We start from the raw sequence: 57,671 nt of genomic DNA, 5'->3' as shown, positions 1-57,671 counted from the left end.
GAACTTTCGATTAAAGTGCTTGTGGGTGGCGTCACTATATCTGCCATTGCAATTGGTCTTACCTTTGGCCTTAAATTCCCGGAGAAATTTTTTTCATTGATCTCTCAAATCAAATGTTGAGTCCCAAGATGTCACGTATGTTCCGGTAAATCCTAAAAAAGTCCGTTTCGGATATCGATGACGACTCTAAGAGCTCTTCATCGATCCTTTGCTGTTGAACTGCCGCTCAAAAGGCGGCGGAGGCTCTCGCCGAGGTTTCGATAAGTTAAATTAAAGCAGAGGACGAGGGCTAAAGTCTTGGTATCAGGATCAGCAATTTTGGGCGAAAGAGCGGGAGTTCAGCGCGCAGATCACGACGCCTTTCCAAGGGATAAAGAAGGTGATCTGAAGAGGCTCAATCCGTCTTTTCAAACGTCTGGCCACTACCTTCGAAACCCGAGAAGATGGCGGGTCGCGCGGTTACGTGATGTTTGTGAGTGCCAAATTTTTCACCATAAACCGGCGACGCCCAGCATCCCGGCGTTTCGCGGCTTGGCTCGTTTTACGGGTAAATCCTGATCGGTCTTGAAGTCCCGTTTATCTTTTCGACGATTTCGGGTAAAGATCAAGTTTTCGGATAAAATAGATACTATATGGATCGCCATCATATCGCGGATATTTCATCAACAGCAATATAAAGCGGTTTTCTACGTCCGAAACGACCACGTGCCGAGACCGAAACATGTTCACGACTGCGTGCAAAATCAAAAATTAAATTTTAAGATGTATCATACCCGCATTACGAGTGTAAGGACGGTAATAATGAATAAAATCTTACATTTTCTGGCGGTGTTTTGGGCGTCGAGCGTTTATGCGCAAAGCACTGTCACAGAGACCTCCGACCATGAGGTCACATTTCCGAATCTCTCCACCCAAGGTGCGGCACCCGTTCTGTCGATCGGGGGGACGCAATCAGATAATGGCGCCCCGGGGCAGAATACGGACCCCTACACGCCCCCTCATGCGCTTCTTCTCGGGGGGCAGCGTGTCGGCAGCCTTGACGCGTCCGCGGAAACAGACCAACGCGGCTCGGGCGCGTCGATTGTTATTCGTGGAATGCCCGATGGCTTCATGGATATGGGGTGCCTGATCTGCACTGTCATGACGACCTATCCGATGTTTCAGTCGCGGGCCGGTCTCAGCAGCAACCTGACAGATGTGACCAATATCGCTGACGATCCCTCATATGACACAGTGACGGAATATCTCCAGCCCGGCAGTGCTGAACCCGTGCTCGTCCTGGAAGATGTCACTTATGATGCGACGCATATTTACCTGCCGAAAGACCATTATCTGACGCCGCAGCAAATCGCGCGCATCCATCAGAATCAGTATGTCGTCACGAATTCGATCACCTCGGATGTCGCAGCGCCGGAATTTCCGTCGGATGATGGTCTCGTCAATCCGACATCGGGTAAAACCCTTGCCCCGGAAAATTACTATGTTTCCCTTGTCAATGACGTGGCGGCGGATGGGTCGTCAATTTCTGTTCAGGGCTGGGGCGTTTTAGGCGGGAATTCGTCCGGCCATCCCTGGAAAGCCAATGACGTGCCGACCACGACCTATGACACGGTGCGCAATAATTTCGGGAAGTCCGTCGCGATGATTGGTGCGCCAACCCAGGCAGGCGCCATCAATGTTTATGCGGCGTTCAACCCGTCCGATAATCCGCATTCCATGATTGATCACCTCGGCGGCGCGGAATTTGACATGCATTATATGGGCACGGCGTCAAATCAGGCGTCGATGACAGGTTTATTGATTTCTTATGATTGTCGTGGCGCCGCCGCGCCGTCTTCCGGCGGTTGTTATCACCCTACTTATGACTCGTCAGCCATCCTGATCAACGGACAAAATCTTCCCAATGGCATTCAGAATAATGTTTCGGGTTGGGCGAATGAATATAAGGGCTATAATTTTTACATTCCCGGTTCGAAAGCGCCTGAAAAGGGGAAGGGCAATCGTCATACGTCGTTTGAGAGCAGGACGCCGAGCATTGACGGGCACAACCTTGTCACGCGCGCCTGGACGGAACAGGTCACGGACGCTGACACGCCCAGCTGGACGGATTATCGGGTGAATTTCGGCCTGAACGTTGACGGAGACCAATGGAACGCCATCCCTAACTCCGGCTCGGATATGGGTTTTATCTCCTTCAATTATAACGTCGCCAATCTGGGTGGCGTCTGCCTCATCGGCAGTAACAGCGCCAGTCGCAATAAGGATTTTCCGGGTTTCTGCGTGCGGGCCGACGGGACGACGTGGTTCGGCAATTCGCTGGAATTACCGTCGGGCGTCAATATTGAGGCGCGGGCGACCGTCAATGGCGCGATCAATATCGGGGCCACGCTTTCCGGCAATAATCAGGGCGACTGGGTTGTCGGCACGCAAATTTCGGGCGGCGCGAGTATACGGGGCGTCAATGGTGTTTACGCGAAACAATATGTTGAGCAGCTTCAGACGCCTGCATCCGGTTCGGCCTCGTGCACGGAGGGGCAGTTCACGGATGACGCGAATTACCATTACGTCTGTGTCGGCAAAGATCACTGGCGGCGCGTCGCATTGAGCGATTTCTGAAAGAGGTTGCGACGTCGGGGGAGCCACTACCACGGTGGCTCTCTTATTGAAGAACCGCGCGTAGGCGCGCCTCGCAGAAAGAGATGGCTTGGAGGCGAGAAGCAGGAAGCCTCGCCTTCACGAAGCTGTGTCTTCCCAAGGCGGGATCTTCCGGCCTAGCTGGATTTCCGGTTTTCAAATCTGGCTTGCGGAGGTTTCATGTGTCCTGATGGCTTCCCCTCATGCGCCGACCCTGTGTCACTTCAAACGGAGGCAATTCAGCGACGCGTGACGCCTGCTGATCTCCGAGTTTTTATCGCATCCTGCGTGGCGGGCCTGGCCGGACTTCTCTTCGGATATGATCAGGGCATCATCTCGGCCGCGCTTCTCACGATCGAACATAGTTTTCCGCTCAGCTTATTTGGCAAACAGGCCGTCGCGGCAAGTATGGTGGCAGGTGCGCTTCTGGGCTGCCTGATCGCAGGCCCCATTTCGGATCGCTGGGGGCGACGCCCAATTGTCGCTTTGGCCGGGCTGATTTTTCTGCTCGGCTCGATCGGGTCGGGTCTCGCCGCCTCGGCCTGGCACCTGACCGGGGCGCGGTTCATCCTCGGCATTGCTGTCGGTGGGGCCAGCCAGATCGTCCCCGTCTATATCGCCGAACTCGCCCCGGCTTCGCGCCGCGGTCGACTCGTTCTGATGTTTCAGCTCGCCATTGTCAGTGGCATCCTCATATCCTCGCTGATCGGGTGGTTGCTCAGCGGCCATGCATGGGCCCTGCATCTTTTAGGGCGTGGGGGTGATTGGCGACTGATGTTTTTCCTGGGAGCTGTGCCCGCGCTCATGCTTCTCATCGGGGTATCGATCCTCCCGGAAAGTCCCCGTTATCTCGCGATGCGCGGGCAGGCTGCGGCGGCGATGCGCGTACTAAAGCGTTTGCGCGATCCGCAGGCGGCACCGGAGGATGAAATGCGTGACATCCTCAACGCCGCGTCTGAGACTGGAAACTGGCGCACCCTCTTTTCACGCCGTGTGCGCCCCGCTCTTATTGCGGGGGCGGGGCTGGCCATGTTCAGCCAGATGACGGGCACGAATGCCGTGCTGACTTACGCACCCACTATTTTATCCGGTGCCGGTTTCGGCCACAACGTCGCTTTGCTGACATCCCTCGGGATGGGCATCGCCATCACTCTGGCGACAATCCTGGGCGTTTGGGCTGTCGATCATCTGGGCCGACGACGATTGATGTTGTGCGTCCTGCCGGGCTCTATCTTTGCTTTGTTTCTTCTGGCCGCCGTGTTTCTACATGGTGACCCGCAAAATGCGGGGAGGTGGCTCGCCATCATCGGCCTCCTGCTTTATGTCCTTTGCACGTTGGGCAGTATCAATGCCGCTCTCTGGCTGGTGGGCGCGGAAATCTTCCCTCTCTCCGTACGGGGTAAGGGCATGAGTCTCGTCACCATCTCGCATTGGTCCTTCGATTTCCTTGTATCGATGGTCACATTGTCGATTATCGCAATACTCGGCGTTTCAGGCACTTTCCTGTTATTCGCGCTGATTACGGTCTCAGCGTGGCTATTCATTTATGCGCGTATACCGGAAACAAAAAGCCGCTCCCTCGAAGCGATTGAGGAAAGTCTTTCAAACGGGACTTTTCTCCACCATCGATGAGTTCTTGAGAGCCCAGGATGCGGGACGTGTCAAAGACCGCCCGCGTCAGATATAGATAAGCCCGAGGACGTGGCTCAGTGGCGTGTCGTGCCCGGCGGCGGTTTCTGGAGATGGCCGGCGCGCATTTTCTGGAAGGACGTGCCGGATGTCAGGATCTTCCGGATATCCTCTGATGGTCGGGGCGGCTGAGGTAAAAGCCCTGCGCAAAGGGAATACCATTTAATTGCAGCCAGATGAGCTGATTTTCATGCTCGATACCTTCTGCCACAACATAGACATTCATATCGGCCGCGAGGCGCGCAATCGTCCTGACGATGGCCGTTACCTTCTGATTGGTGGTGACATTTTCCATGAAGGATGCGTCAATCTTGATGCCATCCACGTCAAAATCGCAGAGATAGGTCAGTGATGAATACCCCGTGCCGAAATCATCCAATATCAGGCGCACCCCCAATTTTCGCAGGTCTCGAAGCTGGTCAAGCGTATGGGCTTCGGCGGCCAGGAATGTCGTTTCCGTCACTTCAAGTCCCAGCCGAGAGGGGGGAGGCCCGTATCATTGAGGCACGTCGCCACCACAGACACAAAATTGCCGGAGCGCAACTGACTGGGAGAGACATTGACTGCAATCGGAAGATGCCCCGGCCATTTGACGGCCTCCCGACAGGCGTGGTTCAGGGTGAAAGCGCCGATCTCATCAACCAGGCCATTATCCTCAATCGTCTTGATGAATTTTTCGGCTGACAGGACGCCATGCTCGGGATGCCGCCATCTTATCAGCGCTTCAGCAGAGACAATATGAGCCGTCGTTGTGTCGAAGATGGGCTGATATTCCAGGAAGAACTCTTTATTATCAATGGCGGTAACGAGGTCAGCCTTTAGCTTGACCTTCTTGAAATACTCTTCTTCCATCGCCGGCTTGAAAAGTGAGAAGCTGTTACGGTGTTTTTTGGCGTGGTAAAGCGCGAGGTCAGCGTGATGGAAAAGGCGCTCCGTCGTCTCACCATCCCGCGGGAAAAATGCGACACCGACACTGACACTTGGCCTGATGGCAATATGATCAATAAAAAATTCCTGATTGAAGCTTTCAACCAATGAGCGGCTGAAAGCGACCGCTTCATCCTGATCGGCAGAAGGGAGGATCAGCGTAAACTCATCCCCGCCCAACCGCCCGATGAGATCGGTCGGATGGCAGGCGCGTTTGATCCGCTTGACGATCATCCGCAACATGACATTGCCGACCTCATGGCCATATTGGTCATTGACGAGTTTGAACCGGTCAACATCAATCAGGAGAAAGGTGAAAGGCGTCTTATTTTCGCAATATCGATGAAGCGTTTTGAGGAATGCCTGCCGGTTCATCACCTTCGTGAGGTCGTCATAATTCGCCATGAAATGGACCCGGGATTCAGCCTTCTTCTTTTCCGTGATGTTTGAGCTGACGCCCCGAAACCCGAGAAAATGTCCATTGCGGTCATGGGCAGGATGACCCGTGATGTTGAAATAATATTTCTGGCCATTCTGCCGGGTCAGGACGACATGGTCGCGAAAAGGCTGGTTATTGCGGATAAGCGCATCAATTGTCGGGCGGGTCGTGTCGTCATTTTCAAAGCCGAGATCGGCGAAGCAGCAGCCCTCGATCGTGGCACTGCGGGGCTGGAAAAACCTCTTCATTTTGACATCCACATTGCGCAGCCTGCCGTTGCGATCCGTCTCCCACAGCCAGTCCGGTGAATTCGTTTCATATTCTCGCAGAAACACGCTGATCGTTTCATTCTGCCGTTCCAGATTAAGGCGGCTGATGGCGCGTTCGATCAGGATCTTATTGATGTAAATGATGCCACTGGCGGCAAAACCGATAAATCCGACGAATGAGAATTTGGCAACGGCTTCCACCGTATGCAGGCAGGTAAAGATGACGAGGATGCAAAAGGAACTGACGGGAAGAAAAAAGGCGAAGGCGGCGCTGAGGGGCACACCGATGATAGGTGTTGATACCAATCCCATCGAGATTTCCAGCAACACACCATCTGTGATGAATTCATCTTCAAGCGCAAAGCGCGAGATGATCGTGCCCCAGGTGCAACCCAGGGCCACGAAGAGAAAGAGTGAGCGCGAGATAAATCGCGCATCATTCTGGTCCTTCTGCCATGTGTGCTTGTTGATGTTGAGGCACACATAGAGAAAGATGAGAAAGACCCATTGGATGACGAGGAGGGTAGAGGGGCGGTTATCCAACCCAAAGATGAACAATGTCGATGAGGAAACGCCGAGAAGCGTGTAAAGAAAGACAGTGTTGGAAAGGATACCGGATTGCTCACGCCGGATTTCTCCAGCGTGCTCAGGAATGTCATCTAAAGCGAAAAGTCGCCACAGCTCGCGCCAATATCGAGGCGTGAACAGTCTTATGGGTCCCCGTTTCTGCATGTTTGAAACCGCCTGATTGAAAAAGGCCTCGCTTGGAAAGATAAGCCTTGTAGGAAGAGCCCAGTTCCGATCGGAGAAGTCTCTTCTCCTCTTCTCGGGCAAGTATGGCATACCATATGAAGAAGGCGAGGGTGAACATCCATAGAACGGGCCCGCCTATGAGGGCGGTCGCCAACCAGAAAAGCCGATAAGCAACGTAGAATGGGTGTCGCAAATAGCGATAAGGTCCCCGCGTGACAATTTCTCGTGAAACGGCGTCCTCGTGCGCAACGTGGAGGCCGCCTTTCCGTGTCGCGTTGACGGCACTCCAGAAAATAACCGCGGAAGCGATAAAGAGCGCAATCGCGCCATTTACCTGCCATGGACCCGGATCTGACAAAAGGCCGATTGCGAGGAACATGACGTAAGCGACGAGGCTGAAAATGGACAAGGCCCGCATATTGTGCGGCATTTGCCCCGGGGATTCGAAATGTCGATATAAAGCCCAGGTGAAGGATAAAAAGCAGAAGAGTGAGAATGCGAAGGCGCACGGCGTCGTGTAAATCATCGGAGGTCTCCCGCGCGTAAGTAGACGGCACCGCCGCTCATGAAATCATCCAAAGGGCCGGTCGCCGTTGTGAAAGGGTCCATGATCGGGAAAGCCGCCCGAAGCTCGTCAAAGCGTTTTCTGTCTGAAGACATAAGCTGCATCCGGCATTTCAGGCCAGGATAGGGCTGCGGCGTTGTCTCGGCCTGATATCCAAGGCGTCGGTAAAATGAGGCGTGCGATTTCCGCACACAGGCAATGGTGATCTGAGCATGTGACATCATCGAAACATAACTTGCGATGCGGTAAAGCAGATAGACAATGGCGCCCCCACGATCAAGAGACGGGTCGCGCACCAGACGCGTATATTCGGCGACCCGGACAGGGCCACTCACAGCGTGGGCCGCATCTCGCATGATACGGTCAAGCGTCTCGGGGAAAGCATCGTAGCAGGGCGAGCGTTGGCCCGCCCCCTGGAGAAGCAGGCACACACGCACGGACGCGACGGGGTCGCCATCTCGATAAAGCACGATGGTGCGACTATTGGGGAGGAGATCATAATCATCGGAGAAAAGACCGGAATTATTGGGCTCAATATGACCGGACGCCAGGTAACATTGATATCTTAAACGGTATGCGTCCTCTCTCGTATCGTCATCAAATGCCATTTTGGCCAGATAAACATCGGCCGGAATAAAATTGCTGACTTTTGGCAGTTCTTCAGGGTTGATGTGCGCAATCCGAGCGCTTGAGCAAGTCATGAACATCTATATGCTCCGAATTTGAAATAAGACCCCGCCATTCGGTGGATAAATCGGCGTCTTCGAAGCGATATATATGAATTTCATGTTTAGTAAAGAATGATTTTAAATAATTTATGAGGAAATTATTGACGTTCTTAAAGTAAAAACGCAGAAAAAAATCTAAATTGATTGTTTATCTTCGATTTTATTTATCTGATTTGACCCAAAATTTTAATAGGCCATTAAATTTTTAAATCCGTATTTAAATGAACTGTTGATATCTCCCCTGCCGAATCGCTAAAGCCCTGAAGGCGTGTCATATTTATTTCTCAGAGTTAGATTTTTGTGATCTTTCACAGATGAAGCGGGCGTTCTGACGCGGCATATCAGGCCAGAACGGTGATAAAAACGTTGGTAATGCGCAGGGTTCACCATGTGGGTGGATGGCGGAGCGCGCACGCACGACAGCGGCAGGATGCAGGTCCGACAGTGAACTGACGGCCTGAAAAAGGCACTCGAGCTTATCGTGCAACTCGACCTTTTTGGCATCTTGCGATGTTCCCCTTCCGCAACTGAGTGATCCGGCCCGCGACTGCGATGACAAAATAAAGCGGCATGCACCTGATAAATCGCGTTTGTGAACAAAGAGTTACTCTGAACAGGCCCGAGACCTCACATGGCCCTGCGTTTCTACCCAATAAAGAGAAAGAGGAAATCTGAACTCCTGCTCAAATGACGCGGGTTAAACCCTTCGAAATTCGAAATTTACCATCATGAATCGCGGTGAGATGAAAATATATTTACTCTCTCATCTATCATTTTTCAGAAGTAAGTAAAATATATTTACTCCAGCGCTTTTTTAAATCCTGTGCCGCTCAGGCTCAACCTCATTTCCGAAAGATCACTGGTCAAATTGCGGTGAAATGCTCAGTCAGGGTGATGGGTCCACGTAATGTGCCGTTCCCTGCAGATGGCGCGACGGCATGACATGTTTGAGGAAGGCGACGCCCCGACCGCCTGTCAAATTCATCGAAGGCGCAGGGGTGGCAAGGCCTCGTGCGGCGTCGCGTGCGTCGGTTCCGGTAAGGGTTGACTCAGATCCTCAAACGCTTTCGGGTGGGGCGCATTCTCCACATCGCCAATCGGGTCCGGATGGCGGATATTCCCGTATTGCAAGGGCGAAAGAGACAGGGTCGATTTCATATCCGGCAATGCTGACCGATCCCAGCCGCCACCTAATGCACGGATCAACCTGACATCCGCCTGATATAACCTTGTTGCGACTGTCACCTGCTCAATGCGGGTTTGCAGCGTCTGCACCTGCGCGAAAATCGCTTCGAGATAGGTGCCGACACCACCTTGATAAAGCGTCATGGTCATACGCTGGGTCGAGAGAGAGGCATCAACCGACATGCTCAGCGCCTGATTCTCCGCGTTCAGCCGATCCGTGCGGGACAGCCCGTCCTCGACTTCTCTGAAACTGTCCAGAACTTTGCTGCGATAGAGATCGCGTGTTTCGCGATAATCGGACCAGGCCTGCTGTAAACGCGCACGGCGGAGGCCCCCCTCAAAAATCGGTAATTTGAAGGTCGCGCCGTAAGTCCAAAGGGAATTGGCGAGATTGGCGAGGTCAAACCCATTCTGCGCGAAGCCGCCCCCGGCGCTGAGAGTCACATTGGGATAGAATGCGGCGCGTGCAATGCCGATCTCCCGATTGGCCTCCGCCATGCGGCGCTCCGCACTCGCGACATCCGGGCGTCGCTGCAGAAGGGCCGAGGGAACGCCGGTCGGGATGGCGGGCTGGGCAAAGCGCAGGACCGACTTTGCGGGGATGTGGAAGGATGAGGGTGAGCGGTTGGTCAGGATCGCGATGGCATGTTCAACCACGGCGCGGGCAGCCTCAATGTCCAATCTGGCGGCGATCGTATTATAAAGCTGCGTTTTGGCGCGTGCGACATCCAGGGCGGGCGCCGCCTGGTTCTGGAGCTGGTTCTGAGTTATCTTTAATGCCTTACGGTAATAGGCGATGGACTGATCATAAATCGCAAGTTGCGCGTCATAACCACGCAACTGGATGAAGTCAGATGCCAGCTCCGCCTGAAGGCTCAGGCGTGACATCGCGTAATCCGCCGCCTTCTCCTGCGCCTGGTTTTGCCGCATCCACATGCGGTTGCGCAATTTGGCCCAAAAATCCGGCTCCCAGGAGGCGAGGCCGTGATATTCCTCATCCGTCTCCGTCGTCGCGCCCTTATAGCGGAAGAGGCGGTCCGCCGACTGCTTATTATCCGTCGCGCCCGCATTCAGCGATAAATGGGGCAGCAGGTCCGAGCGTGCGGAGGCCACCATGGCGCGGGCCTGAATGAAACGTTCCGCTGCGGCCTGCAGGTTCGGATTGCTGTGCGTCAGATCATCCTCGAGTTGATTGAGGAGGGGGTCGCTGAACATCGTCCACCACTGAGTCGACAGGGTCGCGTCCGCTGGCGTCGCGATGCTGAAAGGGGCGCGGCCCTGCCAGCTCGCAGGCACAATAAATTTGGGCGCGTGATAGGTGGGCGCAAGGTCGCAGGCGGAAAGGGCGAGCATGGCCGTGACAGCGCCACACTTTATCAGCGCGCGGCGGAACGGCAAAAGGCGGGCCATCATTTCTTCTCATCCCCATCGGCATCGGCCGCGTGATCGTAACCTTTTGCAGGGATCACGACATTAACCTTGTCCCCTTCAAGGAGGTCGGCTGGTGGGTTGTTGATGACGCGATCATCCGCTGAAAGGCCCGAGAGCACTTCGGTGGATGTGTCCGCCATGCGGCCCACCTTGATGTTTTTGAAATGGACGCGGCCAGACTTGTCCACCGTTGCGACCTGCATGCCTTTTTCCTGAAACACCAAAGCGCCACTCGGGATCTGCCGTACCGCACTGTGACTGTTTTTCGCGGTCAGCTTGATGGAGGCGAAGGTGCCTGGCCATAATTCGTGGTTCGCATTCTCCATCACAAATTCCGTCACCGCCGTGCGCGTGTTCGGGTCAAAACCGCGGGCCATCGTCAGGAAGCGCGCCTTGAAAGTGCGGTTGGGAAATTGCGGCACGGTGACATCCGCCTCGAGGCCCGGCTGTAGAATATAGGCGAAGACTTCCGGCACGGAGACGAACAGGCGCAATTTATCCACCTGCGCGACCGTGAACATTTCTTTCGCGTCGCCCTTCGCATCCATATCGCCGGACCCGTCGCGCACATAATCCCCGACGCTGATATTACGTGCGGTGACGACGCCTGAAAAAGGCGCGACGATGGATTTGAATTTCTCAAGCGCGGCAAACCGGTCAACATTATGTTGCGCGGCTTCCAGAGTTGCCTGCTGCGATTTCATGTTCGCGACGGAGACGGAGACAGCCTGTCCGGAAACGGACTGGGATTTGCCCATCGCCTGCCAGCGTTTGGCCGTGACAACGGAAAGATTATATTTCGCTTCCGCTGCGGAAAGATCCGCCTTGGCCTGCGCATATTGCGCATCGAGGCCCGGCGCATTGATTTCCGCCATTAGATCACCAGCCTGAACATCGGCGCCATAATCCTTGAACCACATTTTCACATAGCCGGAGACCTGCGGATATATGCGCGCGGAATACCAGGCATCGATCGTGCCGGGCAGCGTGATGGACACCATGGGATCTGCCGGTTTCGGTGTCAGAACAGCGACATCTTCAATAGCGCCGGATTGGGTGACCCGGCGAAGCTCCCACGCATGGACGATGCGACCGACGAGGAGAAACCCGACATAAAGGCAGAAAATTGCCCCCCCCGTGACAAGAAGTTTTTTACGGTTGGCCATCAGGGGGTCTCCGTGGATTTAGGTTGTCGGTCATGAAGAATGGCATAGACGCAGGGGACGAAAAGGAGCGTTGACACGGTCGCAATCAGAAGACCGCCAATGACCGCTTTACCCAGTGGCGCGTTGGTCGAGTTGCTGATCGCCATCGGCACCATCCCGACAATCATGGCAAGTGCGGTCATCAGAACCGGGCGGATACGACCAATGCCGGCTTCCAATGCCGCTTTCAGGGCGTCGCCATGGATCTCTATCCGCTCACGCGCATAGGAGACGACGAGAATGGAATTGGCTGTCGCCGTGCCCATGCACATAATGGCGCCCGTCAAAGCGGGGACGGATAGACGCGTCCCTGTCAGGAAGAGTGCCCAGGCAATCCCGGCCAGCGCCCCCGGCAAGGCGGTGATGATAATGAAAGGATCAAGCCAGGTCTGGAAATTAACGACGATCAGCAGATAGATCAGCAGGACGGACACGACCAGGCCGAAAATCAGCTGGCTGTAAGCGCTGTGCATCGTCGTGGCCTGTCCGCGCACATCAATCGCCGCACTACGCGGCGCCTGCCCGGCTGTTTCGGACAGAACATGCTGGACGCCCGACAGGACGGAACCCAGATCCGTCCCTTCGGCCGACACATAAATATCAATATCCGGCATGGAGTTGAAATGCGATACTTCACCGGGCGTGCCCACCTGCGTGACATGGCTGATCGCCCCGAGAAGCTGGATCTGATCATTCGGATCACCATCCCCTTTATCAACCGGGATTGTCAGCAGATCATTGAAATGCGTCAGCTGATCCTGCGACACGTAGACATTAAGTGGGAAGGTGACGTTATCTTTGGGGTCAAGCCAGAATTGCGGATCAACGGTCGAGCTTCCTGACAATGTCATCAGTTCATTATTCGCCATATCCGCTTCGGTCAGCCCTGTCGCCTGGCTGAATGTGCGGTCGCCCTCCACCTGAAGCGTCGGGGTGGCCATGGATTGCTGAATGACGACATCCGCGGCACCCGGGATACGGCGCAATTTTCCGATGATGGATCGTGCGTAATTGAAGTTCTCCCGGATATCCGGCCCGGATATTTGAATATCAATTGGGGAGGGCGATCCGAAATTAAGGATCTTCGCCGTCATATCGGCAGGCTGGAACGTAAAGACCGTCCCGGGAAACTGCGCTGAAAGATCTTTTCGCAGAAGGGCGCGATAATCCCAGACCGGTGATTCCTGATCCCGAAGGCTGATTGTCAGGTCACAATCCTGCGTGCCGATCGTGGGTGTGGGGATGAAGGCCTGGTTGTGCGGCCCTTCCGGCAGGCCGCAATTACTGACGACGCTGTCGATTTTTCCCGGGAGGTCCTTGCGAATGCGGTTTTCAACCAGCGAGGCAATGCGTGCCGCCACCTCGATCCGCGTGCCCAGAGGGGCGCGGAAATGCATCTGCATCATGCCTGATTTCGGCTCCGGGAAGAAGTCTCGCCCCGCGATTGTGTAAAGCAGCAGGGAAGAAAGCGAGACGCCGAGGAAGATTGTCACGAAGCGCCGTCGATGGGTGATGAGACGCCCGAGAAACGCCCCGTAAGCGTCGCGAAATGCACTGAAACGTGCCTCAAACCCGCGCTGGAAGCGTTTGAAAAAATTTGCCTGACCTGCGTCCAGCTGGGGCGCGCCGTGATGCGCTTCAGCACCGGCATGTCCCGCCAGCAGATATTTCGCCATGGTGGGGACAAGTGTCCGCGAGAGGATGAATGAGGCGATCATCGCAAAAATAATGGCTTCGGCCATCGGCAGGAACAGAAATCCGGAGATGCCATCCAGCTCCAGCAGAGGGAGCCAGACGATACAGATGCAGGTTGTTGAAACAAAGGTCGGGATAACGATCTGATTGGCGGCATCGATAATGGCGACTTCGAGATCCTTTCCCATCTCCAGATGCGTATCAATATTTTCGATCATCACCGTCGCATCATCGACGAGAATGCCGACTGCCAGCGCCAGCCCGCCGAGGGTCATGACGTTGATCGTCTGACCGGCCCAGTTCAACCCGATGATTGAACAGAGAATGGCGAGGGGGATCGATGTCGCGATGATGATGGTGGAACGCCACGACCCGAGGAAGAGCAGCACGACGAGACCGGTCAACAAGGCGGCTGTCACCATCTCCTGCACCACATCCTCAATCGAATCCTTCACGAAGGTGGAGGCGTCGGTCAGCACGCTGACCTTGACATCCGGCGGCAGAATTGTACGAAGCCGCGGGAGGAGTTTCTTGACGCCATCCACCACGTCGAGTGTTGACGCGCCGCCGCCTTTCATAACGACGATCTCAACACCCTGCCGCCCTTTGACGAGGACGATATTGGTCTGGGGATGCCCGCCCCGGTAAACATTGGCCACGTCATGAATATAAATGACGGCATTACCGACACGCTTGACGGGGATATCGCCGATTTCCTTCATGGTTTGCGGCGTGGCGTTGGTCTGTACCATCCAATCGATCGCGTCGATTTTCTGATCCCCGGCGGGGAGCACAATATTCTGGTCGCGCATCGCATTCTGCACGTCCATAGAGGAGAGATTGTGCGCCCGTAACTGATTCTGATTGAGGGCGATCATCACGAAACTATCCATCCCGCCATAAGGATGCGCGACGACGGCGCCTGGGACAGTGACGAGTAAAGGGCGTGCGCCGATGACGCCAAGTTTGAAGAGGTCGGAAGGCGTTTGCTTGTCCGATGTCATTTGCAGGGAGATCACTGGCACGGAGGACGCGTCGAGCTTCATGACCATCGGTGCAGGGATGTTGACCGGCAACTGTTTGATGACGGTCTGTGAAATGGCCGTGACTTCAGCCATGGCCTCACCGATTTCCGTCCCGGGTTGGAAGAAAATATTGACGATGCCGCGCCCGTAATAAGAGTTCGACTCCATCCGCTCTATATTGTTGACGGTTGAAGTGACGTTAAGCTCAAAATTATAGATGATGCGCCCTGCAAACTGCTTCGGCAACATGCCATTATAGGTCCAGACGACGGAAACGACCGGTATTTTGATATTCGGGAAAACATCCGTCGGCGTCTTGAAAATCGCCAGAATGCCGAACATCAAAATCAGGATCGAAAAGACAACGAAAGTCAGAGGGCGTCTGAGGGCGGTGACGACAATAGCGTTCATTAAGCGCGGCGCTTCCTATCAGTTTTGTCGCAGGGAGGTCGCGACCGATGGAGTGACCCTCGGTAACAGGCGGACCGATGTTGACGAAGATTAGCGACGAGATGACAAAACTACGCGCAAAATGTCCAATTACTTTTTTTTAAAGTTGAATTTCGACAGGCACGACTCCTCACACCTGTCTCGTGACGTGCATCCGGCCGATCGGGCGCTGAAAATTGCTATGATAAACAAAAGTCAATCTTCTATTAACTATTGTTTATAACATATTGAAATTACAGCGTAAGATGTGGTCCGCCAGAGCACTGAGCAACATGATGACAAAATGTTGCAAATTTTGACACGTGCATTGTAAAAGATATCCGGTCAATAAACGGGACTTTCAAAAACAATGTGAGTCATCTACAATCTAAAGTGGTATGATTTATTGAGAAGATTCTTCAAATCATATCAATATCGCAAAGGAGTATTTTATGCCGGAAAATATATATTATCCTTCAAACAAGTATATTTGACTCATACTTTAAGATAAAATAGTTATAAAATGGAGTCATAAGGATTCATTCATTCAATAAATGATTTTTTAGTGCGAGTCCTGGGTTGTGGCGACTTATTGGGGAGAGCGGCCTCCGAAAAGATGTATTGTTGATGGGCGTCCGGTCATTCAGTGCACGCAATTTATGAAGCCGCGCTTTACGTGTTGATTTCCCCTTAGGAAGAGGAGTTTTGCCCCCAGATCCATCATCAAGTCGCTGGCGGTTTTCCAGGATGAACGGCTTCAAGTGTCGCGTTCGAAACGGCTTAATGTTGATGAAAAATTGTTATTATCCTTAGCGAGTATTTAAGCCGCCTCTTCTGCGCGTCTATCCGCAAAAGAGGCATCATTACATTAGGCCGTGGTGACACGTCGCATGACTTCTTGTTCTCACGGACAATTTTATTTGAGGAGAATTTAAAATTGGTCATGAAAGGTGTCAAATTTACGCCGCGCCAGGTGCGCATTCAATTTATGAAAAAGAAATTTCTGGAGCAGATCGCGAAATCCGCCAATATCTCAGAAGCTGCGCGCGTCGCCGGAATTGATCGGGGCACCGCTTATAATTGGCGGCAGGCTGACCCGGATTTCAATGCAAAATGGGAGAAAATCCTCGAGCATACGGATGCCGCCCCGGAAGAAATATGCTCCGAGGCGGAGAGCTGACGTCAGCAAAAAAGGGACGGAATAAAGCGGCCAACCGATTTCTTGACTGAGATCGGCTGACGCTTTTCCCGCCTCAAACCCCAATTGAGGGAGAGGCTTTTTTGAGCTCGGTTTGACCGGGCTTAAATGCCGCGATGATTGGGAAGGTGCAGCGTGCCCGGCTGGGGTGAGAGCTGTGTCCCAGCCGCAGCAGGTGACGATGAATCATCGCCAAGTGGGAATACGGCATCCGGTACATCGACGGACTTCGGACCTTTTGGCGTTTGGGCTGCCGCGGATTTTTCCGGCGCTTTGACAATCGTGACACCTGGGGTCGCGTCGGCTGCCGCATCACCAGCTGTTGATGCGCCGTCATCGCCGGAACCAGGGTTTAAAGAAACCTGCTTGACGTCATGACGCAGCGGCATTCCGCTTGCATCCACAAGCCAGTCCCCCAGAACATGCCGAATCTGATATTCCAGTGCGCTATTCATGCTGCGCATCATGGAAATTCCCATATTATCCAACGCCTCAGGCGACTCAGCGTCGATATCACCTGTATAGGCAGTGCTCTCGGTGCGGATGACGGCGTAACCCGCCGTGTCGCTTGACGGGGAGGCGACATCAATCCGAAGGGATAATTGGCCGATCAGGGTTGAGACGGGTGCATGCTGGATGGAATCTCTTACCACTGTGATTTTAGCGGTGCCATGACTGCCAGCGGCGTTGAGGCGATGCGCGACCATCTCACGTATCCGCATCATGAGAGGGATGGAGGCGCGGTAGGAAATATCGCCGGGCACGTGTTGGCGTGCGGAGTCATCAACGACCGTGATGGACGCGACATTAAGGTTCAGCGTGTTGAAATCCGCATAATCAATGGGCGGAGAAGGGTCCGGGCGTCGCTGGCCACATCCTGTAATGGTGAAAAAAATCATGATCGACGCCATGAAAGTTACACCGATTCTGACTCTTTTCATCGCTGCTTCCGCTCCCTTACCTATACTGAATGTCGCTGAGGATGGCTTTAGATCTTGCGTCGTAACCGCGATAGAAAACCTGAGGGTGAGGGCGCTTCGCGCGCCGGCTTGGTGGCGGCCATGTCGGGCGCCGGCGTGGCATCCTGATCTTTCGCGTTGGATGCGTCCGATTGGCTGAGAAAAGCCCAGGCGGGGGAAATGAGATCGGCACGTTGATAAGTCGGTTTATGCTCGGGGAGCACTTCCGGCTTTGGTGCCAGATTTGTCATGTCGGATGTGCGGCCGAGGCCGAAATTTTCAGGATCGAAATGCTGCGCATGTTCGATGACCTGGACGTGGGCGGGATTGATCAACATCCAGGCAAGGATTTTCGCCGGGATAAGCGCTGGGAACTCAAGATCGGAGATGACCAGCCCCGTATCCGGAAGATAAAGGCCGGGCGGGTCATTTAAGCCGGACCGTCTCCAAATCAGGTAAAATGCCGCTTCTGCATCATCATCATAAAAGCGGTGGACGAGCAGATCCTCAATCATGAAGGAAAGCTGGGATCGCAACGGCTTATCGTCATAGGGCGACAGAATGATCAGTGTTTCCGCCGTGATGCGCGTATCCAGTAACCTTGTGATCCCAGCGATACGCCATTGGCCGATCAATTCGGGTTGATCCGCGGCTTTCTGCGTGATCTCGGCTTTGGATGAGACTGAGATATTTCTGATATTCCGCGCTGACCAGGCGAGGCTAAGATGAAGGGAAAGAAATTCCGGCATAGCGGAGATATCTTCCCCGGACGCGATGCGTGACGGTTTTTTAGAGAGTGATGTCCGGTAAAGCGCCTTATAGGCGTGCGCAACCGTGTCGAGGACATCATCCGTATCGAGTTTAGAGAGGAACTCGATATGGGACCCGCAATAATCGAAGCGGCTGTTGAGAAACCAGGCGGCCCGCCTTAAGCTCTTTTCCTCCGTGAAGACGACCGCGCTGATATTGTCAGACAGGCTGACATGCGCCTCCACCCGCCATCCGGGGTAAAGACGTTCCAGCCGATGCCCATCGACGCGGACGCGGCGATAGAAATTTGCGATGTCGTTGCTCATGACGGTCATTTATCCAAGCCCCTAAACGGGGTCAGGCGCGATATTGTTACGATCAAACCGATAATCTACTCCGCAAAATTCACATGACATTGTGATCACGCCATTTTCGGCCATTTCATCAAGGTCGTCATCACCGAAATTTCGCAATACAGATAAAAGCTTCTCACGCGCGCATCGACAGCCGAAACGCGCCGGACGGGGCGCAGCGACGGCGACACCCAGCGTGCCAAAAACGCGGTATAATAAGGCGCTATGCGTCAAATGCGGGTTAAAAACTTCTTCCGCGGTCAGCGTTGCCGCGAGGGTTTTTGCGGTCTCCCAATGGTCTTCCTCCGCGTCATGGCTTTCACGCCCGCCTTCATCGGCGATGCGTTCCAGCAGCAGCGCACCCGCCTCCCATTTCCCGTCCTGAAAACGGGAGAAAAGGCGGATTGATGTCGGGAGTTGCTCACTGGTCGCGAAGTAATGCGCCGCCATTTCCGACAGAGACTCACCTTCCAACGTGACGATACCCTGTTGACGATCCGTCTCCGGGCCCTGATCAATCGTGAAGGCGAAATATCCCTTCCCGAACATCATATCAGCGCGTGGTGTGGTTTCCGGCGGGTCGCGAAGGCGGTCATCTTCCGTCAGACGCACATAAAGGCGCACGGCGCCATCATGGGTGCTGTCCGCAACCAACAGCGATACAGGCCCGTCACCCTTGACCTGCAGGGAGAGGGCTCCCTCAAATTTAAGCCCGGCACTCATACCCGCCACCAGGCTCAGCGCCTGCCCACCGAGATGCGCGGCGGCTCCCAGGGCCTTGCGGGAGAGGATCGCATCCGCCAGCCCGCCCAGACGCACGAGGCGCCCGCGGACGGGGCTGTTGGTGAGGTGAAAAGGCTGGATGGCATCGTTGATCACGATGTCCGGGATGGCGGCGGCATGAGGGGGGGAGGCGGGCATGTCCGACATTTTCATGATAGGAATTTCGTTCGTCCGGCATCAGGATGCAAGACCGGCGCTCGTCCAATCTTCACCCCCCAGACACCAGAGTAAAAGGCCCTTCTGAGCATGAAGACGGTTCTCCGCTTCGTCAAACACGACGGAAGCGGCACTTTCGAAGACCTCCAACGAAACTTCCTCACCGACATGGGCAGGCAGGCAATGCATGAAGAGCGCACCGGATGCGGCCTGCGACATCAGATTTCTCGAAACCTGAAAGGGGCGCAAAGCGTCCAGACGCTCTTCCGAATCCGTATCGGACATGCTCGTCCACGTATCCGTAACAATGCAATCCGCGTTTTTCACGGCATCTTCAGGATTGTGGAAAAGTCGGATGCGCCCCCCCTCGCGGCGGGCCCAATCCAGCACTTCCGGCCGTGGCGCGTGGGTTGGCGGCGTGGCGAGATCCAGCGAGAAATCGAATTTTACAGCGCCTTCAATGAGGGAGGTCGCAACATTATTGCCATCCCCGACCCACGCCCATTTCGTGCCAGCCACCGGGCCGCGATGTTCCTCAAATGTCATGATATCAGCAAGAATCTGCACCGGATGGGAGTCCGGCGTCAGGCCATTTATCACGGGGATGGAACTCCATCGCTTGATTTCCCGCAACGTCTCGACATCACCGGTCCGAATCACCAGCGCGTCAAGAAAGCGTGACAGAACCCGCGCCGTATCCGCCAACGACTCACCCCGCCCCACCTGCATATCCGCGGGGGAAAGAATAAGCGTCCTGCCGCCCAACTGACCCATGCCGACTTCAAAGGAAATACGCGTGCGGGTGGAGGGTTTTTCCAGCATTAAACCGAGGCTGCGCCCGGCGAAAGGTTGCTTGGGGTGAAGAGGGAATTTTCGCCCCGACTGCATACGTTTGACCGATGCGCTCACGTCAATGATGGCACGCAATGTCGAGGCGTCGAGATCACGGAGATCGATAAAATGCCGTATTCCGGTTTGTTCGCGAACGGGGGCTAAATTGTTCATCGTCAGGACTCCGTTGACGAAAGAGTAAAATGCTGTGCCGTTTTCTCAAGCGCGTCGCGGGCGATGGCGCACTCCGCCTCGGAGACAATGAGGGGCGGAATGAGACGCAGCGTATTGTCTCCCGCAGCGGTGCATAGCAATCCAAAACCGCGCGCGACTTTCATGACCTCCGCGACGGGGGGGACGCATTTAAGGCCCCACATCAGCCCGCGACCGCGCGCAAGGGTGAAGACATCGCTGTAATTCCGGCATAAAGTTTCCAGACTCACACCCAGAATGTGGCCTGTCCTCTCAACATGTTCCAGAAAACCCGGCTGGGTGACAATATCGAGCACCACATTCCCCGCCGCGCAGGCAAGCGGGTTGCCGCCAAAGGTGGAACCGTGGGCGCCGGGCGTCATGGCCTGCCCTACATGGGACTTTACGAGGATCGCCCCGATCGGCACGCCGCCACCAAGGCCTTTCGCCAGGGAGATGATATCGGGCGAGATACCTTCCCACTCATAGGCGAAAAGCTTGCCCGTGCGGCCAATACCGGTTTGGACCTCGTCGAGGGCAAGGAGCAGGCCATATTCGTCACAAGTCTGGCGTAAAGCTTTCAGGAAGCCGGCTGAAAGTGGCTTGACACCGCTTTCACCCTGGATGGGCTCCACGAGGATACCGGCTGTCTGAGGCGTGATGGCCGCGCGGACCTCATTCATATTATCGAAAGCCACGTGATCAAACCCGTCAACGGGCGGCCCGAAGCCTTTGAGATACGTCGCATTACCCGTCGCGGCGAGGGTCGCCAGCGTGCGGCCATGAAAAGCGCCGTGAAAGCAGATCAGACGTTGACGCTCCGGATGGCCGTTTTCCGCATGGAAACGGCGCACCATTTTAATCAGCCCCTCATTAGCCTCGGCACCGGAATTGCAGAAAAACACCTGATCCGCGAAGGAATTTGCGACAAGCTTTTCAGCCAGGCTTTCAGCCTGCGGGATGCGATAAAGATTGGAAACGTGAATGACGCGCCCGGCCTGCTCCGCAATGGCCGCGACAAGCGCTTGATGTCCGTGGCCAAGAGAAGACACGGCAATGCCTGACCCGAAATCGAGATAGCGTCGTCCGTCACTGGCATAAAGCCAGCAGCCCTCACCCCTGTCGAAAGTAAGATCAATTCGATTGAAGACTGGCAGGAGAGCAGACGACATGGATCATCATTCCTTACCCACAATTAAAAATAAAATCCCTGCCCTCGCAGGCAGGGAAAAACGAAGGGACACATCATGGCGGATTTCACCTGCCGCGGTCAAATACTGCGTTAACGCGTCGATAACGAAGATTTCGCGCCAGCCAGCACCCGACGCGGATTTCGCGGGCCGGGTGACGCGCTTTCTTTTTCCGCGCATCAAGGATTTCAATCGTCCAGTCTCCTGGCGGTGCATGGTCAAGGGCGCGGCGGCACGGCATGGAGAAGACATCGTCACTTAATCGCCTGATCGGCGACATGGGTCCTTTCCCGAGGAAACCGAAGAAAGCGCCATATAACCCCTGTCCGTCCGTCGTGATGTCGAGCCAGGAGTCGTTCTCGGCACAATAATAAGCGCCGCGCAGGACGTCCCGATCATCCGGCCCATCGTACGCGTAGGGATGCAAACGGCGCAGGATAACGGATCGATTTTCACCAGGGCGGTGCATGAGGGTCGCCTCACCCTCGGACGAAATACGGGTGCGGAACGGATCTTCCGGCACCTCATCCGGCTCAGGGCAGGTTTCCGGCGGATGAAGATAATGGAGCATCCTGCCAGCAGGGCCGTGGAAGATCTGCGCGGCAAGCCCAGCCGCATCATCGAGGAACAGCCCGGTTGGCGGCACATCGGCAGGTGATGTGGACACGACCTGACGCGGTGGCGCCTCGTCGAGCCCGATTGCGGCACGCGCAAGCCTTAGGGCTGCCCCATAAGCGTTGGACATGTGGTTGAAGAGAACAACGACGGAAAGGCGATCCTCCGGCACATGCATACGAAAGCTGTGCCACCCCCGCAGCCCACCGCCATGGCCGGTTGCCTTGCGGCCCTCAAACGTAAAATGCCGCAGCCCGAAACCATAAGGTGCAGGCGTCCCGTCGGTGAATGATTGCGGCTGGGATAATTGCTGATAAATGCCCCGCGGGTGATTCCGCTCACGATCAATATAAAGTTCCCACGCGATCAAATCGTCGAGAGTTGCTCCAATCCCCGCATCGCCGGTCCATAAAATGCGGTTTTTCGCCGGGATAGAGCCGGTCGCCACGCTGCCTTCATAACCCGTTCCGCCATCCGGAAGGCTCGTTGTATCAGCCGCGATAAACGCATGCTCCATGCCGTAACGGGAAAAAACATGGTGGTGCATCAGAGACGCGTAATCTCGGTCAAGACGTCGTGCCACGATGTCGCCAATCAGGCGAAAATTCTGGTTACAATAGGAATAAGACGTGCCTGGTGTGAATTGCAGCGTTTTCGTCGTCATCATGATGTGACGCGCATCATCCTCGGAGAATAAAGTGTCGGGCAGGGCACCCATGACCATGCCCATGGCCCAGTAATCCCGTAAGCCGGACTGGTTATGCGCGAGATGCGCGATCTTGGGCAGGGGCGCCGATAATTGCGGCAGGAAATGCCGCACATCCTCGTCAAGACGGCTGAAATCCGGGAAGGCGTCAAGCAGAAGCGCGCAGGTGAATTGCTTGGTGATTGAGCAGATGCGGAAAGTCGCGCGCGGCGTAAACGGGATATGACGCTCAAGATTGATATAGCCCCAACTCTCCCGCGCGCGGACCTGACCATCTTTGATAATGGCGATGGCACCGCCCGGCCCGGGGTAGAGTTCCGGCAATTGCCGGATCAAGCATTCTTCTTTGCGATACTGGGCCATGAATGACCGCCCTTTCGACTCTGCCACATGCGGGTTATTCTTGTCTTAGCTTTTCAAGCCGTCTGCTGAAGTGTCAAGCCTGTCACGTCGGATGCGATGCGTCGTGCGGGGAATTTCAATGCCCCATGCGCAATTCGGTGTTGAAGGGCGTTATGGAAAGGAGAGATGCGCCGATGGGAGGCTTCTGATGCGGCATGTCCGCGCTATTGGCATAAAAGATGCGCCAGATCTGCGCGATGTGGCGCTGCGACACCTCGCGCGTTTTGCCACGACGGAGAAACGCCTCGGTGAGGTGTTGGGGCGGCGCATCAAGCGGTGGGCTGCGCGCGCCCAGTCCTCCGGGGAGGAGGATGAGGCGATCGCAGCGGAAAGCGCGCGGCTTCACAAATCCGTGCCCGGGATTGTCTCCGAGATGGTGCGCACTGGCGCGGTGAATGATCAGAGTTTCAGCGCCAGCCGCGCCCGTGCCCTTCTGCGCTCCGGCCATAGCCGCCGACATGCCGCGGCGTGGCTGCAGAGTCGCGGGGTGATGCCGCAGGATGTTGCCTCGGGAATCGAAGATGCCATGGGTAGCGCGGAGGATGGCGGGGCGAACGAACTCGCCGCTGCCCTCATCTTCGCCCGGAAAAAGCGTCTCGGGCCTTTTACCTCACATAAAATTGCGGCAGATGAAAGGGAGGGGGGTGACTCGCGCCGCGCACTGGCCGCGTTTGCTCGGGCCGGGTTCTCTCATGGCACTGCCTGCCAGGCTTTAGCGTTTTCTTATGAGGAGGCGATGGATGCCATTCTCAAATTCCGCCATATCTGAACGGGTCGAAGCCTCCCCGAGGCGCCTGCGCCTGTTACCAGTATGCGCGATGCTGATGGGGATGCTGGCACTGACATCCTGCGGACATCCAACCCATTTCAGCCGGTCAGATTTTGACGGAAAGCTTCAATGTGCACCCTATGCGCGTGAGAAAACCGGTGTGGCATTGCGCGGACGGGCATCATCCTGGTGGACTCAGGCGCGCGGGCGATATGCAAGGACGCAGCGGCCTTATAAAAATGCGCTGCTGGTTTTTCGGTCAACTTCTCGCATCCCGAGCGGACATATTTCCATCGTGCGCAAAATCGTCTCCTCACGCAAAATTCTGGTCGAACATGCAAATTGGGAGCCAGGGGCTATTGATAAAAACGTACCCGTAATCGACATTTCAAAGCGCAATAACTGGAGTCTCGTGCGCGTATATTGGAAGCCGATCCATCGCATGGGTACGGGGCGATACGCGACATACGGCTTCATCCTCCCAAATTGAAGTCGGCAGTTCTTGCATCATCAGGTCGAAACGCTCATTTAGGGACATTGCGTTCGCGAGATCTTCCGAACGCGGATCGGGAGTAAGTTATGGGAAGCATGAGTCTTATTCACTGGGTGGTTGTCGTTGCTGTCGTGCTGATTTTATTTGGGGGCGGCGGCAAAATCAGCTCCATCATGGGTGATTTCGCGCGCGGGATTAAATCCTTCAAGAAGAACATGGCCGAAGACGAATCCATGTCTGAGTCCACGCCGCCCGCCGGGCAGATCACGCCCCCCGCCGCCTCGGATGCAGCTTTCCTTAAAGAGGCGCAGCGCGCGGATGAAGCGCCGGTGGATAAAAAGCCTGTTTGATCCCGCTATTTTTCCTCGGGCTGGGGCTTTCAGGGGCGGATGTCGGCACCGCGACTCTGTGATCTGACGATCTGATAAATATGGCGCATCTTTTTGTTAATAAATTTTCGCCCGCGGCGCGCGAACGCCGTCGATGCCCGACGCCTTGTTTCACCATTCGGAAAATGCTCTCGGTAAAAAGGACGGTGCGCGCGCGTGCCGCACGACGAATGCGGGGCGTTGCGTTCGACAATGGGACACATTATGCGCGGGGTCACGCAGGCGCATTGGGCACCTGGTTTCGCGGTGGTCTCATTTTGGTCAGCATAGGCGAGGCCAGTCTCTGGAGGTTGATAGGGTGTCGATAACAGAATGGTGCAACGTGCCCCCTCATTCCCGCGGGGCGGCGGTCGCACTGGGTAATTTTGACGGTGTCCATCGCGGGCACGTCCATTTGCTGGAAACCCTTCATGGTGCCCGGCCGGACCTCACTTTAGGTGTTGTCACTTTTGAGCCCCATCCCCGGGAGTTCTTCCGCCCGCAGGACCCTCCCATGCGTCTCATGGTCCCGGATGTCCGCGCGCGCTTCCTGCGGCGGCATCACGTCTCCCATATTTTCCAGATGTCGTTTAATGAAGCATTTTCCAATATTAATCCGCGATCCTTCGTTGATGATATTCTGTGCGACGGGCTTGGGGTGAAGCACGTCGCCTGCGGACCGGATTTCGCCTTCGGCCATCGTCGCACAGGCGACGTGCCGATGTTGGGGCAGTGGCTGGAGGCGCGGGGTGTCGGCCTGACGATTGTTGACCCGCTGACGGATCGTGGCGGCCCCCTCTCATCCTCCCGCATCCGCCGCCTGCTGCGGGAAGGTTACCCCGAAAAAGCAGAGGAGGAACTGGGCCGACCGTGGTTCATTTCAGGGACGGTCATAGAGGGCGATAAACGCGGGCGGCAGATCGGTTTCCCCACAGCCAATATCGCCTTGGGCCAACATTTGGAGCCCGCCCGGGGCGTCTACGCCGTGACGATCGCCCGCCCGGATGAGGCGGACGCGCCGATCTGGGCCGGCGTCGCCAATCTCGGCCGCCGCCCGACGATCAATGATGGGCGTGTTTCCCAGCTGGAAGTGCATGTCTTCGATTTTGATGGTGATCTCTACGGACAAACGCTGGAGGTGAGTTTTCACACCCTCTTGCGGGAGGAGCGCAAATTCGAAAATTTCGCGGCCCTCGCCGCACAGATCGGGCGCGATGCCGAGACAGCGCGGGCCTTCCTCACCGCACGGGGCTTTCCCCGCTGATGGTGGGGCGCGCCCCCGGGCAAGACTTGTCACTGGAAAGGTGAGACGATCTGGCACGCCGGGAGCGCCCCGCATTTTTAAAATGTGTCCCGGGAGGTGCCAATTCGTCGTCGCTCATGATGTGCCCTACCGTTTTCCTGGGCAGGTGAGATGAAGCCGCCATCATCTAAATGAGTCGTTGACTCAACCCGCCGTCGCGGCACCATAAATATGGTAAAGTGAACTCGCGGGCATGTGATCAACGCCGCCTGACCCGTCTTCACGAATGCGGTCAACCCACCCCCCTTCCGGCGCGCCGGTCGTGAAGCGGGTAAAGAAGAGGTTCGTCACATTCTGCATCGCCGCCTCGATTTTCATGCGGTCAGCCGCTTCTGGCGCGGTGTCATGACGCAACACCGTCAGCAGACGATAAAACTCAGTTTGCGGCCAGATGCGCATATTCCGTGACATAGGCGCACCCGTCTCACGGATCGCGTCAATAACGCCGCCATCCTGAAGTCCAAAACGTTGCCCTGCCTCGAAAAGCCGTGTAGAGGCGTCCTCAACCGGGCGACGCGCGGCAGCATCGCGCGTCAGGCGCGCGTAAAGACGCAAAAGCCACGACCATTCAAACACATGTCCGGGCTCTATGTGGTTTTTACCCTCCACCTGAAGAGGCCGCCAGGACGCGTCGAAATACTCGCGGATCATGCCCGTTGCGTTATCAATCAGACGCGTTAGAGCTAATCGCGCGAGTTTATCCGCCTGTTCCTGAAAATCCGGATGTTCAGCGTGTGGCATCCATACCAGACACGCCTCTAAGAGATGCATGATCGGGTCCTGACCGCGCACATCATCTTTACCGGGGAAAGCGCCACGCAGACCGTCACCAGCATCCGCGAAAATTTGGCGGACATCCCGAAGGGTTTCCCGTGCTTTACGGTAATAAACGACGTCGCCGCTCAGTCGAAAAGCCCAGTGATAGGCGTAGATGATGAAAGCGTGGGCATAAAGGTCCCGCTTTGTATCAAGCGCTTCAAGCGTTGGAGAGAGGGAGAAGATCCAGCCCGCTTCATCGTCCCGGCGATGATAAAGGCGCTCGATTGTCGCAAGGCAGCGCAGCGCTTTTTCTCCGTCGCCGTAAAGACCCTCGGCGGCGGCGCGGCAATATGTGGCGATCTGGCGTGCCTGCACCATAAGCCGTAACGCCGGAACTGCTTGCGGCGCGGCTGAAAATGTCAGGCGCTCGTGAAAAAGGGAAGTCGCCCGGTCAAAACCGGCTTGCGCCCAAAGTGGCAAGGCCTGCCCGACGAGCCATTCCTGCCACCTCAAACCGGAATGATGCCGCGCGAGCGGCGCGCCGCAGGGCGTTTCAGTCATCGGAAGAGGGCGCCTTGGAGGCGGATTGACCCGAGCGCGCAATGAGATCGGTGGTGGAGCATCCGTCAATGATTTTGGCCAAGACGACATGGCCGCCATAGGATTTCACAAAATCGCCGCCGACAACCTCGTCTTCCCGATAATCCGCCCCCTTGATGATCGTGTCCGGCCGCAGCGTTTCAATCAGTTTCTGCGGCGTGTCTTCATCGAAGATAACGACAAGATCCACATCGCGCAGAGCGCTCATGACCGCGGCGCGCGCCTCCTGCGACTGGACAGGCCGTAACGCGCCCTTCAACCTTCTGATCGAGTCATCGCTGTTGAGCCCGACGACCAGTTTATCGCCCTCCATCGACGCTGCGCGGATCAATGCAATGTGACCGGGGTGCAGCAGGTCGAAACATCCATTTGTGAAGGCGATACGCGCCCCATGTAAACGCCAGTCCTCCACCACGCCGCGTGCGGTCACGAGATCGGCCACGCCGTCAAAGCCAAGCGTGTCCGCAACGAGCTTCTGATTAAGCTCCCGCCGTGACACCACGGAGGTACCGAGTTTGCTCACGGCGATAGAGGCAGCGGCGGTCGCGATGACCGTGGCGGTTTCAAGGTCATGCCCGGCGGAAAGCACGGCCGCCACAGCCGCCAGCACTGTATCGCCCGCGCCGGACACGTCGAATACTTCCGACTTGAAAGCGGCCTCATGCCGTATGACGCCGTCACGCTGCCAAAGCGTCATGCCTTTTTCAGAACGGGTGAGGAGAACATCGCCCCCGAATTGCGATGAAATCGCCGCTGCTGCGCGTTCAACATCCGCATCGCTCTGTAACTCGGTCATGCCCGCTGCCGCCGCGGCTTCATGGCTGTTGGGCGTGACAAGTGTTGCGCCACGATAGGCTGAAAAATCGACGCGTTTCGGGTCGATGATCACCGGGATGCCACGCGCCTGCGCCGCCTCAATGACAGCGCGCAGGACACGATCCGTCAGCACGCCTTTGGCGTAATCAGAGCAAACAAGGACATCCGCATTTTCCAGCGCCGCGCTTGTCCGTTTGATCAACTCATCCTGCGTCGCGTCGGAGAAAGTAACAACGCGCTCGTCATCAATGCGCACCAGCTGATGCTGTCCGCTCAACACCCTTGTTTTACTGATGGTGGACCAGCCGGCTTCCGTCACGAGTTGCGATGTGTCGATATTGCTTTTGACACGCAGCACATCCCGCAGATTTTCAGCGTTCTCATCATCCCCCACAACGCCGATAAGGGTGATCTGACATCCCAGGGCCGCGGCATTGGCCGCGACATTGGCGGCGCCCCCCGCAATGGATGCGCAGCCGGAACGCAGAAGCACAGGGACCGGCGCTTCAGGTGAGAGGCGTTTGACGGCGCCCGAAATATAGCGGTCGACCATGACGTCACCGACAACAACCAGACGCCCGAAATGATAATTATCAATCATCGCTGCCCCTTCTAACCTTGCTGCCGAACCACGTCCAGAGCGCGCAGAAACGCGTCAAGGTCCGTACCGTCAAAAAGGTAACCGGCGATCCCTGCACGCTGGGCGGCTTCAATATCCGTATGACGGTCACCAATAAGAAAGCTGCGCGCACGATCCAGATCAAATTGCGCGATGGCTTTGTTGATCATCCCTGGAGCGGGCTTGCGATCAGGGTGGTGACGGCGATATTGCGGCAGGTTGGCGTCAGGGTGGTAAGGGCAGTAGAAGAACCCATCAATATGCGCGCCATTTTCGTTGAGCTGCGCCTGCATAGCGGCGTGGAAATTCTCAACTGCGTCTGATGTAAAATAGCCGCGCGCCACGCCCGATTGATTGGTCACGACGATGACGGCAAAGCCAGCCTGATTGAGGCGCGTTATGGCGCGGATGGCGCCGGGGATGAAGATGAGATCTTCAATACGATGGGTGTACCCCGCGTCCCGATTAATGACCCCATCCCGATCAAGAAAAGCCCCCGGACGCTGACGATGATGTCGCTGATCTGACCCGCCAGGCCGCATCATGTTAAAGCGTGTTCTGCGCGTCATGGAGGTGTTGCACGTAACGTTGCACACCTTCCGTGACGGACGTAAAGACATGGTCGCACCCGATCTGGCGCAGGGCAGTCAGATCAGCCCGGGTGAAGCACTGATATTTCCCTTTAAGGCTTTCCGGGAAAGGAATGTACTCAATGAGGCCGGACCGGACCAGCGCTTCGAGGCCCATCGGTTCCTCGCCGTTGATTTGCAGCATCCCGTTGACGACGGCGACCGCGACATCATTGAACGGGCGCGCCTCGCCTGAGCCGAGATTGAACACGCCGCTTTTTTCAGCGTGATCAAAAAACCACAGATTGACAGCGACAGCGTCTTCCACAAACAGGAAATCCCGCTTCTGCTCACCCGCCGCGCAATTCCCATAGGCGCCGAAAAGTTTGACGCGCTTTTCCGAGATGAATTGCTGATAATTGTGATAGGCGACCGAGGCCATCCGGCCCTTATGCTGCTCATGCGGGCCATAAACATTGAAATAGCGCAAACCCACAAGCTGTGTCCGTCTTTCCGGGAGCGATTTACGCACGATGCGGTCAAAAAGCAGCTTGGAATAGCCATAGACATTCAGCGGCTGCTCAAAAGCCGGGTCTTCAACAAACTCTTTTGACGCGCCATAGGTCGCGGCGCTGGAGGCGTAAATGAGGCGTGTCCCCGTCATGCCGCATCTCTCAAGAAGCAGGCGGCTTGTCTCATAATTATTGGCCATCATGTAGCGTCCATCATGCTCCATCGTGTCTGAACATGCGCCCTGATGGAAAATCGCTTCCGCATCATCAAACTCTCCCGTCCGGAAACGGGCGTAAAAATCCGTTTTGTCGATAAAGTCGGCGAGATCCAGCGAAAGAAGGTTTTGAAACTTCTCACCGCGCTTCAGATGATCAACGGCGATCACATCCTTATAGCCGCGTGCATTGAGCGCCCTGACAAGGTTGCTGCCAATAAAGCCTGCCGCGCCGGTGACAATGATGCGATTCGACATGATATCTCCAGAAATACAGCCTGACATTCACCTGCGATCTTAGCCGGCGCATGAAAGGTTTTACAATGATGGCGATCCCGATGCGTCGCCGAGACCGGCAGGACGCGCCCCGATACAAGAACGGGCTTGACCACAACCGTCCCGATTGCGCATAGATGAGCGCTCTTTTCCCTGCCCGAATGACGATCATCATGCCCGAAAATCAGAACAGCTCATCATCTGGGCACGACCCGAAAGACCAGTATCGCGACACGGTCTTTTTGCCGCGGACCAGCTTCGCCATGCGTGGCAACCTCCCAACGCGTGAGCCTGAATTGCTGGCGCAATGGGAAAAATCCAGGCTCGATGCCCGTATTGCCGCCGGGCATGCGGGGAAGGACGTCTTCACACTCCATGACGGCCCGCCTTACGCGAATGGGCATCTCCATATCGGCCATGCGCTGAACAAGATCAACAAGGATATCGTCAATCGCGCGCAACGCATGTCCGGCAGGGATGTGCGTTATATTCCCGGCTGGGACTGCCACGGCCTGCCGATCGAATGGCGGGTGGAAGAAGAATATCGCAAATCGGGCCGCCATAAGGAGGATGTGCCGATCATTCAGTTCCGGGCAGAGTGCCGCGAATATGCGCGGCACTGGCTGGAAGTACAGTCGAAGGAATTTCAGAGGCTGGGCGTGCAGGGGGAGTGGACAAATCGCTACGCCACCATGGATTTCGCCTCCGAAGCGGCGATTGTGGGAGAAATTGGCAAATTTCTGCTGAATGGCGCGCTTTACCGGGCGCTGCGGCCTGTCATGTGGAGCCCTGTCGAAAAAACGGCGCTCGCCGAGGCCGAGATCGAATATCACGACATCACCTCCACCGCGATTTATGTCGCTTTCCCGGTCATTCACGACCCCACCCCCCACCGGGAATTGTTGGAGACAGCCTGCGTCATCTGGACGACCACACCCTGGACGATCCCGGCCAACCGCGCGATCGCCTTTGGGCGTGACATAGATTATGTCGTCATCTCAGTTGTTGCGCGCGCTGAGGATAGCCTGGTCGTGCCCGGGCAGAAACTCCTCATTGCTGAAGCGCGTCTTGAGGATTTCAGCCGCCAGGCCGGCATCATCGAATATAAAATTGATCGATATGTGGCGGGGGAATTGCTCGAGGGGGTTATCTGCGCGCATCCTCTGCGTGGACAGGGTTATGAATTTGACGTGCCTCTGCTGCCTGCCGATTACGTCACGACAGATGCGGGAACGGGACTTGTCCATACGGCCCCGGCCCATGGCGTGGATGATTACCAGCTTGGCCGTCGCTTCGGGCTTGAAGTGACGGAATATGTCCAGGATGACGGCACTTACGCGCCCGATGTGCCGCTTTTTGCCGGGCAACATGTCTTCAAGGCTGCCGGTCCCGTCTGCACGGCCCTGTCCCGCGTCATGCGAAAATCCATCACCGCCCATAGCGTGCCGGCCGGGCTGGTGGCGCAGCACGCGATTGCGCATAGTTACCCCCATTCCTGGCGCTCCCGTAAACCGATCATTTTCCGCGCGACGCCGCAATGGTTCATCCAGATGGACGGCGATACGAAGCTCCGTGAGCGCGCGCTTCAGGCGTTGCAGGATGTGACTTTTGTTCCCGCCGCCGCGCGCAACCGCCTGACCTCCATGGTGGCGCAGCGCCCGGATTGGTGCATCAGCCGTCAACGCGCCTGGGGTGTGCCCATCGCTGTCTTTGTTGAAAAAGGGACGGGCGAGGTGCTGAGGGACGCGGCGGTGATGGCGCGCATTGTCGCCGCCTTTGAGAAATATGGCGCGGATATCTGGTATACGGAACCAGCTTCAACCTTCCTCGGGCCGGAGCGGGACCCGGATCTTTACGAGCAGGTTTTCGATATTGTCGATGTGTGGTTCGAGAGCGGGTCCACCCATAGTTTCGTATTAAAAGGCCAGCGCCTGAACGCCCCGGCCGATCTCTATCTTGAAGGCTCGGATCAGCATCGTGGCTGGTTCCAGTCTTCCCTGCTGGAAAGTGTCGGCACGACGGGACATGCGCCTTTCAAAACATTGGTGACGAATGGCTTCGTGCTGGATGAGCAGGGACGTAAAATGTCCAAATCTCTGGGCAATGTCGTTGCGCCGGATGAAGTGACGCAATCCCTCGGGGCGGATATTCTGCGGTTGTGGGTCGCGAATTCCGACAGTCATGAGGACCTTCGGATCGGCAAGGAGATTTTGAAGCAGCAGGGCGAACTCTATCGGCGACTGCGCAACACGTTGCGATGGGTGCTCGGCGCGCTGGATGGATTTACGGAAAAAGAGAAGCAGGATTATGCGGACCTGCCTGACCTAGAGCGTTATATCCTCCACCGTCTGAGTGAAGTGCATGATGTGCTCGCCAATGCTGTGCGCACCCATCACTGGGTGGGTGTCTTCCCCTTCCTCCACCAATTCTGCGCCAATGACCTGTCGGCGTTCTATTTCGATATCCGCAAAGATGTCATTTACTGCGATGCCGCATCCTCCCCCCGTCGTCGCGCGGCGCGGACGGTGCTCGACATCCTGCACCGCGCCCTCTCAACGTGGCTCGCGCCGGTCCTTGTCTTTACGGCGGAAGAGGCATGGACGGCCCGTTTTGGCAGCAAAGAGTCTGTGCATCTCCAGAATTTCTTCAAGCCGGATGCGTCATGGTACAATGAAAAACTGGGCGCTTGCTGGAGCAAATTACGCGGATTACGGCGTGTCATCACGTCGGAACTCGAAGTGGCGCGGCGCGACGGGTTGATACGTTCTTCCCTCGAAGCGTGCGTCAGCCTGCCTCTGACACCTCAGGAAGACGCGGTTTTCGGTGAAGTTGACTGGAGCGAGCTGGCCATCGTCTCTGAAGTGGAAATCATGATTCAGATGAATGCCGCGCCGATTTACCTGGATGCAACGGACGAGGCACCCGCCCTGGATGGCGTGACGGAGCAACATGGCATCCCCACCATCAGCGTTGCGCGCGGTGAAAAATGTGCCCGATGCTGGCGCGTGCTGCCTGAAGTCGGCACGGACACGCATCATCCGCATTTGTGTTTACGATGCGTCGATGTCGTGACTGAGTCCGCCTGATGTCCGGATTGTCGCCGATACAGCAGAGTGCGTGGTGGAAGCGTCATTTTCCGGGCGGTATCGTGGCGGGGTTGATCATTCTCCTCGCGGATCAGGCCAGTAAATATTGGGTTCTCTATATTTACGACCTGCCGGGAAAAATCTCCGTACCCATCCTGTCATGGTTCAACCTGACGATGGTGTGGAACAGGGCCGTGACGTTCGGCATGTTGGGCGGGTTGGGGAAGGGGGCGCCATGGATTTTCAGTTCCCTGGCGCTGATGGCTGTGGCCGTCCTCATATACGTCATGGTGACGACACCACGCCGTTTTGTCGCAATCGCCGCGGGGATGATCGCGGGTGGCGCCATCGGCAACGTACTGGACCGATTGCGCCTGGGCGCGGTCGTGGACTTCATCCATCTGCATGCCTGGGGATGGAATTGGTTTGTTTTCAACGTTGCGGACATGGCCATTGATGTCGGTGTTGCGTTATGGATTCTGGACCGCTTAATTTTAGATCGGCAGGCACGATGCGATGCCTGAACCCCTTGTCGAGTCGCAGGCTTACGCGTAAGGTTTGACACGATGGCAAAGCAAATGATCCTCCGCGTGCAACGCTTCGTTGCTGTTTCCGGTGTGCTGGTGGCGTTACCTGGCTGTTCCGGCTCTGACCTGTCACGCGCCTTCGGGTTGGAGCGCTCCATGCCGGATGAATATACCGTCACGACGCAGCCGCCCCTCTCCATGCCGCCGGGGAGTGACCTTAATCTTCCCGGAGAAGGCGGGCGCAAGCTTAATGACTCGGCCAGTATGCAGGCGCTCGAGACGCTGGCGCCTGAAATGGCTTTACGTCGCGGCGTCAGCCAGGACAGTGCCGGGCAGCGTGATCTCGTCAAAAATCTGGATGAGGCGGCGTCCAATCCCCAGAAGGGGCAGGAATTGCAGGGCCATAATGGTGACCTCGCAGATCAGATCCTCTTTTGGAAGGGACGGCCGCAAGATGCCGTCGTTGATGGAGAGGCTGAAAACCGCCGCATCCGGGATGCTTCAGCCATGGGGCGCAACCCGGCGAAGGGTGTGACCCGCGTTAAATCGCCCTCCAAAGGATTTCTCGGCGTCTTCTGAGGCCGCAACGGTATGACGCCCCCACCCGCGCCGAACCGCCCTCAGATCTGCCGCCTCTCCAATCATGTGATCGACCTGATCGCCGCAGGTGAAGTGATTGAACGGCCCGCCGCGGCGCTGAAAGAACTCGTTGAAAATGCGGTTGACTCCGGCGCGACGGAAGTCCAGGTCGCCTTGAATGGTGGCGGGGTGGACCGCATCGATGTGCAGGATAATGGCTGCGGTATGACGCCAGATGACCTGCTTCTGGCCGTTGAACGTCATTGCACCTCCAAATTATCGGACGGCAATCTCTCCCATATCCGCACACTTGGTTTCCGTGGAGAGGCCCTGCCATCTATCGGCGCGAGCGCACGGCTTATGATCGTGTCGCGTGTCCCCGATGCGGATACGGCCTGGGCCATCCGGGTTGAAGGTGGTCAGATCACCCCGCCCGCCCCCGCAGCCGGGACGTTCGGCACGCGCGCCGTGGTGGAGGATTTGTTTTTTGCGACCCCCGCCCGGCGGAAATTCCTCAAATCCGCAAGAGTGGAAAGCGGCCATGCTGAGGCGGTCATGCGCCGCATCGCGCTGTCCACGCCGCATTGCGCCATCAAATTCAGTCTCGATAACCGTGTCATCATCGACCTGCCCACACAATCGGCTGAAGCGCGCGCGAAAGCCATTCTGGGTGAAAGTGAGGGACTTTGCGTCCTGGATGAGCAGCGTGATGCGATGCATCTAAGCGGCTTCATCTGCGGTCCCGCCGCGACGCGGGCCACGGCTTCCGGGCAGTTCATGTCCGTCAATGGCCGTGCCGTGAATGATCCGCTCCTTAAAACGGCGATCCGCGTCGCTTATCGGCCGCTGATTGAGGCCGGGCGCTTTCCCATCCTCGCATTATCTCTGGATCTCCCGTCGGAGGACGTAGACGTTAACGTCCACCCCGCAAAAACGGAATTGAGATTTGCGCGGGAGGCGGAGGTGCGGTCCTTCGTCATTGGGGCCCTGCAACGCGCCTTGGGTTTAGGGGCCGGGCAATCGGGCCATCATGCCCAGTTGCGGGGAGCGCGGCCAACGATACGCTACCCGCAGGATGGGCCGTCGCGGCTGGATGACCCCTCCCGAAATGGCGGTGCATCGCACCGCCCGGACCCGATGCCGTATCAAAGGCGGCTTGGCATGGCGCACCATGAGGGCCCGGCGCGCGCCCTTCGCCACGCCTCGCCGCAGGGTGATGTCGGAACGGTGATGACGCCTCTGACCGTTGCGGATATCGAAGCGCAACTTGCCAGTGGTAGCATTCAGTCGAGCGGCATGTCGGACGGCAATGAGGGTTTCCGCCCGTCAGCGCGGGTGCTTCCCCACCCCAAGGATGCCGCGCCAGAGGATGACGCCGCACCGCACCCGCTTGGCGCGCCGGTGGCGCAGGTTCTCGACACCTACATCATTGCCGTGGCGGATGATGGCGATCTCGTCCTTGTCGATCAGCATGCCGCGCATGAGCGTCTGACGCATGAGCATCTCCTCCGCCAATGGTCAGAAGGGCAGATCAGGACGCAGCGCCTCCTTTTGCCGGAAATCATCTCGCTCTCCGCCCCGCAGCTTGACGCCATACTCGCTTACTCGGAATCTCTTGCACGTCTTGGGCTTGAAATTGATCGTTTCGGGGTGGATAGCCTCGTCCTGAGAACCATCCCGGTATTGCTACAAGGTTCAGACGCTGCGGGGTTGATCCGCGATCTGTCCGAGGAGCTGACCGATGACGCGCTGGTGACGCCGGGGGAGGCGGCCGCGATCGAACGCAGGATTGATGCGGTCATCGCGCGCATGGCGTGTCATGGAAGTGTCCGATCAGGACGCCGCCTTCAGGCGGAGGAAATGTCGGCACTTTTGCGACAGATGGAGGCCACGCCCCGCGCCAATACCTGCTCCCACGGGCGTCCGACCTGGCTGAAGCTGAGTAAAAATGAGATAGAGCGCCTCTTTGGTCGGCGTTAAGGCGCAGCTTGACCCTCGACCTATTTTTTTGTGCCGGACGGTGGCTTACCCTTGCGGGAGAGGACATTACCCGCTGAAGCGCCCATCACGCAGATGATACCCATCCATTGGGACAGATAAAGCGCCTCCCCGAGGAAGATGATTCCGGAAAAACTGCCGAACGCCGGTTCCAGGCTCAAGAGAATGCCCAGTTCACGCGGGTTGAGGCGACGCATCGCGATGATTTCCAGCAAATAAGGGATCGCGGAGGAAAGCACGGCAATCCATATCGCGGTCAGGCTTGCTGAAGGATTGGCGTACGCCGTGGGGAGGGCGATCACAAAGCAGGGCAGAAGGAGGAGTCCGGCAAAACTCATGCCAATCGCCGCAGCTTGCGCGCCGGGCACCACCTTGCTGACACGTGTCCCGGCGAGGAGGTAGATAATCCAACCGACGGCGCTGCATAAGGCGGCGGCGACACCGATCGGGTCAACATTATGAAAGGACCTGTCCGGCCGAAGGATCAGGAAGAGGCCGATCATGACAATGAACGCCCAGAATATATCCATCCAGCGCCGCGAGCCGAACAGGGCCAGTGAGAGCGGACCGATAAATTCGATCGTGACGGCGAGGCCCAGCGCCATCCGGCTGAGCGCAATGTAGAAAAAGAGGTTCATCATCGCCATGGCCGCGCCATACGGGATGAAGAGCTTGATATTGGCGCGGGTCAGATATTCAACGCGCGGCCGCACCAGGATGAGGAGCATGACGGATGCCAGGCAAACGCGCAGTCCTACCATCTGCTCGGCGGAAAATGTGCCAAAAAGATTTTTGGCCATCGCCGCGCCGATCTCGAAAGACGACATTCCGGTAACAAGGGCGAGGACGGCCTGCACACGTGACCACCCCCGCGACTTCTGACCGAAACGCAGGAGGCGCATCAGATATCAAGCATCTCAACGGAACGCGCACGCTCCTGAATGAATTGAAAGCGCAGTTCGGGCTTACGTCCCATGAGGCTCTCCACCTGATTGCGAGTCAATGACTCGTCTTCCCGTGGGACAATGACACGAAGCATTGTGCGGTGGCGAGGGTCCATTGTTGTTTTTTTAAGGTCACTCACCGGCATTTCACCAAGACCTTTAAAGCGGGAAATTTCAACCCGCGCATTCGGTTTGAAGTCCCGCTTGATGCAACGATCCCGATCATCATCATTCATTGCATAAACGGTCTTGGGACCATGTGTCAGCCTGTAGAGCGGCGGTTGCGCAAGGTAAAGATGGCCGCCTTCAATCAGGCGGGGCATTTCGCGATAGAAGAAAGTCATGAGAAGGGAGGCGATATGCGCGCCATCGACATCGGCATCCGTCATGATGATGACACGGCCATAACGCAGCTTTTCCGAGTCAAACTGTCCGCCAATCCCGGCGCCGAGGGCTTCAACGAGGTCTTTCAACTCCTGATTGGCGCGCAGTTTTTCAGCTGTGGCGGAGGCGACATTCAGGATTTTGCCGCGTAAAGGCAGCACGGCCTGGGTTTCCCGGTCCCGCGCCTGACGGGCGGACCCACCAGCGGAATCTCCTTCGACGAGGAAAATCTCGGTCTCGGCCGCGTTCTCCCGCGTGCAATCCGTCAGTTTGCCGGGAAGGCGCAGGCGACGCGTCGCACTTTTGCGCAGCGTGTCCCGGTTTTCCTTCCGCCGGAGCCGGTCTTCCGCCCGCTCGACAATTGCGGTGAGGAGCTGATCCGCCTGTGCGGGGTTGCCGCCCAGCCAATGGTCAATCCGGTCGCGTAACGCCCCTTCGACAAGGCGCGCAGCTTCCTGCGTCGTCAGTTTCTCTTTCGTCTGACCCTGAAAATGCGGATCCCGGATGAAGACGGAGAGCTTACTGGCCACCATCCCCATAATGTCATCGGCCGTGATCACACCAGCGCGTTTCATGGCGCGCTGCTCACCCCAATGGCGGAAGCCCTTCAGAAGCGCGGCTCGGAGGCCAATCTCATGCGTGCCGCCCTGAGGGGTCGGGATCGTATTGCAGAAAGACGCGATGGCGGCCGAACCGCGAGAGATAAAGGCAATCGCCCATTCAACCCGGCCGCTCTCTTCGCCATCGGCGGATTTAGGGAGCTGCGCCTCGCCTGCCCATAGCGGGGCCAGCAGCGTTTCAGGCGCTTCCAGCTCGGTAACGAGACTATCCGCCAGACCATTCGGAAAGTGGATGATATCCGTCTCCGGCGTGTCATCCCCTCTCTTGATGGAGTCCGCTGCCATTTTCCAATGGATTGTGACATTGCGGAAAAGTGACGCTTTTGATCGGCAGAGGCGATATAGCCGGTCGGCTGAGAAACCGAGATGACCAAAAATCTGATGATCCGGCGTAAAACGCACCGCGGTGCCGCTACGACCTGGCGCCTTGCCAATTTTCTCGAGCGCTGACTGCGGGACGCCACGCGCATAGACCTGGCGCCAAAGAGCGCGGTCCCGTATGACGTCCACTTGTAGAAAGGAGGAAAGCGCATTGACGACGGAGGAGCCGACACCATGTAAACCCCCGATGTCTGATAAGCTTTGCCCGAAAACTTCCCCCCGGCATGGAGGGTGGTGAAAATCACCTCCAAAGCGGAGCGATCCTTGAATTTCGGGTGGGCATCGACGGGGATGCCGCGCCCATTATCGCGCACGTAAAGCGTGTCGGCGCTTTCGAGGCTGACCTCAATCACGTCGGCAAAACCGGCGACCGCTTCATCCATCGCATTATCGATGATCTCGGAAGCCAAGTGATGATAGGCCGTATCATCCGTGCCGCCAATATACATGCCGGGGCGCCGACGCACAGGCTCCAGCCCCTCTAGCACTTCAATCTGTGCGGCATCATAGGCGCTTGCCGCCTTGCGGGTGCGATCGCGCCTGGGGCGCTCAGGATTTTGACCGGGGAAGAGATCGTCGCGCATCATCGTGCTTCGGCGTTGGGGCGTTGCATGTCAGGGCGTGCGACCGGTCTCATCACCATCATGTCAATGTTTCGCGCTGCGTCTACGACGATGCTGCTGCGCACGGGCTGTCGTGTTACGCGGCCCGCTGCAAGACTCAAATGATTCCGGTTGGGCGATGTCCTTACCTTCCGCATAATGAGAAAGATCCGCCCCATCCTTGAGGGCGTCGATCTCATCAAACATCTGCATACGCTGTGCGCAGAAGACTGTGCCCGCCTGCACGCCACCCTTGGACTGAACATTTGCGAGCTGCGTCACATAGTCATCACGCTGGCGACTGGCGGCCCGCCCGTAATTGCTCCGGAAATAGCGATCGAGACGTCCTTCCTCCTCCGCCAGTTTCGGCCTGAATTTCGTCACGAACGCGTTATAGCGATCCTGCGCGCTACAGGAGAGCGCCGTCACCATCAGCTCACTTTTAAGACCCTGCACATTGAAAGCCTCATGGGTGGGTGACTCACCGCAGGTGGGGGCGGCCTGCGCGACGGGGGAAATAAAGAGAAGGGCGGCAGGAAAAAGCCGGGTCAAGCTGCACGCTTGTCTGAAGTTTTTGACAACGTGGCGTGGCTTCATGACAACTTCTCCAGATGGAATTGTAAGGGCGCGTTCGGGCGCGAGGGACCGGGACGAATGCGGAAAGAATTACGACGGACAAGGCGCAAAATAAACCCATTTTTGCATTTGAGCGCTTGCATTGAAATGGATAAGGTGGGCACGTCGTCACTTCCTGGGATTATTGGGGGAGAAACGCTGGCGGCGAGCTTTCGTTTTTCCGATTATTCCTGTGCAAACGATCCGTCATATGAACGCATGGCCGACCCCACCTTAGTCGGTCGTCCGAGAGGGGAGTTAATAATTTGCTGCGTGTTAAAAAGGTTTTAGGCTTCGCCGTGATGTCTGCCGTGCTCGCGGCCTGTCATCGGCCGGTTCTGCCGGCACGTCTTATCGCACCTGACCCGTACGGCAATCTCAAAAAATCGGCTTTGTGTCAGCTCACGCCGGTCAAGTCTGAAGAGGACGGTCGCAAATTATCGACGGAAATGACGGTGAGAAGCGATGACGGCTTCTGCACCCTCACCCTCAAAAAGCCCGAGGGCGGCAGCTACGCGTCTTTCGGCGTCGTGCCCCATCCGCAGCAGGGCAAGGTGCTGATTTACAATTATGAGGGCCAAACCTACCTGAATTACCGCGCCGACACCGCCTATGCAGGCGATGATGCTTTTACGGTCATTCTGATTCCATCCATCGATGCGCCGCGTGTCGCCCTTGACGTCAAGGTGAATGTCCAGGCCACACCCATCGTCCCCGTGACGCCAGGCGCGGCGGCAACGCCGGCGGCCGGGGCGACGCCAGCATCCCCGACAGCGGACACGTCAAAAAAACCGACCAATGAGACTGGGAAAGCCAGCGCGCAGAAGACGTGACGCATGACCGCCCCGGCGATGGCCGGGGTTGTGATCTCAGATTGAAAAGGTAATCGGCTCCTCAACCGGTCGACGCAGGCCGCGTTTCTCCGCGCGACGGATCAGCTCCTCCAGCGAGATCTCCGCCATCTCTCTTTTCATCCGAAGGTCAAGTGTCTGCCAGCATGGCGCGATCACCTCCCGAAAAAGGGGGTTGGATGTTTCATCCATCGGTGCCGGCTCATCAAGCAGGACAGCCTGTGCGATGTCATCAAGTGAAATATCGCGCCGCGCCCGCCCCAGGCGATAGCCGCCCTTGGGGCCACGCACGCTTTCCAGCAGGCCACTGCGGGACAATGTCTGCAGGACGGGTTCAATCCCGCGACGCGCCAGGCCCGTGCGCTCTGCAAGCTCGACACCACTGACGAGGTCCGAGCGCCCCGTGTGAAAAGCGATGTCCAGCATGACGGTAACTGCCGTCATCGCTCTATCACGTCGCAGATACATTTTAAATTTCCTCCGAATGGCTGGATTATATATAACAGTTTCACGTCGTATTTTAAAATAGCGTTATCGAGTCATGCGCGGGAGGATATTATGTCATCGGGTCAAGGGCCGGCATCTCGGATCGCGAATATAAATGCGGTTGAGTCCGCCTCGGGGCGCAGGCAGGGGCCGCGCATGCATGGGCAGGTTTACGGGTCAATCCTTGAGACGGTGGGGGCAACGCCGCTCGTCGCGGCACCGCGCTTACAGCGGAAGGAAGGGCTTCACGCGCAGATTCTTCTCAAACTCGAGTTTTTCAATCCACTCGGATCGGTCAAGGATCGGATTGGTCTGGCGATGGTTGAGGATGCTGAGGCGCAGGGCCTGATTTCACCCGGGCGCACGGTGCTGGTTGAGCCGACTTCCGGCAATACGGGCATCTCGCTCGCCTTCGTGGCAGCAGCGCGCGGTTACCGGCTTATTGTCACCATGCCGGAGAGCGCTTCAACGGAACGTCGGAAAATGATGCGCCTCCTGAACGCGCATTTGGAGCTGACGCCGTCTTCCCGCGGGATGGCTGGGGCCATCGACCGCGCGCGTGAGCTTGTCGCGTCACTCCCCGATGCCTGGATGCCAAGCCAGTTTGACAATCCGTCCAACCCCGACATCCACGCTCACGGGACGGCAGAGGAAATCTGGGCGGACACGCAGGGCCAGGTGGATATGGTCGTTGCAGGCCTCGGGACGGGTGGCACTTTAACCGGAATTGCACGCACTCTGGGCGCGCGCAGGCCCGGAATGGCGTTTTGGGGCGTCGAACCCTCTGAGAGCGCCGTCTTGCATGGTGATCGCCCCGGTCCGCACGGCATTCAGGGGATCGGGCCCGGTTTTTGCCCGCATATACTCGACACGTCCCTTTTGACCGGGGTCAAAACCGTTTCGGAGCGGGAAGCCATTGCGGCGGCGCGTCTGTGCGCGCGCGTGGAGGGCATTCCCATCGGGATTTCATCCGGCGCAGCCCTCTCCGCCGCGTTGGAGCTTGCACGGGCGCCGGAAAATAAGGGGAAGGTCATCGTGACGATGATCCCCTCATTTGCAGAGCGATATCTCTCCACGTCGCTCTTTACCGGCCTCGTTTAACCGGCCCGCCCGCGAGGGAGCGGGCGCGCCCCCCGATCCTTAAGCCGGATAATCAGTCAAGGATAATGGCGACGCGACGATTCTGTGGCTCACGCGTGTTCGGCTTTGTGCGTACGAGAGGGTCCGCATCTCCGAAACCGCGGGTTTCGATCGTGCCTTCCGCCACGCCATCGCGAATCAACTCAGATTTGACCGCGCGCGCCCGGCGGAGGGAGAGCTGCATATTATAGGCTTTGCCACGCGCGCCCGGGTGGCCGGCACTGTTATCCGTATAGCCATTAACCTTGATACGCGTTTCTCCCACATTCGAGGCATTCTGGGCGGCGGCTTCAATGACGGCCCGCGCGCGGTTTGAGAGGTCGGCTTTGTCCCAATCAAAAAAGACAAGATAGGTGCGTGCCGGGGCGGGGCCGGGCGCCTGAATCGGCGTGTCAATGTGCGGGGCGGGTGGTGGTGGCGGGTTGAACTCATAGCGCAACCCCAGCATGGCGGAATGATTGAAATAAGTCGTGGTTGATCGATTTCCCGCCGCCACGGCGCCCGGCATATAACCCGCATCGGTCAGCACGCCATTTGCACGGCCATGGTGGCTTTGCGGCCCCAGCATGGTCATGAAACGATATTCAGTCGTGAGAGACAGGCCCGGCGCATGAGGCACAGGAAAGGCGAGGCCAAAAATGGCCTGATAGGCAAAATTGCCAAATGTGCCGCCAACATGCTGGTTATAACCGAGTGACGGAATGGCGATATCAAAGTCGCTTCTCTGCCACGCATAACCGATACCCGCGCCGAAATAAGGGAAGATCCAATTTTTACCCAGATCCATGTCGAATAATGCATTCGCCATGGCGCCATAGACTTTCTGACCACCACTTGTGACCGGAGATCCATGGTTGCTGCGATAATAGCCGAGATTGCTGTCCCGGTAATTGCCTTCAACCTCAACGCGGAACCCGTTGCCGAAGCCCCAACCGACCGAGCCCAGCCCTGCCGCGCCGACATCATATTTGTCGCGCCCGACCGGAAAACTGGGCGAGCCGCGATTGACCTGATCCTGATTGAAAGTCGCGCCGCCCTCACCGTTAATATAGAGCCCGGTCACAGGTTGGGCCTTGGCGACGCAGATGCTCCCGATGGACAAGATCAAGCCGAGAGCGGGGCCCGCAAGACGGTGGCGACGTGACATGGAAGCGCGTTTCCCGCAGGCGAACGACAGAGTTTTAACGGCGCATGACCCGTTTGGCTTATCGTGTCGGGTCCGGGTTGCCATCGCATGTTCTCCGTGCTCAGTGATCGCCCCGGCCTGTGGGGGATCATTGTTGTGTTAAAAGACGCAGCGCGCCCAAGAGTTCGCATCATGGTGAAGGGTCACGAACCCTGTATCATGATCCGGATTAAAGGAAGCTTTCCCCGCCCTGCAGCGGGAAACAGCCTTGTCCCCCGCCATATGTCAGTCGGATGATCCATGCCGGGTCGTCAGCTCTTTTTCAATCGGGTCAGAAACGACAGAGGTTTCAAGCTCCAATATCCAGAGATCGGGATCATATTTCTCCTGACGGATGAGGAACGAGTCAAGATCACCCTGACTCTCCATAGGCAGGCGCTCCCAACCATCTGCGAGTGCGCGTTCCCTAAATACCGCAATGTTTCGGTTTCTGTCGATCAATATGATGTACGGCGTGCCAGCATCAATATCACCTTTTTTGACAATTGTTGCGATATTGCCGCGCTGCGCCTGCTGTCGTATCAGGGCGCGAATCCAGAATTCTGTTTTCAATCTCATGTGATCTATCAGGGAAGCTGAGTATTCGGCGCGTCAATATCGGGTATCGCCCGCAACGCTGCTTTATAAAGGAGGGGATGCGTCACAATGGATCTCGCAACATCCAGATCAGCATCCGTCCCCAAAGCTGCGGGGCATTGACGCCGGATTTCGAGGATGCGTGGCACGGGGACAGGGTAGCGTAAATCCCGTGAAACGCGGATGAGGCTTTCATTTAGCAGGTGGCCGGTCTGAAGAGCCGATAATTGCTCCTGCAAATAGGCGCTACCGCGCGAGGTACAGATCTGGGGGATGATGCCCACGCCCTGAAGGGGCCAACCTAGCGGCGCGAGTACGCGGCTCCACGTCACGAAGATTTCCCCCTTATTCGGCATCTGCCCGACGGCCTGCACCAACCCTTTACCTAAAGTGGCGCTGCCAATCACAACGGCGCGCCGATGGTCGGCCAGTGCGGCGGCAAGGATTTCCGCCGCACTGGCCGTGCGCCCGTCGACGAGGATGGCGATCGGCAGATTTTGCGTCATATCGCCGCCCTGCACGGTCCAGATGTGATTGGCTTGCGGGTCGCGGCCCTTCGTCACCACGGCAATGCCATGATTCAGGACCAGCGCGACCGCTGTGACCGCCTGCTGAAGGACGCCGCCGCGATCTCCCCGCAAGTCCAGTACGAGGGCTCTGATCTTATCTTCCGTCAGGGCCTGATCGAGATATTGGCTCAGCTCCTCCGCCGTATCGGAGGAAAACGCCGTAATTCGGAAAATTGCCACCCGATTTCTGACCTCAATATATACGGTCTGTGGGGGGACCTGTTGAAGGCGGATTTCCTGCTCAAACGCGGCTTCACCGGGTTTGCGCAGGGTCAGCCTGACGGCGCGCCCGGCAGGGCCTTGCAGCATGGCGGCGATCTCATCCAGATTATCGCCCTTTATGCGTTGCCCGTTGACGGCGAGGAGATATGTCCCCGCATCAAGCCCGGCGGACCAGGCCGGACCATTGGCATTGATGGAGGAGATGATGACCGCATCATGCGACAGGCCCAATGTCACACCGATATTGCCCTCATCCCCTGACCGCTCCCGTCGATCATCGGCGGCGGGGTCAGGGCCGACATAACGGGAATAAGGATCAAGATGGTTGAAAAGCTCATCAAAGAAACTCTGCATGAGCGCTTCCTGACCGGCGGCGCGCAAAATCTTCGAGTGCGCCCAGGCCACACTGAGCGCCTTGATGGTAAATTGAACGCAACTCGCTAAATCCGCGCCATTGGGCGGATTAAAGCTGGCGATTTCCTTCTGACCAATATCCATTCTGACAGTTTGCGCCGTCCTGCCATCACTGGGCGACATGGTGAGGGAAATGGAGGGATCAATGGCTGTCAGGCCATCCAATCCCCAGAAACAGAAGGTCTTGAAATCCTGTGGTTCAAGCGTGCGGGGATGGATGAAGCGGAGGGCGGATTCGATGACACTGGCAACGAGGCTCTGATTGAGGGTAACAACCTCATCCGCCCTGACCTGGATCGGCGTCAAGACAAGCCATGCACAGAAAAGAGCACTGCATAAAGGCCGTGCATTTTGTGCAAAGGATGCTTTGAAGGGTTTCAGGGCAGAGGACCTTGCAGACCGAAATACAGCCAAACACTATACAGTGTAAAAATTTTTTCGTGCAATGCAAATGCGGCTTGCCATGCGCTCTTCAAAAACGTTCGGGCCATGGCGGCGCATCATGAAGCGTCAGGCCCCTTCTGCTTGGCTTTGGCCGCCTTGCGCTTCCGTGGCGCCGCGCTGGCTGCCGCCTTTTTCGGGGTTTTGGCTGTCGCTTTTTTATCTGTGACCGGCTTTTTAGCGCTGGACGCCGCTTTCTTGACGCCCTTCTTCACCGGGGCCTTCAAGGGTTTTCCTTTTTCAGCCAGGAGGGTCACAGCCTCATCAAGCGTGACGTCATCCATGTCACTGCCGCGCGGCAGGGTGGCAATGATTTGCCCGTGCTGCACATAAGGCCCGAACCGACCCTTGCGGACCATCACGCTTTCTTCATCTTTGGGGTGTTTGCCGAGGTTGCGAATGCTGGCCAGTTTCTGTGCCAGGCAATCCACGGCACGATTGGCGCCGACCGTCAGAACGTCATCGTCTTTACCAAGCGTGGCATAAATGCCGCCCATCTTGATGAAGGGGCCGAAACGTCCGAGACCCGCCTCCATCATCTCGCCGGATTCCGGGTGGGGGCCTATTTTGCGGGGCAGGGAGATATAGCCCTGGGCCTGCTCGAGGCTCAGCGTCTCGGCATCGACATTTTTTGGCAGGGCAACGCGCTTGGGTTTTTTCTTTTTATCCGCAGGGTCCGCTTCCCCTCTCTGGACGTAAAGCCCGTAAGGGCCGCGCCTGATCGTCAGCTCTTCCCCCGTCTCGGCATCCATGCCCACATGGCGGATACCTTCTTTCAGGCTTGGTGCCTCCGCGCCATCATCCGCGATGAGGCGACGCGTGAACTGACAGGTCGGGTAATTGGAGCAACCGATAAAGGCCCCGAATTTCCCGAGCCTCAACCCGAGACGTCCCGACCCGCAGGCCGTGCATTGCCGTGGGTCCCCCCCATCCTCCCGAAGGGGAAAGAAGTATGCGCCGAGATCTTCATCCAGCGCATCAATCACGTCGGAGATTTTGAGATCTTTGGTCTGATCCACAGCATGGGAAAAATTTTTCCAGAAGGCGCGCATGACGTCGTGCCAGTCCGCCCGACCATCCGAAATATCGTCGAGCTGCTCCTCCAGCCTGGCGGTGAAGTCCGTATCAACATAAGTCTCAAAAAACGATGTCAGAAATGCCGTCACCAGCCTTCCGCGATCCTCCGGAACAAATCGCCGACTATCAAGCCGCACATAGCTGCGATCCCGCAGAACGGAAAGGATGGAGGCGTAGGTTGAGGGACGACCAATCCCGATCTCCTCCATCTTCTTGACGAGACTGGCTTCAGAGTATCGGGGCGGCGGTTGCGTGAAATGCTGCTCCGCCTGGGCGTCCTTCGTCTGGACCGGGTCGCCCTTCGTCATGGGGGGGAGAAGCCGGTTCTCATCATCCTCTGACGCGATATCATCCCGACCCTCGCGATATAGTCGCAGGAAGCCATCAAAAGCGATGGTTGTCCCCGTCGCCCGCATCGTCACAGTGTTTTGCCCGTCGGTCAATGTGACGGAAACCTGATCCAATTCGGCAGAGGACATCTGGGCCGCGACCGCGCGCTTGTAAATGAGCTCGTAAAGACGGGACTGATCGTGATTGAGGTGGCGCGTTACATCTTCCGGGCGACGCCGCACATCGGTCGGGCGGATCGCTTCATGCGCTTCCTGCGCATTTTTCGCCTTGCTTGAATAAACGCGCGGCTTTTCAGGCTGATATTCTTTCCCGAAACTGTCGAGAATATGGCTCCTGATGGCGCTGATGGCTTCAGCCGCCATCTGGACGCCGTCCGTCCTCATATAAGTGATAAGCCCGACATGCTCACCACCAATATCCACACCTTCATAAAGCTGCTGAGCGGTGCGCATGGTGACTTGGGCGCTCATCCCCAGTTTGCGAGAGGCTTCCTGCTGTAAAGTTGACGTGGTGAAGGGCGGTGATGGGTTTCGGCGGATCTTTTTATGTTCAACATCCGAAACGGAAAATTGACCCGCCGCGACAAGGGCGCGCGCCGCCTCGGCGGCCTCCGCATTTTCCAGGTCAAATTGTTCAAGCTTTTTGCCGTGGAGATGGGTCAGTCGCGCAAGAAATTCCTGTCCCGACTTCTCTTCAAAAAGCCCTTTGACACTCCAATATTCCCGCTTTTTAAAGACCTCGATCTCCGCTTCACGCTCGCAGATCAGCCGTAAGGCGACAGATTGGACGCGCCCGGCGCTGCGGCTTCCCGGGAGTTTGCGCCACAAAACCGGGGACAGCGTAAAGCCGACGAGGTAATCCAGCGCGCGACGTGCGAGGTAGGCGTCAATCAGCGGCTGGTCCAGGGCGCGGGGATTGGCCATGGCCCGCTGCACCGCCGATTTGGTGATTTCATTAAAGGTGACGCGTTGCACGCTGATGTTTTTAAGCAGGTTGCGTTCCGCGAGCACAGACTGGACATGCCAGGAAATGGCTTCACCCTCACGATCAGGGTCCGTGGCGAGATAGAGCGACTTGGCGGATTTCAGGGCGCGCGCAATATCGCCCATATGTTTGGCGCCGCGGTCATCCGTTGCCCAATCCATTGCGAAATTCTCATCCGGCCGGACGCTTCCATCTTTCGGCGGCAGATCACGCACATGCCCGAAAGACGCCAGCACCGTGTAGCCACCGCCGAGATATTTATTGATCGTTTTCGCCTTGGCCGGGCTTTCTACCACGACTACGTCCGTCATTTTGTCTCCCGTTTCGAACGGCGCTTGCTTTAAACTTCCGGCTGCAGCATCACGATCTGACCATCCGGTAAAAATGTCGCTTCGCCATCGAGTTCCAGCGCCGAAAGAACAGATGACACGACCGAAACGGAGCATTGACTTTTATCGACGAGGTCGTCAACGGAAATTGGTGTGTTGGAAAGTAAAGATGCAATGCGACGTCGCGGGTCATTATCCGGTTGCTGTGACGTCTCCAGCAGGGATAACTGCGCTGTATCAAAGGCTTTTCGCGTTGTTTGCGGCGGAGCGCGGCTTATGTCAACCGTGTCGGCGAGATTTCTTAAGATATCGTCGACCGTTTCCGTCAGAATGGCGCCTTGTCGGATCAGGTCATTACCCCCGCGGGATCGCGGATCAAGCGGGGAGCCGGGCACCGCGAAAATATCGCGGCCATAATCAAGCGCCATTTTCGCCGTGATCAATGTTCCGGAGCGCAGCCCGCCTTCCACGACGACAACGCCTTGTGACATGCCCGCAATCAAGCGGTTGCGCCGTGGAAAGTGCCGTCCCTGCGGCACAGTGCCCAGAGGTGCTTCCGTCACCAGGCAACCGCGTGCCGCGATGTCATCCCGCAGCGCCTTGTTCTCAGGCGGGTAGATTGTATCGATCCCGCCAGCCAGCGCGGCCACCGTGCAGCCTGGATATAGAGCCGCCATATGGGCGGCGCGATCAATCCCCAGGGCCAGACCGGAGACCACGACAATGCCGGCTTCAGCGAGCCCCGCCGCCAGAGACTCCGCCATGCGAAGCCCGGCTGCCGAGGCGTTCCGCGCCCCTACAATCGCGACGGATTTCTGAGATAGACGCGCGACATCGCCCAGGACCGTCACGGCGGACGGCGCGTCGGGCACGTTTTTCATTAACAGGGGATAATGAGGATCATCAAAAAACAGGATGCGCCCCCCGTATTTCTCTGTCCTGATCCACTCCGCTTCAATCTCGCTCTCCAGCGGCATGGCCAGGGCGCGATGCCCGGCCTGGCGCAAACGCTCAGGCAGCGCCTCAATCGCGGTTGCGGCATCTGCATATTCATCAAGCAGGCGGCGAAAGGTTACAGGCCCGATCCCGGCACATCGGGTCAAGCGCAGACGTGCAATCGTTTCTCGTGGCGTAATTGTCTTTGACATGAGCCCACGCAACCGACGCGCTCGGTCGGCAATATCCGTTAAGAGATGTTCAGATCTTTATCTTATCTTGCGGTGGTGCATCAATATCGATTGGTTTTTCCGTCCCCGCCACCAGCCGTTGAATGTTTCCGGCATGTCTTATCACGACAATCAGCGCGATAATGAACGTGGCGAGGGGCAATGGGGAATGCAGTGGCTGCATGCTGAGCGGTGCGATCAGAATCACGGAAGCCGCGAATGCCGCAAGTGCCCCGGCTGAGGAAATATGAGAAAGCCGCGCGACCGCAAGCCAGACGAGGCAGCATATGCAGCCGACGGGCCAACATAGGGCGATCAGCGCGCCCAAACCGGTTGCGACGCCTTTCCCCCCTCTGAACCGAAGCCAGAGCGGGAAGCAATGTCCCACCACGACAGCCACAGAAGCACAGGCAAGGCCAAGTTGAAGTGGGGAAAAATCGAGTCCGCGAAGAATGAGAAGAGGCACGGCACCTTTTATTCCATCGAGCAGCAAGGTGAGGGCGGCAAGCCCTTTCCGGCCCGTGCGCAAGACGTTGGTGGCGCCGATATTCCCTGAGCCTATCTGCCTGATATCGCCTTCCCCGCCCATGCGCGTCAGGATCAGCCCAAAGGGAATGCTGCCGCAGAGGTAACTCAGCACGATGGTGGCAGAAAGGAGAAGGTCGCGTGTCATGGCCTAGGCCTCTCCAAAGGTGCGGCGTCCGTTCTTCCAGGTGCCGATGACCTTGCCGGTGACGTCACGTCCATCGAAAGGCGTGTTCTGCGCGCCGCCAGCCAGTGCGCCCGCTCTGATTGTCCAGCGTGCCTTGGGGTCAAACAGGCAAAGATCCGCGGGGCGGCCTTTACGGAGTGTGCCACCTGCCACACCCAGAAGGCGGGCCGGAGATGATGTCAGCAGTCGAACGGCCTGGAGCAGATCAAGCCGACCGGCAGCAACCTCGGACAAAGTGATCGGCAGTAAAGTGACGAGACCCGTGCCGCCCGCGCGCGCCTGTGCGAAAGGCAGGCGTTTATCATCCGCATCGCACGGCGTATGGTCGGAGGCAATGGCGTCGATTGTGCCGTCTGCCAAAGCGGCGCGCACCGCATCCCGGTCTGACGTCTCTCGCAAGGGGGGTGAGAGTTTCGCATAAGTGCGGAAGCCTTCGATCTCTCGCTCATCCAGATAAAAATAAGGCGGCGCCGCATCGCAGGTGATCGGCAGGCCGCGTTTGCGGGCACCGCGTATCAGTTCAAGCCCCTCTGCGGTGGAAACATGCGCAAAATGCAGGCGTGCCCCGGTCATTTCCGCCAGACGTATATCCCGCGCCATCAGGATCGCCTCCGCTGCGGGTGGGATCTGCGGCAGGCCCAGACGGGTGGCGCGCTCACTGGCCGTGGCGCAGCCGCCCCGCGCGAGGGACGGGTCTTCAGGATGTTGCATAACCAGCGCGTCAATGCCCTTTGCATAAGCAAGGCACTGGCGCATGCGTTTCGTATCAGCGATAGCATGGGGGCCATCTGTGAAGGCAATAGCGCCCGCCTCTGACAGAAGGCCGAGTTCCGCCATGTCCTGGCCCAGGCATCCATGCGTTAAAGCGCCGTAAGGCAGGATGGTGACGCGGCCATCCTCATCACCCCATGCTTTTAGCAGCCGTACGAGGGCGGGCTCATCAATCGCGGGGCGCGTATTGGGCAGCAGGGCCATCGTTGTGACACCGCCTGCCGCCGCCGCATCCAGACTGGCGGTAAAGGTCTCACGATATTCCGCCCCCGGCTCACCTGTTGACGCGCGCAGGTCGATCAGGCCGGGGCATAAAGCCGCGCCGCCGCCGTCAATGCGCACGGCGTCTCCCGGCATGCCTTCCGCCCCGGGTGGAAGGAACCCGGCGATCAAGCCATCCTTAACGACGAGGCGTCCCGGCGCGGGCTTCTTCGCCTCCGGGTCAAGGATGGTGACATTCTCGAAGATAAGCGTATTCACGGCGTATGCTCCGAACGTGCGAGGTAATCAAGCACCGCCATACGAATGGCGACACCCATTTCAACCTGCTCCTGAATGACGCTTTGCGCGGAGTCCGCGACATCTGAGGCGATTTCAACACCGCGATTCATCGGACCGGGATGCATAACGAGGGCATTTTTCTTCGCGAGCCGCAGACGCCGACGGTCCAGCCCGTAAAAGCGGAAATATTCACGCATACTGGGCACAAGTCCGGATTCCATGCGCTCTTTCTGCATGCGCAGCATCATGACGATATCAGCATCCCGGATGCCCTCATCCATGTCATGAATAACCGTAACGTTGCCCAATTCCTCCATGACGGAGGGGACGAGGGTGGGTGGGCCGACGAGGCGGATCCGGCTGCCCATGGCGGTCAGGAGATGGATGTTGGAGCGCGCCACACGGCTATGGCCGACATCGCCGCAGATCGCGACCGTCAGGCCGTCAAGCCTGTTAAGGTGGCGTTTGATTGTCAGCGCATCCAGCAGCGCCTGAGTCGGGTGCTCGTGCATACCGTCCCCGGCATTGACGACATGCGCCGCCACTTTCTGCGCCAGCAAGGCGGGCGCGCCCGACTGCGCGTGACGGACAACCAGCAGGTCACAACGCATGGCATTCAGCGTCGCGGCCGTGTCGAGCAACGTCTCACCCTTGTTAACGGATGATGTGGCGACCGTCATATTGATGACATCCGCCCCCAGACGCTTGCCCGCCAACTCAAAACTGGTGCGGGTGCGCGTACTGTCCTCGAAGAACAGATTGACGACAGTGCGCCCTCTCAGGGCCTCACGCGGCGATGAACGCGACCGGCTGAGCAGAACGTAATTTTCAGCGAGGTCGAGATAGGGAAGGATGTCCTTTCTGGACATGCCTTCAATCCCCAGAAGATGACGCCGTGAGGAAAGCTCAGCCATGGCCCGTCGCGGCTCCGATCCGTGCCAGCACATCGTCGCGCCCGAGCGCCGCCAATGTCGCGTCAATGCCCGGCGACACTAAAGTCCCGGTCATCGCCGCGCGCAGAGGTTGCGCGACCTGGCCGAGTTTGAGGCCCGCCTCATCCGCGAAGGCGCGGAGGGCCGCATCGATCGAGGGGGCGTCAAAAGGGGAAAGCTGTGCGAGCTTGTCAGCAATACGGCGCAAAACGGCCTGCGTCGGCGCGTCAAGAAGTTTCTCCGCCTTGGCATCAAAGGTCAGAGGGGGCTTTTTACCAAGGAAGGCCGCGCTCTCAGCAAGGTCTGTCAGGAGTTTGGCGCGTGCCTGTAAACCGGGCATGAGCTTCAACACGCGCTCTCGGAAAAGGTCATCAGTAACAACGTCACTCCTGTCAGCAAGGCGCGCGACGACATCCTCCGTCAATCGCGCGGGATCAGCTTCTCTAAGATAGACGCCATTGAGATGAGCAAGTTTGGTGTAATCCATCCGGGAGGGCGCGCGTCCGACGCCGTCAAGGTCAAAGAGGGCGATCTGCTCATCCCTTGAAAGGATCTCCGCATCCCCGTGGCCCCATCCGAGGCGAAGGAGATAATTGCACAGAGCTTCCGGCAAGTAGCCAGCTTCGCGGAAATCGACGACCGATTGCGCACCGTGCCTTTTGGATAATTTTGCACCATCCGGCCCGTGAATCAGGGGAAGATGCGCAAATTGCGGGAGCGCCCAACCCATGGCGCGGTAAATCATGGCCTGACGAAATGTGTTTGTCAGATGGTCATCACCGCGCATGACATGGGTGATTTCCATATCATGATCATCGCAGACGACGGCGTGCAGATATGTAGGCGAGCCGTCGGAGCGCAGGATGATGAGGTCATCCATCTCCGTATTGGCGACACGCACCGCACCCTGAACAAGATCCTCAATAACGGTTTCACCCTCTTTCGGTGCTTTGAGCCGCACGGAAAAAGGCGCGCCCGATGGGGCTTCGGAGGGGTCCCGATCACGCCAGAAGCCGTTATATCGGGGCGGAAGGCCCTGCGCGACTGCCTGCTCCCGCATAATTTTCAGCTCATCCGCGGTGCAAAAACATTTATAGGCGAGGCCCTGCGCCAGTAATTCCTGCGCGACTTCTGTATGACGCTGCTGACGTGCGGATTGATAAACTGGCGCTGCATCCGGCGTGAGGCCCAGCCAGTCCAGTCCGTCCAGAATGACATCGACCGCTTTCTGCGTGGAACGTTCCCGGTCCGTATCCTCGATACGGAGGAGGAATTCACCTTTATGGTGACGGGCGAAAAGATAATTGAAAAGGGCCGCGCGAGCATTGCCAATATGCAGCAATCCCGTCGGAGAAGGGGCAAATCGAGTGCGAACGGTCATATCACGCCTCATAGCACGTCTCCCGAAACGAGACTATTGACTTAATAAAGAGCGTTTGCGTGATCTGCGGTGCGGGCGACGGGCCTGAACCCGCGTATTTGCCCGCGCCGACGATACATGTTGGCGCGGGCGCAGGCGCTTCAGCAATCCAGGCACCGGACATGCTCTCATCGCGCTGAGGCAATGCGTGGGCGGGCGGAACAAATGACGCCCTTCATGTTTCCTCTCAAAGGATGAGGTGCCATATTCAGCTCCGGCGGTTGGGATGTTTCAGGTCTTTGTAGAAGCCATCCGCGATGAGGAAAATAGGCGGGGAGCGACGTTATCTCATCGAGTCCCATTCCACATCATAATGTTCATCGCATCGTGAAGGGTTTTGCTTCCCGAATTCTGGAGGAGGCCGAACGCATTCTGGCTGAATCCTGGCGGCGTCTTCCTGCCTGGATGCCGCTTTTATGGTGCGTCGGCGTCGCCATTTACTTCCGGCCACGTTATGAGCCGGGTCTGGTTTTTCCCCTGGTTTTCCTGGGCGCCGGCCTCCTGATCATCCTCTTGAAAGAGCGCGCCTGTGTGACTCGCTGTGTGGGCCTCGCCATGATCCTCATTGCCGGAGGCTTTTTGGGGGCACGATGGGACGCCCATTCCCGACCGTCCATGCCGTATCTTCCGCGCCACGCCGTTGAGTTGTCGGGTCGTATCTGCGGCATCTCTCTCATGGCCCCGCGCGCGGAGGGGCAGGCGGCAACCCGGCGTCTTCGCCTCTGCCATGCCGTCTTTCACGACTGGCTGAATGACGGCATGGCGCCCTTGCGACGGGACCTGCTGATCCGCCTCAAGCCGCAGGACGTGACGCCGCTCTCATCCGGGCAGATCGTGCGCGTGCGCGCCATGCTCCGCCCGCCGCCATGGCCTGTTTATCCCGGTGCGCGCGATTTGCAGCGTGAGGCCTGGTTTTCGGGGGAGGCGGGTCGTGGCTACGCGCTGGGGTCCGTGCAGCCGATGGTGACAGAGCGCGTGCTTTTCAACCGTGAGGGAGTGGCGACGCTGAGGGAGAAAGTCGCGCGCCGTATTGTGCAACATTTGTCGGGACAGGTGGGGGCCATTGCCCAGACCATCCTCTGCGGCGAGACGGGCGGGCTGAGCCGACATACACGCGAAATTTATGCAGCGTCAGGTCTTGCCCATCTGCTGGCGGTGGCGGGTTTGCATCTGGGCCTCGTCATGGGCTTTACACTGTTTTTGCTTCGTCATGCATTGGCGCTCTGGCCCCGCGCGGCGCTCAACTGGCCGTGCCGCGAAATCGCTTTCGGCGCGGCATGGATGGTCGGCACTTGTTATGTTCTCCTGACGGGCGCACATCTTCCCGCCTTGCGCAGTCTCGGCATGGCCACACTCATCGTCATCGCGCTGATGACGGGCAGGCAGGCGCTTTCCCTGCGCTCCTGGGCCCTCGTGGGTATGGCTCTGCTAATCGCGCGCCCCTCTATCGCGCTGGATGTGTCGTTTCAGATGTCCTTCGCCGCCGTACTGGCCCTTATCACCGGCTACGAAAAATTGAGACCTTTAATGCGGCGGCTGCATTATAGGCGGGATGTCCTGGCAAAGATGCGGACGCATCTTGTCATGCTCACCGCGACCAGTTTCTTCGCGGGGTTGGCGACGCTGCCCATCGTGGCGGCACATTTCAATGTCGTGCAGCCCTGGTTTATCCTCGCGAATATCGTGGCGGTGCCGATCGCGGCGATTTTCATCATGCCGATGGGGGTCATGGCGCTGCTCACCATGCCGTTTCATCTGGAAGCCGGATTTCTGCAGGTGATGCGCTATGGCATTTCAAGCATCAACGCTTTGGCGGAATGGGTCACGCATTTTCCCATTGCGCAAATCGCGATACCACACGCGCCGGCGTGGGCGATGCTGGCTTATGGCGTCAGTCTCTGCTTCCTGTGTCTTATCCGTAGCACATGGCGCTTGGCGGCGCTGCCCGGCATCGCCGTGGTGGTGGTGTCCCCATGGTTGGTGACGCGTCCCGACATTTTCGTATCATCCGACGCTGCGCTGATCGGGGTGCGGCGTGGGCAGGCCCTTTATTTGACAAAGCCGGGCTTCATGCAGAAAGGCGCAGCGCAGAAATGGGTGGATGATTTCTCCCTGAAAGCCCGCGCATTTGACGATCTACGGCATGACCCGGAGATGGATTGTGATGGTGATCTCTGCCTACTGAACGTGGCGGGCCGGGACGTATTGTTCAATTTCGTGGGGCCGCATCGGGCCTCGACCACGACGCGTACCGCTTTCTGCGCCAGAAGTCTCATCAAAATCAATGTAGCCCCCGCGCGGCCCCTCTGTCGTGAAGCGGGGCAGATGGACCGGTTTCATGCATGGCGGGACGGCGCCACTGCCATTTACATGGCTGTCTCCCCACCGCGTCTTGTCACGGATCGCTCATGGCGGGGCGCGCGGCTTTGGGTCCCTTCAAATGGCGGGCAGGGCGTCCCCAACCTGCCTCTCGCGCCGGAGGAATAAAGCGCGCGACAAATTTATCGTCGCGTCTCCGGGTAGAGACGCCGCGCGACCGGCGCCATCGTCAATCCCTGGGCGAGAATGGTGAAAACAACGATGCCATAACAGATCGGCGTCAGCGTTTCACGCATGATGCCGCCGGGCAGGGAGAGGGCCAGAGACAGGGAAATCCCGCCGCGCAAACCGCCCCATGTCAGGATGATGAGCGTCCTCAGCCGCCCGGCCCCGCTGAGATAAACGGGCAGCGTGGCGAGGTAGACGCTGGCCGCGCGCGCGAGAATGGAAAGCGGGATGCCGAGCAGAAGCAGCGTCGCGGAGTGACGTTGCGGCAGAATCGAGAAGACGGTCAGGCCGATCAGCATGAAGAGCAGGGCGTTCAGGATCTCATCAATTAAATCCCAGAAGGCGAGCAGCATCTGACGCGTTTCTGTATCGAGCTGCTTCTGCGCATATCGTCCTGCAAGGCAGAACCCGGCCACCACGACAGCGATGGGCCCGGACATCTCCAACGCCTGGGCAAGGCTGAACGCGCCGGTCGCAATACTGAGCGAGACGAGCAACTGCAATTGGGGACGCCGCGCCAGCCGCCAGCAATAAGCGCCGACCGCCCCGGCCAAGCCGCCGAGCAAGGCACCGCCGACAGCTTCAAGCGCAAAATATTCCGCCGCGAGGCCAAAGCTGATATGGCTTTCCTGCCCGGAAATCACGGACATGGCGAGCCCGAATATTACAATGGCCACACCGTCATTCAGCAGGCTTTCCCCCGCGAAGACGGCGCGGAGGGAGGCTGGCAGGCCAAGTTGCCGTAACATGCCGATGACGGAAACCGGATCTGTCGGCGCGATAATGGCCCCGAGCAGGAGGCACCACAGAAAAGGCAGATTGGCATGCAGGAGTTGCCCCCCGAGCCACATC

General features: G+C 57.5%; 43 protein-coding genes and 2 pseudogenes (2 of these 45 running past the window's edge). 15 read left to right on the top strand and 30 right to left on the bottom strand.

The window, feature by feature from the left end; genetic code table 11:
• The 3 genes from CGLAMM_RS04650 to CGLAMM_RS04640 form a co-directional block, all read left to right on the top strand.
• Positions 1 to 120, top strand: partial view of a hypothetical protein gene (locus CGLAMM_RS04650; protein WP_394818882.1) — the end only. Its footprint begins 243 nt before the window's first position; 120 of the gene's 363 nt are visible here — the last part of the coding sequence; the start codon falls outside the window, past its left edge; it ends in the stop codon at positions 118 to 120.
• A 681-nt stretch (positions 121 to 801) separates the two neighbouring features.
• Complete coding sequence (locus tag CGLAMM_RS04645) at positions 802 to 2,616, top strand: hypothetical protein (RefSeq protein ID WP_418115435.1); 1,815 nt, start codon at positions 802 to 804, stop codon at positions 2,614 to 2,616.
• A gap of 234 nt (positions 2,617 to 2,850) precedes the next feature.
• Complete coding sequence (locus tag CGLAMM_RS04640; protein ID WP_418115434.1) at positions 2,851 to 4,266, top strand: sugar porter family MFS transporter; 1,416 nt, start codon at positions 2,851 to 2,853, stop codon at positions 4,264 to 4,266.
• A 148-nt stretch (positions 4,267 to 4,414) separates the two neighbouring features.
• Here CGLAMM_RS04640 and CGLAMM_RS04635 read toward each other — a convergent pair.
• From CGLAMM_RS04635 to CGLAMM_RS04610, 6 genes and pseudogenes are all read right to left on the bottom strand, one after another.
• Positions 4,415 to 6,270, bottom strand: a pseudogene (locus tag CGLAMM_RS04635) (sensor domain-containing protein).
• A 343-nt stretch (positions 6,271 to 6,613) separates the two neighbouring features.
• The gene (locus tag CGLAMM_RS04630) at positions 6,614 to 7,237 is read right to left on the bottom strand and encodes a methyltransferase family protein (protein ID WP_394818879.1); all 624 of its coding nucleotides are present in this window, start codon (positions 7,235 to 7,237) and stop codon (positions 6,614 to 6,616) included.
• Positions 7,234 to 7,977, bottom strand: a complete 744-nt coding sequence (locus CGLAMM_RS04625; RefSeq protein ID WP_418115433.1) for an N-acyl amino acid synthase FeeM domain-containing protein — start codon at positions 7,975 to 7,977, stop codon at positions 7,234 to 7,236. Before CGLAMM_RS04625 ends, CGLAMM_RS04630 begins: the two co-directional genes overlap by 4 nt.
• A 1,008-nt stretch (positions 7,978 to 8,985) precedes the next feature.
• Entirely contained in the window at positions 8,986 to 10,602 is a 1,617-nt protein-coding gene (locus CGLAMM_RS04620; protein ID WP_394818877.1) for an efflux transporter outer membrane subunit, read from the bottom strand.
• Complete coding sequence (locus CGLAMM_RS04615; RefSeq protein ID WP_394818876.1) at positions 10,599 to 11,786, bottom strand: efflux RND transporter periplasmic adaptor subunit; 1,188 nt, start codon at positions 11,784 to 11,786, stop codon at positions 10,599 to 10,601. Before CGLAMM_RS04615 ends, CGLAMM_RS04620 begins: the two co-directional genes overlap by 4 nt.
• Positions 11,786 to 14,956: an efflux RND transporter permease subunit gene (locus CGLAMM_RS04610; protein ID WP_394818875.1), complete on the bottom strand. Its 3,171-nt coding sequence runs from the start codon at positions 14,954 to 14,956 to the stop codon at positions 11,786 to 11,788. Before CGLAMM_RS04610 ends, CGLAMM_RS04615 begins: the two co-directional genes overlap by 1 nt.
• 1,006 nt (positions 14,957 to 15,962) lie before the next feature.
• Between CGLAMM_RS04610 and CGLAMM_RS04605 the strand changes: the two genes are divergently transcribed.
• Positions 15,963 to 16,154 carry a helix-turn-helix domain-containing protein gene (locus tag CGLAMM_RS04605; RefSeq protein ID WP_418115432.1) on the top strand — a complete coding sequence of 64 codons (192 nt, stop codon included), beginning with the start codon at positions 15,963 to 15,965 and terminating at the stop codon, positions 16,152 to 16,154.
• Between the two features lie 122 nt (positions 16,155 to 16,276).
• On the opposite strand, the gene CGLAMM_RS04600 is transcribed toward CGLAMM_RS04605, so the two are convergent.
• The 6 genes from CGLAMM_RS04600 to CGLAMM_RS04575 form a co-directional block, all read right to left on the bottom strand.
• Positions 16,277 to 17,113 carry a hypothetical protein gene (locus CGLAMM_RS04600; RefSeq protein ID WP_394818873.1) on the bottom strand — a complete coding sequence of 279 codons (837 nt, stop codon included), beginning with the start codon at positions 17,111 to 17,113 and terminating at the stop codon, positions 16,277 to 16,279.
• 47 nt (positions 17,114 to 17,160) lie between these two features.
• Entirely contained in the window at positions 17,161 to 18,207 is a 1,047-nt protein-coding gene (locus tag CGLAMM_RS04595; RefSeq protein ID WP_394818872.1) for a hypothetical protein, read from the bottom strand.
• Between the two features lie 21 nt (positions 18,208 to 18,228).
• Complete coding sequence (gene hslO / locus CGLAMM_RS04590) at positions 18,229 to 19,164, bottom strand: Hsp33 family molecular chaperone HslO (protein WP_418115431.1); 936 nt, start codon at positions 19,162 to 19,164, stop codon at positions 18,229 to 18,231.
• Between the two features lie 30 nt (positions 19,165 to 19,194).
• The gene (argF, locus tag CGLAMM_RS04585) at positions 19,195 to 20,178 is read right to left on the bottom strand and encodes an ornithine carbamoyltransferase (RefSeq protein WP_394818870.1); all 984 of its coding nucleotides are present in this window, start codon (positions 20,176 to 20,178) and stop codon (positions 19,195 to 19,197) included.
• A gap of 2 nt (positions 20,179 to 20,180) precedes the next feature.
• Positions 20,181 to 21,368: an aspartate aminotransferase family protein gene (locus CGLAMM_RS04580; protein ID WP_394818869.1), complete on the bottom strand. Its 1,188-nt coding sequence runs from the start codon at positions 21,366 to 21,368 to the stop codon at positions 20,181 to 20,183.
• Positions 21,369 to 21,453: 85 nt separating this feature from the next.
• Positions 21,454 to 23,070 carry a D-aminopeptidase gene (locus CGLAMM_RS04575; protein WP_394818868.1) on the bottom strand — a complete coding sequence of 539 codons (1,617 nt, stop codon included), beginning with the start codon at positions 23,068 to 23,070 and terminating at the stop codon, positions 21,454 to 21,456.
• Positions 23,071 to 23,188: 118 nt separating this feature from the next.
• On the opposite strand from CGLAMM_RS04575, the gene CGLAMM_RS04570 reads away from it, so the two are divergent.
• The 4 genes from CGLAMM_RS04570 (at position 23,189) to ribF (ending at position 26,003) form a co-directional block, all read left to right on the top strand.
• On the top strand, positions 23,189 to 23,878 hold the full coding sequence (locus CGLAMM_RS04570) for a regulatory protein RecX (RefSeq protein ID WP_418115430.1): 690 nt from the start codon (positions 23,189 to 23,191) through the stop codon (positions 23,876 to 23,878).
• Between the two features lie 49 nt (positions 23,879 to 23,927).
• Positions 23,928 to 24,368 (top strand): CHAP domain-containing protein, encoded by a 441-nt coding sequence (locus CGLAMM_RS04565; protein WP_394819086.1) that lies wholly within the window; start codon positions 23,928 to 23,930, stop codon positions 24,366 to 24,368.
• A gap of 89 nt (positions 24,369 to 24,457) precedes the next feature.
• Positions 24,458 to 24,721, top strand: coding sequence for a twin-arginine translocase TatA/TatE family subunit (locus CGLAMM_RS04560; protein WP_394818866.1), 264 nt, complete (start codon positions 24,458 to 24,460; stop codon positions 24,719 to 24,721).
• 361 nt (positions 24,722 to 25,082) lie between these two features.
• Entirely contained in the window at positions 25,083 to 26,003 is a 921-nt protein-coding gene (ribF, locus tag CGLAMM_RS04555) for a riboflavin biosynthesis protein RibF (RefSeq protein ID WP_418115429.1), read from the top strand.
• A 183-nt stretch (positions 26,004 to 26,186) separates the two neighbouring features.
• On the opposite strand, the gene CGLAMM_RS04550 is transcribed toward ribF, so the two are convergent.
• Genes CGLAMM_RS04550 through rfaD form a run of 4 tightly spaced genes read right to left on the bottom strand, consistent with a single transcriptional unit; the run spans position 26,187 to position 30,390 of the window.
• Positions 26,187 to 27,362: an AGE family epimerase/isomerase gene (locus CGLAMM_RS04550; protein WP_418115428.1), complete on the bottom strand. Its 1,176-nt coding sequence runs from the start codon at positions 27,360 to 27,362 to the stop codon at positions 26,187 to 26,189.
• A complete protein-coding gene (gene rfaE2, locus CGLAMM_RS04545) occupies positions 27,355 to 28,818 on the bottom strand; it encodes a D-glycero-beta-D-manno-heptose 1-phosphate adenylyltransferase (RefSeq protein ID WP_394818863.1) in 1,464 nt (487 codons plus the stop codon). Before rfaE2 ends, CGLAMM_RS04550 begins: the two co-directional genes overlap by 8 nt.
• Before the next feature lie 11 nt (positions 28,819 to 28,829).
• Positions 28,830 to 29,405, bottom strand: a complete 576-nt coding sequence (locus CGLAMM_RS04540; RefSeq protein WP_418115427.1) for a D-glycero-alpha-D-manno-heptose-1,7-bisphosphate 7-phosphatase — start codon at positions 29,403 to 29,405, stop codon at positions 28,830 to 28,832.
• Complete coding sequence (rfaD, locus tag CGLAMM_RS04535) at positions 29,383 to 30,390, bottom strand: ADP-glyceromanno-heptose 6-epimerase (RefSeq protein ID WP_394818862.1); 1,008 nt, start codon at positions 30,388 to 30,390, stop codon at positions 29,383 to 29,385. The genes CGLAMM_RS04540 and rfaD overlap by 23 nt, the downstream gene beginning before the upstream one ends.
• Positions 30,391 to 30,581: 191 nt before the next feature.
• Here rfaD and ileS point away from each other — a divergent pair, with 191 nt between their 5' ends.
• Genes ileS through mutL form a run of 4 tightly spaced genes read left to right on the top strand, consistent with a single transcriptional unit; the run spans position 30,582 to position 36,580 of the window.
• Entirely contained in the window at positions 30,582 to 33,494 is a 2,913-nt protein-coding gene (gene ileS, locus CGLAMM_RS04530; RefSeq protein ID WP_394818861.1) for an isoleucine--tRNA ligase, read from the top strand.
• Positions 33,494 to 34,018, top strand: a complete 525-nt coding sequence (lspA, locus tag CGLAMM_RS04525; RefSeq protein WP_394818860.1) for a signal peptidase II — start codon at positions 33,494 to 33,496, stop codon at positions 34,016 to 34,018. Before ileS ends, lspA begins: the two co-directional genes overlap by 1 nt.
• A gap of 42 nt (positions 34,019 to 34,060) precedes the next feature.
• A complete protein-coding gene (locus tag CGLAMM_RS04520) occupies positions 34,061 to 34,600 on the top strand; it encodes a DUF3035 domain-containing protein (RefSeq protein ID WP_394818859.1) in 540 nt (179 codons plus the stop codon).
• Between the two features lie 12 nt (positions 34,601 to 34,612).
• Positions 34,613 to 36,580, top strand: coding sequence for a DNA mismatch repair endonuclease MutL (gene mutL, locus CGLAMM_RS04515; protein ID WP_394818858.1), 1,968 nt, complete (start codon positions 34,613 to 34,615; stop codon positions 36,578 to 36,580).
• A gap of 20 nt (positions 36,581 to 36,600) precedes the next feature.
• Here mutL and CGLAMM_RS04510 read toward each other — a convergent pair whose 3' ends face one another.
• From CGLAMM_RS04510 to CGLAMM_RS04500, 3 genes and pseudogenes are all read right to left on the bottom strand, one after another.
• Positions 36,601 to 37,500, bottom strand: a complete 900-nt coding sequence (locus CGLAMM_RS04510; RefSeq protein ID WP_394818857.1) for an EamA family transporter — start codon at positions 37,498 to 37,500, stop codon at positions 36,601 to 36,603.
• Positions 37,500 to 39,511, bottom strand: a pseudogene (locus CGLAMM_RS04505) (DNA gyrase/topoisomerase IV subunit B). Before CGLAMM_RS04505 ends, CGLAMM_RS04510 begins: the two are co-directional and overlap by 1 nt.
• Before the next feature lie 63 nt (positions 39,512 to 39,574).
• The gene (locus CGLAMM_RS04500; RefSeq protein ID WP_394818856.1) at positions 39,575 to 40,126 is read right to left on the bottom strand and encodes a hypothetical protein; all 552 of its coding nucleotides are present in this window, start codon (positions 40,124 to 40,126) and stop codon (positions 39,575 to 39,577) included.
• 284 nt (positions 40,127 to 40,410) lie between these two features.
• Between CGLAMM_RS04500 and CGLAMM_RS04495 the strand changes: the two genes are divergently transcribed.
• Positions 40,411 to 40,977, top strand: a complete 567-nt coding sequence (locus CGLAMM_RS04495) for a hypothetical protein (RefSeq protein ID WP_394818855.1) — start codon at positions 40,411 to 40,413, stop codon at positions 40,975 to 40,977.
• Positions 40,978 to 41,013: 36 nt separating this feature from the next.
• Here CGLAMM_RS04495 and CGLAMM_RS04490 read toward each other — a convergent pair whose 3' ends face one another.
• The gene (locus tag CGLAMM_RS04490) at positions 41,014 to 41,463 is read right to left on the bottom strand and encodes an RrF2 family transcriptional regulator (protein ID WP_394818854.1); all 450 of its coding nucleotides are present in this window, start codon (positions 41,461 to 41,463) and stop codon (positions 41,014 to 41,016) included.
• A gap of 174 nt (positions 41,464 to 41,637) precedes the next feature.
• On the opposite strand from CGLAMM_RS04490, the gene cysK reads away from it, so the two are divergent.
• Complete coding sequence (gene cysK, locus CGLAMM_RS04485; protein ID WP_394819083.1) at positions 41,638 to 42,582, top strand: cysteine synthase A; 945 nt, start codon at positions 41,638 to 41,640, stop codon at positions 42,580 to 42,582.
• A gap of 52 nt (positions 42,583 to 42,634) precedes the next feature.
• Here cysK and CGLAMM_RS04480 read toward each other — a convergent pair whose 3' ends face one another.
• From CGLAMM_RS04480 to gltX, 9 genes are all read right to left on the bottom strand, one after another.
• Positions 42,635 to 43,768: an OmpA family protein gene (locus CGLAMM_RS04480; protein WP_394818853.1), complete on the bottom strand. Its 1,134-nt coding sequence runs from the start codon at positions 43,766 to 43,768 to the stop codon at positions 42,635 to 42,637.
• Between the two features lie 264 nt (positions 43,769 to 44,032).
• The gene (locus CGLAMM_RS04475) at positions 44,033 to 44,365 is read right to left on the bottom strand and encodes a DUF1491 family protein (protein ID WP_394818852.1); all 333 of its coding nucleotides are present in this window, start codon (positions 44,363 to 44,365) and stop codon (positions 44,033 to 44,035) included.
• A gap of 8 nt (positions 44,366 to 44,373) precedes the next feature.
• Complete coding sequence (locus tag CGLAMM_RS04470; protein ID WP_394818851.1) at positions 44,374 to 45,894, bottom strand: S41 family peptidase; 1,521 nt, start codon at positions 45,892 to 45,894, stop codon at positions 44,374 to 44,376.
• Between the two features lie 194 nt (positions 45,895 to 46,088).
• Entirely contained in the window at positions 46,089 to 48,752 is a 2,664-nt protein-coding gene (topA, locus tag CGLAMM_RS04465; RefSeq protein WP_418115426.1) for a type I DNA topoisomerase, read from the bottom strand.
• A gap of 29 nt (positions 48,753 to 48,781) precedes the next feature.
• Positions 48,782 to 49,918: a DNA-processing protein DprA gene (dprA, locus tag CGLAMM_RS04460; RefSeq protein ID WP_394818850.1), complete on the bottom strand. Its 1,137-nt coding sequence runs from the start codon at positions 49,916 to 49,918 to the stop codon at positions 48,782 to 48,784.
• A 49-nt stretch (positions 49,919 to 49,967) separates the two neighbouring features.
• Positions 49,968 to 50,609: a glycerol-3-phosphate 1-O-acyltransferase PlsY gene (gene plsY / locus CGLAMM_RS04455; protein WP_394818849.1), complete on the bottom strand. Its 642-nt coding sequence runs from the start codon at positions 50,607 to 50,609 to the stop codon at positions 49,968 to 49,970.
• Between the two features lie 3 nt (positions 50,610 to 50,612).
• Complete coding sequence (locus tag CGLAMM_RS04450; RefSeq protein ID WP_394818848.1) at positions 50,613 to 51,899, bottom strand: dihydroorotase; 1,287 nt, start codon at positions 51,897 to 51,899, stop codon at positions 50,613 to 50,615.
• Positions 51,896 to 52,834, bottom strand: a complete 939-nt coding sequence (locus CGLAMM_RS04445) for an aspartate carbamoyltransferase catalytic subunit (protein WP_394818847.1) — start codon at positions 52,832 to 52,834, stop codon at positions 51,896 to 51,898. The genes CGLAMM_RS04450 and CGLAMM_RS04445 overlap by 4 nt, the downstream gene beginning before the upstream one ends.
• The gene (gltX, locus tag CGLAMM_RS04440) at positions 52,827 to 54,233 is read right to left on the bottom strand and encodes a glutamate--tRNA ligase (protein ID WP_394818846.1); all 1,407 of its coding nucleotides are present in this window, start codon (positions 54,231 to 54,233) and stop codon (positions 52,827 to 52,829) included. The genes CGLAMM_RS04445 and gltX overlap by 8 nt, the downstream gene beginning before the upstream one ends.
• Before the next feature lie 366 nt (positions 54,234 to 54,599).
• Here gltX and CGLAMM_RS04435 point away from each other — a divergent pair, with 366 nt between their 5' ends.
• Positions 54,600 to 56,759, top strand: coding sequence for a ComEC/Rec2 family competence protein (locus CGLAMM_RS04435; RefSeq protein WP_418115425.1), 2,160 nt, complete (start codon positions 54,600 to 54,602; stop codon positions 56,757 to 56,759).
• Positions 56,760 to 56,773: 14 nt separating this feature from the next.
• On the opposite strand, the gene CGLAMM_RS04430 is transcribed toward CGLAMM_RS04435, so the two are convergent.
• A protein-coding gene (locus CGLAMM_RS04430; protein ID WP_418115424.1) for a cation:proton antiporter crosses the window boundary here: on the bottom strand, positions 56,774 to 57,671 show its 3' portion. 356 nt of this gene lie beyond the right edge of the window; 898 of the gene's 1,254 nt are visible here — the last part of the coding sequence; the start codon falls outside the window, past its right edge; the stop codon is at positions 56,774 to 56,776.

The organism is Sorlinia euscelidii (assembly GCF_036452135.1).
In the GTDB taxonomy this organism is placed as follows: Bacteria; Pseudomonadota; Alphaproteobacteria; order Acetobacterales; family Acetobacteraceae; genus Sorlinia; species Sorlinia euscelidii.
The sequence above is the reverse complement of the archived record's forward strand: the minus strand, read 5'-3'. Positions and strand labels throughout refer to the sequence as shown.

What these genes read in the sequence shown, in the direction of transcription:
- CGLAMM_RS04645 (WP_418115435.1), top strand. Translation starts at nt 802, where the DNA reads ATGAATAAAATCTTACATTTTCTGGCGGTGTTTTGGGCGTCGAGCGTT.
- CGLAMM_RS04630 (WP_394818879.1), bottom strand. Translation starts at nt 7,237, where the DNA reads ATGATTTACACGACGCCGTGCGCCTTCGCATTCTCACTCTTCTGCTTT.
- CGLAMM_RS04625 (WP_418115433.1), bottom strand. Translation starts at nt 7,977, where the DNA reads ATGACTTGCTCAAGCGCTCGGATTGCGCACATCAACCCTGAAGAACTG.
- CGLAMM_RS04620 (WP_394818877.1), bottom strand. Translation starts at nt 10,602, where the DNA reads ATGATGGCCCGCCTTTTGCCGTTCCGCCGCGCGCTGATAAAGTGTGGC.
- CGLAMM_RS04615 (WP_394818876.1), bottom strand. Translation starts at nt 11,786, where the DNA reads ATGGCCAACCGTAAAAAACTTCTTGTCACGGGGGGGGCAATTTTCTGC.
- CGLAMM_RS04610 (WP_394818875.1), bottom strand. Translation starts at nt 14,956, where the DNA reads ATGAACGCTATTGTCGTCACCGCCCTCAGACGCCCTCTGACTTTCGTT.
- CGLAMM_RS04605 (WP_418115432.1), top strand. Translation starts at nt 15,963, where the DNA reads ATGAAAAAGAAATTTCTGGAGCAGATCGCGAAATCCGCCAATATCTCA.
- CGLAMM_RS04600 (WP_394818873.1), bottom strand. Translation starts at nt 17,113, where the DNA reads ATGAAAAGAGTCAGAATCGGTGTAACTTTCATGGCGTCGATCATGATT.
- CGLAMM_RS04595 (WP_394818872.1), bottom strand. Translation starts at nt 18,207, where the DNA reads ATGAGCAACGACATCGCAAATTTCTATCGCCGCGTCCGCGTCGATGGG.
- hslO (WP_418115431.1), bottom strand. Translation starts at nt 19,164, where the DNA reads ATGTCGGACATGCCCGCCTCCCCCCCTCATGCCGCCGCCATCCCGGAC.
- argF (WP_394818870.1), bottom strand. Translation starts at nt 20,178, where the DNA reads ATGAACAATTTAGCCCCCGTTCGCGAACAAACCGGAATACGGCATTTT.
- CGLAMM_RS04580 (WP_394818869.1), bottom strand. Translation starts at nt 21,368, where the DNA reads ATGTCGTCTGCTCTCCTGCCAGTCTTCAATCGAATTGATCTTACTTTC.
- CGLAMM_RS04575 (WP_394818868.1), bottom strand. Translation starts at nt 23,070, where the DNA reads ATGGCCCAGTATCGCAAAGAAGAATGCTTGATCCGGCAATTGCCGGAA.
- CGLAMM_RS04570 (WP_418115430.1), top strand. Translation starts at nt 23,189, where the DNA reads ATGCCCCATGCGCAATTCGGTGTTGAAGGGCGTTATGGAAAGGAGAGA.
- CGLAMM_RS04565 (WP_394819086.1), top strand. Translation starts at nt 23,928, where the DNA reads ATGCTGATGGGGATGCTGGCACTGACATCCTGCGGACATCCAACCCAT.
- CGLAMM_RS04560 (WP_394818866.1), top strand. Translation starts at nt 24,458, where the DNA reads ATGGGAAGCATGAGTCTTATTCACTGGGTGGTTGTCGTTGCTGTCGTG.
- CGLAMM_RS04550 (WP_418115428.1), bottom strand. Translation starts at nt 27,362, where the DNA reads ATGACTGAAACGCCCTGCGGCGCGCCGCTCGCGCGGCATCATTCCGGT.
- rfaE2 (WP_394818863.1), bottom strand. Translation starts at nt 28,818, where the DNA reads ATGATTGATAATTATCATTTCGGGCGTCTGGTTGTTGTCGGTGACGTC.
- CGLAMM_RS04540 (WP_418115427.1), bottom strand. Translation starts at nt 29,405, where the DNA reads ATGACGCGCAGAACACGCTTTAACATGATGCGGCCTGGCGGGTCAGAT.
- rfaD (WP_394818862.1), bottom strand. Translation starts at nt 30,390, where the DNA reads ATGTCGAATCGCATCATTGTCACCGGCGCGGCAGGCTTTATTGGCAGC.
- ileS (WP_394818861.1), top strand. Translation starts at nt 30,582, where the DNA reads ATGCCCGAAAATCAGAACAGCTCATCATCTGGGCACGACCCGAAAGAC.
- lspA (WP_394818860.1), top strand. Translation starts at nt 33,494, where the DNA reads ATGTCCGGATTGTCGCCGATACAGCAGAGTGCGTGGTGGAAGCGTCAT.
- CGLAMM_RS04520 (WP_394818859.1), top strand. Translation starts at nt 34,061, where the DNA reads ATGGCAAAGCAAATGATCCTCCGCGTGCAACGCTTCGTTGCTGTTTCC.
- mutL (WP_394818858.1), top strand. Translation starts at nt 34,613, where the DNA reads ATGACGCCCCCACCCGCGCCGAACCGCCCTCAGATCTGCCGCCTCTCC.
- CGLAMM_RS04510 (WP_394818857.1), bottom strand. Translation starts at nt 37,500, where the DNA reads ATGCGCCTCCTGCGTTTCGGTCAGAAGTCGCGGGGGTGGTCACGTGTG.
- CGLAMM_RS04500 (WP_394818856.1), bottom strand. Translation starts at nt 40,126, where the DNA reads ATGAAGCCACGCCACGTTGTCAAAAACTTCAGACAAGCGTGCAGCTTG.
- CGLAMM_RS04490 (WP_394818854.1), bottom strand. Translation starts at nt 41,463, where the DNA reads ATGTATCTGCGACGTGATAGAGCGATGACGGCAGTTACCGTCATGCTG.
- cysK (WP_394819083.1), top strand. Translation starts at nt 41,638, where the DNA reads ATGCATGGGCAGGTTTACGGGTCAATCCTTGAGACGGTGGGGGCAACG.
- CGLAMM_RS04480 (WP_394818853.1), bottom strand. Translation starts at nt 43,768, where the DNA reads ATGTCACGTCGCCACCGTCTTGCGGGCCCCGCTCTCGGCTTGATCTTG.
- CGLAMM_RS04475 (WP_394818852.1), bottom strand. Translation starts at nt 44,365, where the DNA reads ATGAGATTGAAAACAGAATTCTGGATTCGCGCCCTGATACGACAGCAG.
- topA (WP_418115426.1), bottom strand. Translation starts at nt 48,752, where the DNA reads ATGACGGACGTAGTCGTGGTAGAAAGCCCGGCCAAGGCGAAAACGATC.
- dprA (WP_394818850.1), bottom strand. Translation starts at nt 49,918, where the DNA reads ATGTCAAAGACAATTACGCCACGAGAAACGATTGCACGTCTGCGCTTG.
- plsY (WP_394818849.1), bottom strand. Translation starts at nt 50,609, where the DNA reads ATGACACGCGACCTTCTCCTTTCTGCCACCATCGTGCTGAGTTACCTC.
- CGLAMM_RS04445 (WP_394818847.1), bottom strand. Translation starts at nt 52,834, where the DNA reads ATGGCTGAGCTTTCCTCACGGCGTCATCTTCTGGGGATTGAAGGCATG.
- gltX (WP_394818846.1), bottom strand. Translation starts at nt 54,233, where the DNA reads ATGACCGTTCGCACTCGATTTGCCCCTTCTCCGACGGGATTGCTGCAT.